Raw genomic sequence first — 57,671 nt, 5'->3', positions numbered from 1 at the left:
GGCTCTAGCCTGCTGGATCGCCTGTAGTGCCAGAACCAGCGCCTGGTTGCCTTCAAGGTCGGACCGCAACGGCGAGATCGTCCCGATCCATTCGACCGGTGCGTCCGAGTTAAGATTGGCCTTGGTTGGATACTTGGGGAAATCCGGCCGATTCAAGGCCGTCATTTCCGCGGCTCCTGATGCGATCCCGAAGCAACCGACCGCTGCCGCAAGGGCTAACGTTAGGACACGAACTCTGGTTGTTGAATTCATAAAACGTCCAAAGAGAAAACGGCTTGCCATGCGTCAACTAGAGAGCGAGCATACTTTCGTCCTGAAGGGCTAAAAGCGTTAGATTGCCAGTAGCATAAGCACCCGTATCGATGTTTATTCGGTTCGGTCGTATGTCTGGCTGCTGGACGGGGGTGTGGCCGTGAACAATGTATTTTCCGAAGTTCTGATTGCTTTCGAGAAATTCTTCACGGATCCAGAGCATGTCCTGCTCTTGTTGTCTTGCCAAGGCGACGCCAGGCTTGACGCCCGCATGCACGAAAAAGTAGTCGCCGCATACGAAGCGCGCGCGCAGGCTCCTCAAAAAGTACTGCTGACGGACCGGAATTGCCTGCGATAATTGCCGAATGAGTTGGTCTTGTTCAGCCGGATCGGGATTGAGAGAGGGGCTAAGTCCATATGACGCCAAGGTTTGGAGCCCGCCATATTGTTTCCAGTTCTGAAGCTGCGAGGGGGCGTTCAGTACGTCCAAAAGGAAGGTCTCATGATTGCCTTTCAAGAACACCGATTCATGCTTCATGCCACGTTCAATCAGCAGTTCGATGGTTCGATTCGAGTCAGGTCCCCGATCAATGTAGTCTCCGAGGAAAACGTGGATTGCGCGCCTCGAGCCTATCGTGGTGAGATCGCGGTCGATTACGGTGAACATTTGCTGGAGAAGATCGGCGCATCCATGAATGTCGCTTATCGCATAGATGCGAATGCCCTCCGGCAGAAACGGCTTTCGCGTCTTATTCCTCGATTTCGACAATCTCATCATCTGCCGAACTTGGCGGCCTTTTCGTCTTCCGGCGTCAATCGCTCGAATAACTGCGTTCAACGCACATAGTAAACGGAATCGCAAAAATCTGCTTGGCTTTTGAGTCCATTTAGCGGGCGAAATGCCGCGGAATTTCAAACTCTTGAGGTTAGCTTCCTAGCCAATAAGCATGCGGGGAGCAACCAATGCGTAAAATCACAACTTTGGCTCTGGGGGTTATGGCCGCCGGTCTCATTTGGTTCGAGCCGGTCCATGCGGGACTTCTGGGAATGCCGATGGGGCTTCAATCCGCAATCCAGCGCATTAAGCTCGAGACCCCAACCCTTCCGCCAATGGCATATACGCAATTCTGCCTGCGGTATCGGGACGAGTGCCGCACACAGCCGATGTTTCGGGGTGGGCCGGTTCGGCTCACCGAGGATCGATGGGGGGATCTGAAGGAGGTCAATCAGATGGTTAACCGGGAGATCGCCCCGGAGAGAAATGAGCTCGGCTTGGCCGGCGAGCAATGGGTGATCAATCCAGTGCGGGGCGATTGCAACGACTATGCGGTCAGCAAGCGGCATGAATTGCTGGCGCGTGGCTGGCCGGCCCGGGCCCTGCTGTTGAGTGAGGTTGTCGTCAATTCCGGCGAGCATCACCTCATTCTCGTTGTTCGTACCACGAGTGGAGATTTGGTGCTCGATAATATGACCTCGCAGATCAAGCCGTGGTCGCGCGTCCCCTATCGTTGGGTGCGCATGCAGATGCCCAACTCAAAGCTTTGGACGACGATCGTAAGCAGCAGGGTCTAGGTTGCCCTTAGATTGAGCTGGTTCGTCCCGTGCTTTGCGCAAGGCCTAGGCCAATCACCGCGGCGAGTATGATCTGGGCCGTCGGGTTTAACATGCTTACGTCGACAAAGCTGTCGCAAAGGGCGACAACCACGATGGCGGCCGTTGCGGACGCGAAGAACGAGTCTCGTCCGCGTCCGACGGCCCCACGCAAGGCGAATAAGAAAAGCTGAAGCGTAAACCCTGCAAGAATTAGCATGGCCGCGCGTCCCCATTCGATGGCAACCAAAACTGCCGTCGAAGGGGCAGTAAGCGTGCTACCAACACCATAATCTTGGTAAATCCGCGCGACCCGCGCGAACGTACCGACGCCACTTCCAGTCCAGGAGCTGTCGGACATGGCGCGCCGCGCCACGGCGAGAGATGCTTGATCGTCGGATCTAACAAAGCCCAGGAGATCAACGAAAGGGGTGGATCGTGCCAGCGATAGCGTTGTCACGGTTGCCATTGCGATCAGGACTGCTGCCAAGATTGCCGATGGCCAGGGCCGGAATCCAAGGCGGCGGACGGTTGCAACAAAAAGCATGATCGCAAACCCAAGTCCGGTCAGCTCAAGCAGCAGTCCCTGTCCGAGTGCAGCAAAGGAAGCAAGGGAAACAACGATTCCCGTGATGCCGAGGGCCATGCGCAACAGCAGCGGAGTGCTCAGAGGGAGGACGGCGCCGGCTCGGTTTGAATGTCGCTCTATTGCCATGGCAATCGTCGCACTGTTTCCGAGTGCAGCAATGACCGCTACGACAGCAAAGGAATGGCCATTTGACCTGCCGATGTCCGGCACGGCTGTCGCGAGTAACTCGATTTGACCGGCCAAGCTCTCAAGCGCAATGAATGTCGCCGCGCCCGTCAGCGCAAGCAGAAGGATCTCTGCCCGTTTTCGATCTCTGGCGATCAGGATCGTCGAGATGGTCAGTGATAACAGGGCCAAATACCACGTCAGGCTGCGCAAGGTACTTCCCGGATCGATGCTGATTCGGCTGGCCAAAGAGGGGTCATTTAGTGCGACCGCTGCGGTGGGCCAGATTGGACTCGTAAGCGATGCAATTGGAAGCGGAACAATCTGAAGCAGCATCCAGAGGATGGGGAAGAGCGCTGCCCAAGCAAATCTGCGGAGCGCCGCAGCGGCAGTGATATCCGCCGGGCTCGCCGCAATGGCGACCGACGCCAGCATGATCGCGGCGAGCAAATAGAGGGTGTGCTGGATGAAGATGTAGCTAATGAATAGGGCGGCTGGAGTTGCGACTAACAGCGCGATCAGAAGGGGAAAGGCGATCGACAATTGAAGACTTTAAAATGATGAGGGGAGGAGGACGAGCCGGCGACGATCCGCAGATTGATTTACTATCGCATGCGTCGTCAGCGCCGCCAAACGCCTTTTTGCTGGCTCGGTTGCGTCTGCGGACGCAAAACCTGCAGGCCATTTACCGTCCGGAGTGATCGGCTGACGTTCGTCTGTAGAGCGCGGCTACGGATGCCTTGCGAGAAAATGTTTGCTTCCGCGAATAACGGGCCAGCAACGTGATTTGTGCCAACAGGCCGAAGGCATAGCCGGTTTGCGGGGCAAATCCCATCAGCAACCCATATCCACACGCGACAGCTAGTCCTGCACCGAGCGATAGCTGGGTCAGGAACGTGACAATGATCGCGATCAGGCTGAAAGGCACCAAAATCCACACGCGAAAACGCCAAGCCAGAACTGCGCCGGCGAGAAATAGAAAGATGGCAACCGGGGTCATTGTGTGTCTCCGGCGCCACCATTCCACCTACTTTCCTAAGGAACCATCAACTGGTTCCCGAACAACTCGACTCCTCATCGCGCAGGACAGCTCTCGGTTAGCAATCGGTAAGCGACAGCAAGTCCGCCGATCGGGATCGTCCCGCGGATCGAAGTGGACTTTCCCTCAATTTCGACAGAGAGCTCGTTAGCCTGCTGCCAATCACGGGTTGCGAACTCCGCAGCGTTGCGAGGCAACAACAGAGCTTGGCCTGCCTGCACGACGGATGCATCAAACACGGCAATTCGGCCGTTTCCTGACGTCAGGGTGACCTTCGGCTCGCCGCGCGACATCCGCTCTAGGATGATTAGAAGGATTTCGATGCCTTGCCGGCCACATTGGAGGCTGAGGCCCGCGAGCCCAATGTCGGACCTCTTCGCATCAGCAACGTGCATAACAGAGACCGCATCCGGTCCGCCTGACGGGTTCTTGGTTTTGACCAGCTGCCATCCCCCATCGAGTAGGATAATGTTGCTGCCGCTGCCCACCTGTTTAGAGACTTCGCTGTCGCATTCTTGCTGCCGAGCAACTCCAACCCCGGTGATGCACCCCCGCGTTCCGGAGTTGGTCTGCTCTGACTGCGCGCTGGAAATTGAAACCAGCGCAATGATGGCGAGGACGCAATGGTGGCTCTTCATCGAAACTCGGAGTGGTGTTGCAAACGTTGACTTGACTCCCTGCTCACCTTTTTGGCACTAGCAGGCTCCATTCTTCAAATTTGAATTAATGCATCGCATTATTTTATTGCAATGCAATATTACCAATGATCTGCTGGTGGACGCCAGGTTCAATTAAGCGTTGGCATTGTCAAGGAGGCGAATTTGTTCCCTCAGAGCTCAATCTCGACCGACTCGACGGACGGTCACACGGCGCCCGACAAGCCGGCGTTATTGGAGGGTCCAATCGACAACGCTCGATTGGTCGAAGATCTGCAGGACCGCCGAGTTGGCATTAAAATCCCTTACTCCGCTCTTGCGCATCTGGTTGCGTCGTTTGACGCCGCCGTGATCCTGTTTGCGAGCGTGGTTGGGACGGGACTCTACCAAATCCTTGCCAATAGCGGGCTTGATCACCTTGAGCCAGTGCTCGGAGTTGGCCCCGTTGCAGCATTGCTCTACGTGCTGATTGGCTACTCGACCGGGTTGTATGATCTCCGTGCCGCGCTTGCGAAGAAGCGAAGGGATGCGGGCCGAATCTTCGCGCAATGGACCCTGGTTATCCTTTTGTTTACATCGTTGGCCTTCCTGATGAAGAGCGGTGCCGTCTACTCTCGCGGCTCTGTTATCTGCTTCAGTCTGCTTGCGCCTTTTCTTCTGGTGGGTTGGCGGCGGTTTGCCAAACGCATCGTGGCCGGGGTGGTGGCTGACGGGCAGGTAAAGGGCCAGCGTGCCGTTTTACTGGGCACCGGCGAGGAGCTGGCCGCGCTTGGTCTCGAAGAGTTGCTCGGAAAATATGGCTTTACGGAAGTCGAACGGGTGGCGTTCCCGGCCGGACGAGGAGGCGGGTTTGCGATGAGTGCGGGCGAGGCTGCCACGCTGGAGCACGCGATCGCGGTCGCACGCACTCGAGGAGCCGAAGCAATCGTCTTGGCATTTCCTTGGAGCGATACCCGCAAAGTCGAACTCGTCCGCGATGGGCTCAGGATCTCGCCGCTGCCGGTTCGATTGCTGCCGGACCGGCGAATCCGTTCGCTGGCGGGAAATCCCTCGTTCAGATTGCAGAATTCACTTTCGGTGGAAATTCAGCGGGGACCGCTGTCGCGGGCGGAGCAGGCATCCAAGCGCCTGCTCGATATCGTCGGAGCCTTGGTTGGGCTGGTCGTATTCGCTCCCTTGATGATTTTGAGCGCGATCGTCGTCAAGTTGGACTCACCTGGACCGGTGTTCTTTCGGCAGAAGCGCAACGGCTTCAACGCCAAGGAGTTTTCCATCTTCAAGTTCAGGACGATGACCGTCATGGAGGATGGTGCCACGGTCGTCCAGGCCAAGCGGTTTGATCCGCGGGTCACCAGGTTTGGACGGCTCCTCCGTCGAAGCAGCATCGACGAGGTTCCCCAACTCATTAACGTTCTGATGGGGGACATGTCGCTGGTGGGGCCTCGGCCGCATGCGCTGGCGCATGATAGCCACTATGGCAGATTGCTGTCGGATTATGCGTTCCGGCACCATGTCAAACCGGGCATTACCGGCTGGGCCCAAGTCAAGGGCTATCGGGGCGAGACCGCCCTCGTGGAGCAAATGAAGGGACGGATCGATTGCGACCTCTGGTACATTAATAACTGGAGCCTCGCGCTTGACCTTAAGGTCCTCCTCCTCACCTGTCTGGAACTTACAAACCGCCGGAATGCGTATTGAGCCTGTCTGTTGGGGCAGCTGTGCGCCCTGTAACCGCGATGCAACATCTTCAGGTTATCGTCGTCGCTACCGGGTATTCGGGTCCGCTGTTCGTTGACTCGCTTGGGGAATTCGCTGAGTTTGCGGACTGATAAATTGGGGACTTGGGTGGTGGTGAAACGGGGCTTCGTCCTGGCGAGTGTGCTTTCGGCTGTCCTGCTCAGCTCGGCGGGGTGTTCGATTATGCCCATGTCGGGTCCTGAGGACCACGTCATCAAGAGCGAGCAGACAGTCAACGGCCCGGAATACGGGCTGGTGAAGCTCACCCCCACGGTCGTCGATATCGTCAGGGAATACGGTCCTGGAGCTATTGCTGGATCCTTCCCGGACAATCGTCCGCCGCCGTCCATCAAATTCGGCATTGGCGACGTCGTAGCAGTATCGATCTTCGAGGCGGCCGCAGGCGGCTTGTTCATCCCAGCCGAGGCGGGCGTTCGCCCGGGTAACTTTGTTTCGCTGCCAAACCAAAATGTCGATTCGGCCGGTTTCATCACGGTGCCGTATGCGGGTGCGATCAAGGCGAATGGCCGTACGCCAAGTGAAATTCAACAGGACATCGTCAAGGCAATCGGGAATCGTGCCATCGAACCGCAGGTGGTGGTGTCGCTGATCACCCAAAATACGTCACTGATCAGCGTCCTCGGTGAGGTCAATACGCCGACGCGTCTTACCGCAAACGCGGCCGGCGAGCGCATCCTGGACGTCATCTCCCGGGCCGGAGGCCCGAAGGGGCAGGGCTGGGAAACCTGGGTGACGCTTGAGCGTCACGGAAAGCGCGCAACGGTTCCCTTTGGGGCCTTGGTTTACACCCCTATGAACAATATTTGGGTGCATCCCGGCGATACGATCTATGTCTATCGCGAGCCGCAGATCTTCCTGGCCTTCGGTGCGTCTGGCGCGCAGGGGCAGTTCCCGTTCGACATGTGGAAAATCAACATGGCGCAGGCCATGGCCAAGGCCGGAGGCCTGCTGGACGCCCAAGCCGAGCCCAGCGGTGTCTACGTCTACCGCCGGGAGCCCCGGGAGCTCGCGGAGCGGCTGGGTGTGGACTGTTCCAAGTTCGTCGGCCCCACGGTGCCGATCGTCTACAACGCGGATTTCAGGGATCCGGCTGCCTACTTCCTTGCGACCAAATTTGACATGCGGGACAAGGACGTGCTGTTCGCGGCCAATGCGGCGACGGTTGATACGGCCAAATTCCTGCAGTTCGTTCGTGTCGTGATCGCAACTGCCAACGATACGATTGTCACAGCGAACAACGCGCAGATCCTCAAGATCACATCGAGACAATAGTGTATTGAATCGTCCGTGAACAAAACTCAAAGCGATTGAGCGGGAGCCTATTCTTTGGGTTTGAGGCGGTTTGAGATTGCGGGGATTGGGAGGTTGAGGCCGTCCCTGCGATTTTGTTGGTAGATTCCCATTTGCTGCGGACCGTGATTCTGTGACGCATCGGAGGGGATGATGCGGCCGAAGAAGCACAAGACGCCGGGATGTGACGTTCCAAAAGTTATCCTACGATCTCATAGGTCCCAGCCTAACGTGCTTCGGGTGACGCCCGGACCGCGGTCTTGCTCAATGCTTGCTCGGTATCCCGGCCGCCGCCTCCAGCGGACGAATGTCTAAGCGCGTAATGATCACATGCGCATGCGAGCCTCCATCGAAGCTTGCGAAATAGAATCGCCCTTCAGGGTCCCATGCATCGTATCCCGTATGCGCGTTCAGGTTCCTAAGGGAGGGGTCCAGGTCGGCAAAATTACAGAGGGTTTTGGTGGTCGCTGTGCGCAGGTCAAACGCAAACAGAGCGCCTGCCTTGCCATCTGATTGAAAAACTCGTGCGGATGTAAGCCGTGTTTCCATTAGGCGTGACATTAAACAACCAAACATAGGTTGGTTGTTTAAGGTCGAGCTGCCCAAGATACGACCAGGACGGACCATCGTCGTAATTTGACATCAGCGGCACCAGTTGAAGAAGTGGCTGAGTTTTATTGGCGCCCCGAGACCGGCACAGATCAGGGTCGTTTCGAACGCCGCTAGTATCGCCAGGGCCTGAACTCGCGGGGCTCCACGCCAGGAATATCGGCGATCAGCCCTTCGCCCCTCAGTGCGCGGTCCAATTGAAGGCGAAAATCCAGTCTTACTGTTGCGAGGCCGGCCAAAAGCACATCGTGGTGTCTCCATCCGGCTCCTTTCAGCACCTTGACCGCGTCGCGGATCAAGCCCGTTCGGACCATGGCTACAAATTCCTTGCGTGCGCTCTCCTGCAGGTCAGCTGGAAGTGCGTCATAGATCGCCAGCACATATGGGCTCCGCAAAGCAATCCAGCCCTCATACGGTGCAAGGCGATACGACATCCGCAATTCGTCGAGGTGCTCGCTGACCTGGCCGCCCTGATTGATCGCGCTCCAATACTCGATGAACCATAAGAGCCCGTCGGTCGGGACGCAACTTAGGGCTTTTCTTACCGACGAACGAAGCGAGCTTAGGCGCTCATTCGCAAGGCGCGCATCAAGGGAGTTTACAGCCATCTCATAGAGACGCAGGCGGATGATCGCCGCCGCCCTGATTTCCCGAGGATTACAGGTTGTCCGATTTTCGGCTAAAGCCAGTGCAGTTTCGGCAATCGGATTACGCCCAAACACGGTCCCTGAGAGAACCGCGTTGGCAATGTTGTCCAGCTGCACGTCCCGAGTTGGACTAAAAAAAAACAGTACAGCCCAGCCTGCTGAAAACAGGCCGATCAGTACGAGGATCGATCTGCCAACGGCATTGGCCATTCGCTGCCGGTTAGTCCACGTACCCGTATCGTGAGTAATATCGGTTGCGGTAATAGCCACCGCTGTGCGTGTCGTAACGGCTCATGGCGGCGACGTTCACCTTGTTGAGAACCGCGCCCATGAGGCGCTCACGAACCATTGGCGTTTCTTGGATGACACGCTCGACGACGTCGAGCTTCGATTTCGCCCATTCAATAACCAAAATGTACGAGTCGGCCAACGTACCGGTCGCGCGCACGTCGATAATCGGCGCCAATGGGCTGAGATCAAGGATGATGCGGTCATATTGCTCGCGCAGATCCTGAAAGAACTTTTGCATTTGAGCGGAGGCCAGCAGGTCGCTCGAGTTCGAGAACCGTGAGGTTACCACGCAAGGCAGGAAGTGCAGATTGGTCTGCGGATCGACCCAGAGCGCGTCCTTTAAGTCTACCTTCCCGAACACGACGTCGATGAGGCCGACGTCTGCCGAACGACCAAGACGATGGGTTAGGCTTGGATTACGGATGTCGCCATCAATGAGAAGGGTGCGCAATCCGCTCTGCGCCGTGGTTTGAGCCAAAGCCTCGCTCACCGTCGATTTCCCTTCGTTAGGAAGAGCCGAAGTGATCGCGACGACTTTATGAGGCGAGCCAAAGTTGCTCAGGTCGGTCGCCAATTTGATCGAACGAAACGCTTCTGCGAACCGCGAAAATGGCGAATTGATCGCGAAGCGCGCAACGCTGTCGTCGATCGTAAGCTGCCGGCCGCCCGGGCGAGTTACATGATTCGGTCCCGCCTCCATGGCGCGGCTCGGCTGGCCGGTGGCAACGGTCGGACGAGAGCCCGGCCGCGAATTCGGCATCCAATCCCGCAGGAACGGCAACCATCCCTTGAGGCTGCTCAGTGTGCCCTTTGCGGCCTGGTCTGCTCCGAAACCAACGATCGGGACAGAGGCGAGACAATTGGTCTGGAGCAGCCTTTCGACCTGATGGACGGTCCGGAAGACGCGGTCGAGCATTTCAAGGAAGATCGCGACCAGACCCGCGAGAATGCCGCCACCGACGATACCCGCCAGGAGAACCAAGGCCGTCTTGGGGGAGGTCTTCGGTGTAGATAGGGCAGCGGCCTGAGTGATGACCCTTGCCTCCGTTATCGGGAAAGATTGCTGCTGCACCGAGACCATGTAGAGCTGCAGGAAATTATCCGACAAGGCGCGGGCGCTTTGCGCGTTGCTTTCCAAATCCCTCAACACGATCTGGGCCTGGCTCGTATCATTTGATACGGCGATCGTATCGTTGAGGCTCTTTTGGCTCGCTTCCTCGCGAGCGTTGGCGATCGCAAAATCGCTCTTGTAGGCCTCAGCCGTCCGGCGAAGCTCATCCAGGATGGAACGCCGGATCTCGCGCATCTGGTTGCGCAGGTTCACAACCGCCAAATGTGTTGGGCCATATCGATTGGACCAGTCTGATGCCTTAGCTGCGTAATCAAGATAAGTTCCGCGCAGCTTGGTAATGACCGGATTGGCCATTGAATCATTGACAGTCGCCAAATCATTCAAAATGACCTGAGGGTCGCTCTCGTCAGCATTGAGAATTGCAGTGATCCGTTGCAGCTTGGCCTCCGCCTCCGCCCGCTTTCCGCGGGCCTCGGTTAGACCACTGTTGATCTCGGCGAGTTGCTGCTCAGTCAGAAGGCGACCGCCGGCATCCACTATATTGTTCTTGGCCTTGTAATCGGCCACCGCGCGTTCGGCGGAGGAAGCCTGGGCACGAAGCTCCTTCAGGCGATCCTGGAGCCATACCGCGGCGCGGCGCGAGGCTTGGTATTTCGACTCAAGGGTGTCGGTAATGTAATTCTCTGCGACCGCGTTTGCGATCTGTGCCGCCAGATCCCGCGAGAGCGATTGGTATGATATTTCGATGACGTAGCTTTGGGCGACGCGCTTGATGGTCAGCCCATTCACAATGCGTCCGATGGCCGTTCGCATGAGCCCATCATCGGAGGGCTTCTCTTCCGGGAAGAAGCTTGCCAAGAGCTCGGTCACTTCGCTTAAGAAACCCGCGTCCTCGCGCATAAATACCGTAGAATCCAAGAGCCGCAAGTCCTTAATGACCGCCGAGGCAATGGTCTCGGATTTCAGGACTTCGACTTGACTATCGACCATGGCCGTGTCGATCGGACTGTCTCCTGCTGCTCCGACTTGCGTTTGCAGACCCTGCATCTTGCGGCTGTCCATCAGAAGGACGGCAGTGCCGGTGTAGCGCTTGGGTGCGGTCAATAAGTAAACGCCCGCCATGCCAAGGCAGAGCAGTACCGTGATGATCATCACCGGGTATTGCCGAGTGATCAGGCCAAGGGCTACAGAAAAGGCGTGTTCATACGACGCCGTGTCGTTGCCTTGGATTTGCGTCGAGGCATGAGAATTTGGAATTCGTGTTTGGAGCATCCGGCCCGTCTACCCTGACTGATATTCGTCGCGGCTACTCAAAATCAAAGCGACCGCATCCGAGCGCCGAAAAATTCGGATGGATCGTTGAAGGAAGGCCCAAAACTCAGCACGAACCTGATACGGTGCAGACGATCGTCGTGGTCGTTCCGCCCGCTGAGCCCGCACCGCTAACGCTTGAACTAAAATAATTTGTCGGATTGTTGGACACGCTGTTGGCGACAAAAGTTTGAAAGGACGAGCCGGTACCCGATGTTCCGCCCGTCGGTGACGTTTGGCCGCCGACGCCGCCCGAGGAGCCGGTTGTGGCGCCTGAGAGAGCCACGCTTCGGGTTGGATCGTTTCCGGTGAGGGCCGCGTATTGCGCGTTGGCATCAGCCGATCCCGTGGCACCAAGGTCGCCTTGGATCTCGAGGGAAAACGTCAGATCGGTCGTCTTGCAGACGTTGGCCGCCTTTCCAAGACCGGTCCCGATAGCCTTCTGAAGAGCGGAGGTCGAAGCCCCCTTGTTGGACAGATCCTTCAAAATGGCCAGCACCGCAGGAAGCGCCTGAGGATAGGACGCCACGAAGGTTTGTACGTCGGCGGCCACGTCATCCGGGCTGCGAGGTCCATTTGGCCCTTCGAGCAACGAGGACGGGTTCGTTGTAAAGCCAGCTGCCTTTTGTGCGGTATCAGGATCGTTCACGCAAGCGGCGAACGCGCCTTCGGGCAGGCACAACGCAAACGTACAAAACATGGCCGAGAGGATCAGCTTTGACGACAACCGGCGTCCAGAAATGCTCATAATTCCAGCCTCTTCCAAACCTGCTAATTCGGTGTTTTTAAAGAAAAATTAGGCAAATGTACAGCGGCTCACGACTTATTGGAAGGACAGGTTAACACCTTGGCTCTACTCGAAAATGATTGAGCCATGCCCATGCCCAAAATGGGGCAGATCGCCAGAGCAAAGCCCGGAACTTGCAGTGGAAAATCAACCTGCGAATGAAGGATCACCAATAGGCCAATCCAAAAGGCCGCGGTCGGGAGGATCGCGTCACGATTACGCCCCAACATTCCTCGGAACAGAACGACTAGTGAAGCGAGCCAACCGATCCCCAGCAACAAGGCGAAGGGAATGCCCATTTCGGCGGCCGCTTCGAGCGTCGAATTATGCGCCTGTTCCCAAACTCCATATGACGGAATATCGCCGCTTCGATATTCCGGAAAGACCCATCGATAGGTCCCCAGGCCGGACCCGAGCCAGGGAAAGTCTCTGATCATTCCGATCGTCGAAACGTAGGCCTGCCACCGCCCCGAATCGAAGAATCCTTGGACTCCGAATCTTTGGTTGACCAAGGGTGCAAGGATCGAAATGGCGCCGACAATCAAAAGCATGGCCGCGATCGGAAAAACCCACAGGAGCCTGCGCTTCTTTAGTCCTCGGCGAAAATAAGCTCCTACGGCTCCGGCCAAACAAAGCAGCGATAGGACGGATCCCGCGCGCGATCCGGTCAGCATCGTCGTGGAAAGCATTGCAAAGCACGCCAGCAGACAAAAGGTTCTTAGTGGCGAGAAGGTGTGGAGGCGAAACCTGATCACCTCGCGCCACGATAGCGGCGGTCCGGAGAAACGATCGCTACTCATGCTAGAGAAGACGAGAACCCACCCAATGGTTGCGGCCCCGAAATAGGAAGCAGCAACATTCGGATTGATGAAGGTTGCAGTGACCGAGGCCAAATAGTTGTACTTGCGGTGCCAAAGCAAATAGTCCGGCCAGAAGATGTGGGCAATCAGTCCATAGCTGGCGTAGGCCAAGGTCGATCCCAAAAATGACATTAGCAAAAGGCGGGCGGCGCGCCGGTCGCGGCCAACAAGATATCCGCACAGCATAGACAGGAGGCAGGCGATCTGTGATCCGGCCGAGAAGAAGGGCTGATTGAGGGCTACGGAAATCGAGCCGTTCAATTGCTCGCCCAGGACTGCGGAGGTCTGCTCCCAGATTGGGGCCATCAGTCGCTGCGACAGCGGTGACGTGTGATCCAATTGTTCGCTGACGACGAATGCCCAAGACAAAGAGATCGCCGCAAATCCGTACAGGAAAGCAAGGTCTCGCGAGCTAATCGCCTGCGGGACGGTCAGCAAAAGCACGGCAGAAAGCAACAATACCCAGACCGCAACAATCCGCATATCCATGGAGGCGAAAGGAAGCGGCGCCAGGGCAACCAGGATACAGAGCCCGGACGTCGCCAACATGGCAGTATAGCTGGGTTTCTTTTCTTTGCCGATTGTAGGAACATCAGCTCTGTTCTTGATCGAAGATCGTTGGTCGCGATCAAGAAGACCCATCAATCAAAATCCTTCAGAGCCGACCCGCGTTTCCATTCGATGAGCGAGCTTTCCAAATCGTAAGAAAACTTGAAGCCGCTTGTGACAAGTCGTTTAGGCAGAATGTTCGTCGAGAACCATAGCTTCCTTACGCGGTCCCGATTGATGCCCGTCTTGAGGCCAGCCGACTGCAAGGCTTCAAAGGGAAGTACGGCGAGATTCATGAACCAGATTGGAATGGTCAGCCGCGGCTTTTTGTAGCCAGCGACCCGGGAGAACGCAGCACAGATTTCGCTGATTGTGTACCTGTGCTCAAACGAGAAATTATAGATGCGGACGCCGTCATTCTGGCTCGACATGAAGATCATGGATGAGACAAGATCTTTCACGTAGCCACACGATTTGATGGTGTCTGTCCGCCCCGGATAGACGAAGGCATTCCGTTCCATCATCCGTGAGAGCCTGGTGAAATTTCCCCGCTCGTGAAGTCCGTAGATGACGGCAGGGCGAACAATCGTCAGCTTCCGATCCAAGGCTTCGGATTGCCAGAGCAGATGGATCTTCTCGGCCGCGAGCTTTGAGCGCCCGTAAGCGCTCACGGGCGCCGGCGTGGCCTCTTCATCGAGCGCTGCTTCGCTTGGTCCGTAGATCGAGATGGAGCTTGTGAAGACTACGTTGCTGCAGCCGATCGCGTTGGCGAATCTGCAGACGTTCACCGCCCCTAGGACGTTCGTATAATAGTAATCACCGTCCGGGTGCCCAGGCGTAACATGGATCGCAGCTAGGTTGAAAATGTCGGTGGGGCTCCCGTCCGAAATGCCGGAATCGATGGCCTCCCGCACATCGTGGTGCAGATATTCGACGCCGGCTACATTGGCTCTGGGCTGGCCGATGTCGACCGACACGACGCGCTTATACCTTTGCGATGCCACGAGGCATGTTGCCAGATGGGTTCCAATGAAGCCTGCGCCGCCAAAAATGATAGCTTGAGTAGCGTTAGACATCTGATCAGGGCTCATCGCGACTTAGATTATTCGCCTCGCTACGATAGGCCTCTTTCAGAACGTCGTAGTTGACGGCGCGGGTCAGATCGACCGGTTCTTGTAGGAGACGTCGCTGCAAAAGCTGTGCATGGAGCACGCGAATGCGCCTCTCGTCCAGCTCGCCAAACCTTGTCCCATAGGGGCGCAAGAAACCACGCTGCGCATCCATGAGTCGAGTGATCAGCAGCCGCGAAAGAGGCGTATCGATAGAGTTGGCGATGATGGGAATTGTTCGGTCGTAGTCAGCGTATGCAGCGCTCCAGCCCGCGGCGGTCGCGATGACGAACTTCTCGAGAGTGCGCCGCTTACCGAGGGTGCGCTCTTGAACAAAGTAGACTGGTCCTGCGGCGTGCACGCCGTAGGAGGCGGGACTTAGCGTCTTGTACTCTATGTTCCTCCGCGCAAACTCCTGACCTTCAATGTCGAGGCGACCAAGGAGCACATCTATCTTCCGGTCCAGCAGATCCTGCACGGGCTCCTCACTTTCGATCGGGAGGAGCTTGCTTTGCGCTAGGGAGTTCTTCGCAACAAACTCGTAGAGAACGACAGAAAGCTCGGGTCCCCTTTTGTACCCTATTCGCTTTCCCTCCAGATCCGATGGCCGCAACAGCGTGGTGTCGGGCAGGGTAAAAAACTCGATTGGACTCGTCGCATAGCATCCGGCGAAGGCGACAATTGCGAGCCCTTCCGATCGCGCTTTGAGGAACGCCGCGGCCGATGCGACCCCTATGGTATTTTCGTCGGCCGAAACAGCAGCTATTGCGTCACCATCCCCTGAGCCGGCTACCATGCGCACGTCAAGGCCTGCCCGCGCGAACAGAGCGTCGGATGCGGCCAGAATCGTTCCAGCCGACGCGGGCGATATGGCGCGATTGAGTTTGAGCTTGTATTGAGCCGCGGCCGGAAGCTCTGCCCCTTCGCTTGGGGAGGATGTCAGCCAAATGAAAACGAACGTGGCCAATACGCAGGCAAGACCAAACCCGGCAACGACGCGTGATGTGAAACGAGCCGTATGGGGTTTGGGTCGAACTCTCTTCATCAGTATGTCCGTGCTCGGAACCGAGCCAGTGGATATCTCAGGTGACGCCCTAAGCATGCAGGGGAGCCCGAACACAGCGGCCGCAGGAAATTCAGTATAACTCACGGTATTCATATCTAAAGGAAGCCGAGCCCGCCCCAACTCCCAACGCCCTCTGTATTCTCTGGTATCCTCCCAAAGGTACAACAATGCAATCGCTGCTCCCACCATAGCAGACTTGGACTTTGATCGACTGGCCGCAAATGTTGTTGATGATGACGATCTGATCAATGATTTTGGGATTGATAATCTGCGCTCGAGTCATGGGGTTCACTGCGATGCAGGCTCGGCCATCCGGTGTTTTGTGCGGGGCCGCGTACGTTCCAGTCATTCCCTGGAAGGCATTTTTTGGTTGTGCTGAGACTCCAGTACCACCAGAGATGGGCGCAGTCGTTCGCCCAAATTGAGCTCGAGTTGATCTGACGGGAAACGTCAGCGCGATGAGCAGCAACCCGAACCCAACTGCTTGCGCTGAAATTTTGCGAACGGTCTTGCTTGTCATCGACTGTCCATCTGCTGGCCGTTCACTGTTCGAGGCGCGAGCCAGTATGCAATATCTCGATGAGACCGAAACCCGAAATATGATGAAATGAAACGTCCTGGCCACCGAATAAAATGGCTGGCGTTGGGGGGCTAACCGTTAGAATTTCCATGCCGGCGGCCGAAAGGGCGGCAAGTGCCGCGTCAGCGTCGGAGCACGTATAGCATAAGTGGTAGATCATGGTGCCCGTCTTCTTGATTAGCATATCAATCGGGGACGGACCATCCCCGGGCCAAATCACCTCAATGTCAGGCATCGTCGGATGATGACGCATGGCAAGGTTGACTCGCTGTAGGGGATCAAACGCCGAATTTCCTGCCGTATAGCCAAGCGACGCCAGATAGCGAAATGCGTCATCCGGAGAGGCGACAGCCAGGCCGAAGTGATGAAAGGCAAGGTTAGTCAAGGCTGGAGCAATCTTGCGGGATTCCGACACTTCGAGCTCAGATCTTCTTCTGAATGAGCTCAACAAACTCGCCGACGTTCTTCAGTCCGCCGATCTCGGATGCGGAAAACTTGACGCCAAAAGACTTCGAGACCGCTAGAACGAGACGAATGTGAGACAGGCTATCCCAGCCGTCAACGTCATCGGCCATGGTCTCCGGTGTCAAGGCGAGGTTGTCCTCATCGAGCACGTCGCGGAAGACAGATGTGAGCTTCGCGTAGATTTGAGCTTGATCCATAGTGAATATCCTTGACGTCGACGTTCGCGCATCGACCGTTGGTGATTATTCAATGATCGGACGATGCTGCCGTAGCCTGTTCGGGAGCTCGCGATGAAACCTTCGGCTTGTTAGTCTTCTCCTGACAGGCAAAAGAACTCAAGACACTGGCCAATCTTTCCGACCAGACGTTGGCCAAGTGTCGCTTTGCATGCACCTCGTCAGAGTAATCCAAATCTCCGTCAAGATCGCTCATCGATATTGAGATGAAGTTTGACCGTTCCTTGAATTGCCCGGACAATTCCTGAAGCTTTTGTTCGTAGCCGGGCTGATACGGACTTGCGTCGCGGTGCCATGATGGGATCGGAAGATCGACGAGTACCACCCGCTCTCCCGAATCAAGCAATGACGCAACCGTGCTCCTAAGCAGGTTGAACTGCGTCTCGGAAATCGCGCCCTTGAACCCCATGCTCTCCTGCCAATACTCCAAAGCTTTTTTCTTGTCCTGTTCCGACATCACCGCAGCCTCACGTTCAACCTCGGTCCGTTGTGCGGACCGGCGTCCGGTCAGGAGCAGATTGATGCCCGTTCTGGCTTCGCGCGCAACCTTCTCGACAAGGAGAAGCGGGCGAATCGCCATGACGCCGGCATCGAGCCACTTTGAAGGTAGGACCGCCACGGGACCATTGGCGGTCCGGCGGTAGAAGCCATATCGGTACTTCTCAATATCGAGGTCGGATTCTCCGCGATTCCGATCGGGATCAGCAAATCTGATATCGGAATCCGCAAACATCCCGTACCAGACGCCAATGACGAACGTATTGGGCGCGGCACCCGGGCTGCTCTGCGTCTCGCGCACCAGATCGATGATCTGAGCCGCCTCCGATATGTTTGCGCCGCCCATCGCGAGATTGCTGACCTTGCCGCACGCCAGTTTCGATTGGATGAGCTTCTGGATGAAGCCGACGGCCGTGTTGGAGGCTCCTACGATAAGTACCTTGGGGTCCGGAGTGTCGAGCACGCTGCGCCCGAGGAGCACGTACTTCGGCACGGTCATGAACAGTGTGCGCTCTGCCACCTGGAAGTCGCGAAGCCCTCCGTGCGAAGGGTCTGGGAACACCAGGAAGGATAGGCCGCCAATCAGAACATAGAGAAACGCGAATGATGTAAAGGTCACCGCGATCTGGCGAAGGATATATCTCAACTTAGAACGCCTTGTAGACGAAGTCGGGAGACTTATGGAGCAACGCGGTGACCGCGACGATGACCATCATCTGGCTCGCCAGCGTCAAGTTTCGGCCGACAAGGCTGTCGCGCGCGTTTGCCAGAAACGCTGGGGCAGTCAGGTGGGGAGCGATCTGATCAGCCAGCCACCAGAACAGTCCAAACGCAAGCGCAATCCCGGCAAACGCAGCCGACATCCCGGCAGGGCCAAGCCGGCCAATCAAACGCGTGAAATCCGACAATTCTGGCGTCCACAGGCATGTCAAGGCCAACACGAAATAGCTGATGGTGACGCCGCGCGCAAAATAGACGTAGCCCAAGGTCTCGGTCATCGTCCTGTAGCGCTTCTTTCCGAGGCGGTCCGCGCAAGCGACCTGCCACAGCTTATTGATGCTGGCGCCAGCACCCATCAGCAATCCGTAGACGACGAACACGGCCGTGGTCCCGTGCCAAACGCCCATCACGAGAAATGTGATGAAAAATGCGAAAACGCCAAGATAGGCCGTGAGCGCGGGCGCAGGAAAACAAGACATCAGGAGCATGACGAGCGGATTAAATAGATAGAATTTGAACCACTGTGAAAGCGTCATGTGCCAACGCTGCCAAAACTCCAGGAAGCTGCGGGCGGAGAAGGGTTTGTCGAAGTTTTCCGGCAAGGCCTGACCGAGTAGAAACCCGCTGCCGAGAACTATGTCCATGTATCCGGAGAAATTATAGTACAGATACACGGTGTAGAGCGAAGCGGTGGCAGCATAGAGCATGCACAGCTTCGCGAACGACGGGTCGCCAGCCTGAAGTAGCTGCGGCTTCAGGAACGAGAACGCGTACTCTGCCACAGCGGCGATGATTACAAATTTCGCGTAGCCGGCAACCACTCTGGAAAAGGCCTGGAATACGGTCTCCGCGTCGAGCTTGACAACGGCGATCCCATCTGCGGCGCGAAAGTCCTGATAGCGCTGGATTGGACCGGACACAAAGCACAGAAAATTGCACGTGTAGCGGAAGAATGCGGTCGGCCCGATTCGCTCTTCGAGGTCCCCCGAATGGACATCGACCATTATGTGCAGGATTCGGAATAGGATATAGGACAGCCCGATCGTCAAATATGGAAAGGGAAGACGCCCGAGATCATCGAAGAAGGAAAACCGCTTCAGGAAGACATAGCAGGCCAGGACGCCAAGGACCGCGAGACCCAGCGCAAGTGAAGACTTCCAGACGGAAAGAATCGAAACGCACGCATAGCCCAAGAGCAGAAAAGCAAGCAGGGGCAGGATCTGGATGTAGTCGGTGAGGTAACTCGCGATGAAGATCGCATTGCCGAATCCCAGCACCAGCCTGCGATACCGAACTGACTCGCTGATGTGATAGGCGAGAATGACTCCGGCCAGGAAAGCGAAAAACAGAGGAGATGTGAGGCTCATCGACGTTCAGCTCGGGCGTAAAGGCTTGCGGGAAAAGATGGGCTTTAAGCAGGCTGCAGCTGCAGTTGTTCACGCTCCACAGTCATCGGCAGGTCGCCGAGTTCTGCATCGGTTTTCAGCTCCCATCGGCTGCTGCCGTCGGAAGCGGTTTCTATCCGCGTAAATCCAAGCTTTCCATAATGTTCGGCGACCATCTCGTTTCGCTCGGTTGGAAGGTAAAGGCCTTCCAGGGTCGAGATGCCCGCAGCGCGTGCACGGAACAAGATCTCAGCAAGCACCGCCCGTTCGACGCACCGTCCCAGCACCCGGCAGCTCATTAACCAGGTGTCGATGGTCCAGGCGCCCGGGCGGGACAGGCGGCATATGACGACACAAATGATCCCGTTGTCGCCGAACTTATCAAGCAACCGGACGTGCAGCGTCATCGCATCACCGTCGTGCTCGAGCTGTTCGATCTGGGGCTCGGTGTAACGGCGAGTGGTCAGATTGAACTGGTTGCTCTTGTTGATCAGCTGTGTAACGCGCGACCTCGTCGTGCGCTCGAAGGAGCCGAACACGATGCGCATCTCCAGCGACCGCAGATAGGACTGAAGGTCCGAAGTCTGTCCCTGCAAACTCAACCGACGGGCGTTTGCCTGGTACATGTCGGCTCGCGCGCGATCTTCATCGGAAAAAGCAATCGCCTCAAAATAGCCTGCTGCCGCCAAGGTGCGTGCGTAGCCGGCGGGATCGCTGTCTAGTTCGGGAACCGCCACTTCAGGGATTTCACGCCGGATCAGGCCGCGCTCGACCGGATTGTCGTCGAGGAAAACGAAGGAATCCAGACCAAGCGCCAATTCCTTTGCGATCGCACGTATGTTGGTTGCCTTGTCATCCCAGTTTGCCTGGAACACGGCGATGTGATCCTCCCTCAGCAGCATATCCGGATGCTCCTTGAAGGGACGCCGTGCGATCGCATCCGTATTTTTCGAACTTACGGCCAGAACGACGCCACGTGCGCGCAAGGCGAGGGCAAGCTGCTGGACCGACAAGAACGCTTCGCCTGTGGCGTCGCCTTGCGCGATCTGAATACCTTCAAGTCCATCGTCGCCGATGATGCCACCCCAAACCGTGTTGTCGAGGTCGAGCACGAGGCATCGGCGACTCTTGCCGCGCATCGCCCCAATAATCCGGCAGACGTGATCCGCGTAGAGCGGAACGTAATCGTCGGAAAATGGCAGTTTCGCCAAATTCCATTGCGCGGGGGAATGCCAGTCTGCAAGGCCAGCCGTTTCAGCAACGCCTGCGACGTCGAGGAGCAGATCGTTTGACTGGAGGACCGCCTCGCACACCTTTTGATTGAAGCGATCAACGAGGTTTCTGCTCGTTCCGCCCAGCGCGCGATCGAAGGATCCGAACAGTCCTTCCGGAGGAGCCGCAAGTGTTTGGACGATGCAGACAGCGCCGCTGTTGCGCGCAATCGCCGCACGAATGGTGTCGAGGAGGCCAATTGCGGCGTCGATGGTCTGAGCGGCGACCTGTTCGTTACCAGGGCTCGGTTGAAGCGCAAGGCCTCTGTGGTCGAGTGCAACCAGGACCGCATCTGGTCGGGATGTGTTGAGACGTGAGTCCGGCTGCAAGGCGTCCTGGAGGAATTGATCGTACGCGCCGGTGATGCATTCGAGGGCAAAGCCGTGGCGCGCGGCCGTGGCAATCAGGACGGGGACCATGAGATCCAGGGTGCCGTTTCCGATCAGGCCAAGCCGAAATGGAGCTAAAGGTTGCAGGGACCGTCCCTGCTCGCGGGCCGAGACAATCGCGCGTCCCAATCGCGAAAGCTGCCGCTCATCCAGCGCGTGGGTCGCAAGAAACCGGATTTGGCCTCCCAACTCGGCCCCGTTCATCAAAAGATCTTTGCAGCGAGCAGAGAAATCCTCGGGCGGTCTTGGAAGCCAAGACAGTTCCCGATACAGTTCAGCGGACATCGTCACTTCCAAGTCTACTTCGTAGATTTGTGGTTGTACTAGCAAATCGCGTACCATGCCAGTTAGGTCAGATCCGTGAACACAATTAGACAGTTTCGTGGCGCGGCTCTTCACCACACGCGACTCTCCTTCGCCTCGGTTGGGGTGTCCTTGAATGAAGGAAGCTGGCGTGAGAATGGACCAACCAGAATGTTCGTCAGTCAGGATCGAAATGCCCCGGGATCCGAGTGAATTGGCTCTTTCCGTCGTCATCCCGAACTACAACTATGCAAAGTTTGTAGGCGCGGCGATCAAGAGTGCGTTGGGAATTCGATGGCCTAAGGTGGAAGTGGTCGTTGTCGATGATGGATCGACAGACAATTCGCTTGAGGTGATTGGAAAGTTTGCGGACAGAATTACGCTTATTGAACAGGCAAATTCCGGCCAAATGCCCTCGTGCGTGAATGGATTCCACCATTCTTCAGGCGACGTCATTATCTTTCTGGATTCCGATGATGCGCTACATCCCGACGTAATGACCGAAATTGCGGCGGTTTGGTCTGAAAAAGCCAGCAAATTCCAGTTTCAAATGCGAACAATTGATGCAGATGGAAATGCAACGGGCAGTATTCAGCCACAGTATTTTGTAACCCCTACGCCTCAACAAATTCGGGAGTGGGCAATTACTGCGGGCGTCTACCCAACCCCGCCGGGGTCTGGCAATGCTTATCCGCGTGAGGTCGTTGATCAAATTTTCAGTTTCAAGACCGACTTCGTGGACAGGGCGCCCGACAGCTATTTGGTGACGGCGGCCCCCGCGCTTGGTGACGTTATCACAATTCCCAAACCGCTCGTAGATTACCGCGTCCACGGCGCAAATCACGGTGCATTTTTGGAATTGGAAGACAACCGCTTCGCCCGAGAAGTGGATGTCACCCGGCGACGGGTTGGGTATTTTCGCGAGTTCGCGGCCAGTGTTGGGTTGTCCGTCGCCCCTGAGGCGTTGAACAGAAACATGCTGTTTCTTTGCTTGCGCGCTGCGTCATACGCATTGCGGCCCGACCGTCATCCGATCGCGAAGGACAGCGCAGGACGCATTATCGCTGACTTTCTCCGAGCCCTGTCCTATCCGCAGGGTTTTTCATACACTCAGCGAATGTCATTGTTATTCTGGACTATAGCGGTGGTGGCTGGCCCCAAGCAGCTTTCCCGCTCCCTCGCAAGTTGGCGCTACGCACCAACAAGCCGCCCCAGATTGATGAGGGCCGCTCTCAATGTTTTTAGGGTGGTGAGGTAGTGCGTTCCACGGTGGGATATCGGCACAACGGGCGTCATGGCCTGGACAGCCGACGTGCGTTCGGCACGAGGGTCAGAAGCCAGATCAAGAGACAGTAATTTGGCTTGAGCAGAAACGAAAAGCCAATCCAGCTCACCAGTAAAAAGTGGCAGGCCTCGACCCTCAGGGAACTCGAATACAGTCGGATCGTGACCAGCGTCAGCAGCAGAACAAATCCAAGCAGGCCGTATTCGTAAGTTACCTTCGCCCAGGTCGGATCGGCCACTTCATAGGTTAATCGGGCCAGCGAGAGGTCCCGGAAGAAGCTGCCGGCGCCCTTGCCGAGCCACGTGTTTAACATCCCGCCGTCGAGGCTGTTTTGTACCATCTCCATTGGGGCCACAAATCGGGCATAAGCGCTCGTTCCGGACTTTCCAAACTCAGACAGGCGGTCAAACCACGGGGCGAGAAACGGGAGCTCCAGATTGGAGAGAATGACGAGGAATAGCACCGCGCCGACGGCAGAGGCGACGAAGGCAGGAATGCGATTTGCCGTTTTGGGTAGTAGCAAACCGGCGAACACTGCGATCAATCCTGAGCCGGAGAACGAGCAGAGCAAGCCTGCTGCAAGCAGTCCCAATACGATCAATCTCTTTCTGGTACGATATTCGATGAGGAGGGCGAGCCCCGTTACAAGGGACAGATCGGCCGCTTCACGAAGAAAGAATCCGTTGGCTTTTACGATGCCTCCTTCTTCACGGAAGAAAGTGTAGAAGCCGGCGCCGCGCAATGATGCGGGTAATATAAAGTAAATGTTCGCGAGTACCTTGAGGTGAAGGCCATTGACCAGCGCGATTTGCACTACGGCCGTTGCTGCGATCGCGGACGCCGCCACGACATAGGCGTTCAGCGTGTAATCCCGAACAGGTTCAAGTCCGGGACGCCATTTGAAACGGAAGCACAATGGTAGGTAGAGCACGGTCAGAAGCAGAAGCGAGCTCCAGGACGTGCCGGAAGTCGCGAAGGGAATACGAAACGCGGCGAGGGCGATTGCGCTTATGAACACAAACAGGGAAGGAACGATCGGCGCGGCGTATCCGGAGGCTAACAGGTAGGCTGTCGTCAGAGCGTAACAGACCAGATCACCCGCGAGCGGAAATTCTCCGATGTTGTAAGCAATTTGGCCAAGGAAGAGGACGGAGAAAATCGAGATCGAGATCAAGCGCTTTCCGGTCGAGTTCAGTTCGAATTCCGACTGAAGTCCCGAGATCGGGCCTGATGCCGAGTCCATGGTGCTGGCAGTGGTCGAACTCATCTAGCGTCCGTCAACAGTCTGCAGGCCTCGAAGCCGATCCATTTGGAGTCGCCCGGGCGACTTGCCGACCAAGATACAATGCCGTTCCCCTCACAGGAAGACCTTTGAAAGATAACGGGTTCCGGCTTCCAGGCCGAACCGGGCGGAAAGCAACTCGAACAGCGAATCCTGGTTTCGATTGAGCGTGGCAAGATCATCGATGTTGCGAATGATGGTCTCGGCGAGACTGTCCAAGCCGTCCGCAGGGAACATAGCCGATTGTTCCGTGACCGTGGTGCCGGCCAGCGCGTTGCGCAAACCGAATATCGGCAGCCGCTGGAATGCATAGTCCAGAACTTTGAGTTTGAATCCCCCGCCGAGCAAATCCGGCACCAGCCCCCCGCGGGAGGACGCGACAAATGGGGAAACATCGTCGACACGTCCATGGAACGTCAAATGCGGGCTGAAGCTCTTGAAACGATCGCGAAAGTGCGGCGGGACTGTGCCCACGACGTTGAGAGTGACTCCATTCTGCTGGAGAGCCGGCAGCAGACTTTCCACGATCAATTCAAGGTTTCTTTGCTTGGCGCCCCACTCAAATGAGCCCAGGAGCAGCAATGAGCGAGGGCAATCGGATTGGATCTGACGGGGAGGGCTGACAGAGCCAAGGTAGACCGGTGGAGCAATGTGGACGTGCTTTGAGAACCGCTCGAAGTAGGATGCATCCTCGGCGGAGATGCACGTGACAGTATCTGCATTTTGCAGAATTCTGCTCTCCAATCTGCGATATTTTTCGGCATCCAGACGCATGAGCGTCCGGCGCAGCGGGTTGTTGAAGCTGCTGGCGATCCGCGGCCGGATGGCGCCTTCGGCGTTATGCGAGATATAGCAGATCGAGGCGCGTTTGCGGTTTTGCAGAATTGCGGAGAGCGGCCCTGCGGAATAGGCGTGATCGATCACGATCCAATCCCAATTCTGCTGCAGCAGTTTTGCCAGAGACCGGCTTAGTTCGGGCGTACTCAGATTGAAAGCATCTCGCGGAAGCGGCGAAAGCAGACTTCGGACGCCTGATGAGCGGGTGGGAGGAACGTCGACACAAATGGTGTTTGGCAGGTTCAGGATATGGTCGCCTACCGGCTCGTCAGTCCTGCGAGTCCCGACCAGAGTGATTGCTGCCTGATTGGTCTGCGCCAGCGCTTTCAACAGGCCCGCAGAGTAGAGTGCGTCGCCGGTGAATAACGGCGTAGGCAATCGTCCGCAGATCCAAAGAATGTTCTTCATTGCTCAACCGTAAGAGATCCAATGTAGACTAGAGCATGATGATGTCAGCAGCATGATTGCGAGGTTTGGTGAACCCGCTCGATTTGGCAATTGGCTGCCTGACCTCCAACTAGCACTCGCTGCATGCTTGGTCTACAGTTCGCCCGTTGCACGATTAAGACCCATGCCTTTTCGGAACCATGATGGCAAACGAGACCGATATTCCGATCTTCATCATTAACCTGACGCGTGACAAGGAACGTTGGGAGAGCATCCGGACCTTTATGGTTCGGGCTGGGCTGCCCTATTGCCGATTTTCGGCAATCGACGGAAAACGCAAATTGTCCTTGATCCGCTCCGTGATCAGAAGGGATTTCATCAATACGAAGATCGGTCGTCCGCTTACTACTGGCGAGATCTGTTGCACGCTGTCCCATATGGGCATTTTGCGTCGAATGGTACGACAAAACATCGATCGGGCGGTCATCCTGGAAGATGATGCCGAGTTTTCGGACAGCTTTGTGGAATTTTATCGCACTGAGCTGCCGCATTATCTGGCGCGTTGCGACGTAGTTAAGCTGGAAGGCATCTTCTACGATCACACGTCCCGCACCGGCCCGGTGATATCCGCTGGGAAGTTTACAAAACTGATAGTGCCCCTGAATCCTACGCTGGGTTCGGCCGGATATGCGGTCAACCTGCGTGGTGCGAAAGCATTGTTAGACCGCCTTTCCGTGCTCGATTGGCCGACCGATCACCTTTTGGTTGGCTATGAAGGATACAGCGCTACGTTTGGCGAGATCCGGCCCTTGTTGATTCAGCAAGCGCCGGTCGTCAGCAATATCGAGATCGATCGGCGAAAAGAGTGGGATCAATCCAAGGCTGACACGTCGACGATCAATAAATTGCGTCGACGAGCAGGCTGGTTGGGCCGTGCGTTGCACAGGCCAATCGTCATGGCGCGCAATGTCCTGCATGCCAAATTTGGTCGGGGCGTTCGGCGTACGCCGGCACAAGCTCTGTGACCGTCAGGCGAGAGACTCTCGCCTCGGTGTGCGCAGCCGGCGCTTGATCAGGAATTTTGCGATGTAGGCAAACCGCAGCGCGGCACGGCTCGGTGCTCTGAGTTTATTCTGCAGTCGCCGAAGCCGCCGGGAAGCATCAACGTCGAGATCGAATACCTTGCGTTCGTGCTCGAGATTGCTGGTGTAGTCGGCTTGCCGCGCAAGAAAGGGCTCCGTCTCAGCGTAATCGACCCAATGCCGATCGTAGTAAGCGAGTTTATGGTCATAGGGACGATCGGGGATAGAGGCGGCCCTGAGCAAGGCGATGGCGCCGTTTCTCGTGACAGCATAGGCGGCGGCGCCAAGGGTTGGTTTCACGCGAATAACGAGCTCACTCGTAGCGCCTTGCGCAATCAGGAATCCGGATTTCGATGTGTGGGGGTAGTGAATGCCTTCGAATTTCACGATATCGCTTACCGCCAGGAATCCCGGCAGATCATTCTGGTAGAATTGTTGGAACTGATCGTCGAAAACGACATCATCCTCGAAGATCATCGCGGCGGGCAGATTCTGCCGCACAATGCGCTTCAACGCGGAGATGTGAGAGAGATAGCAACCGATCTCGGCATCGGTGAGATTACGATTTTCGGACGGATAGACGAACTCGCGATCAACGATGCGGCGAATGAGGTTGATCTTTTTGCGAGCGTCGACGGCGCGAACCTTCTGATAGGCAATGCCGAGCCCGCCGAGGGCGCCCGACAGGCTTCGCCATCGAACAATGTCGCGATCAAGATTGATAATGAGCGCGGGTGGGGCAAATCCGGCCGTCACGGGTTTCCTCGCCAATCTGCAGCAAGCTTAGCGGGTAGCCGATGGAACGAGCGAGAGCAACCGCGTTCTGCCTTTGCCGGCCACTTGACGACCGCAATCATGGAAGGACCCGCAAAATGTAGGATATTCGCCTCACTGACGTCGACATCCCGGGCAACCTGAACGCCCGCCCGGAAGCTGTCAATGCGGAGCATGATCTGGACATCGATGGCGCCCCGTCGGTAAATGACGCTGGATTTGAGAAAGGTATCTCAGGGATGATGACTCCCGGCATTCGTAAGTCAGCGCTGCTGGCGCTGCTGTTCGTTGGTGCAGTGTTGCCCACAAAGCCGGCATGGTCTGCCGGTTGGGAGCTCGTGTTTTCGGACGACTTCAACGGCGACAAGCTTGATCGGACGAAATGGGCCACCCGCTACATCTACAACAACGAAACGATGGACCATTTTAAGGACGAGAACCAGCGCTATCGCGACAATCATGTCGTCTCCGGCGGTGTGCTCAGCCTGGTGGCCAAAAAGACGGAGGGAACGAACCTCTTCGAGTCCGCGATGATCCGAAGCCATCGAACCTTCTATTATGGTTACTATGAAGCGCGGGTGTTTCTGCCGAACGCGAAGGGCGTGTTTCCGGCGTTCTGGCTCGAGGCCGACTACGACCTCGACGGCAAGACTTGGCATCCGCCCGAGGCGGACATTTTCGAATTTGTGATCAACGGGGTCGAGGATAAGGCAAACTCGCTGCATTCCAACGTAATCGGTCCGTTCAACGAAAAGCAGTACACTTACGTCGACAGGAATTTCCTGACCAAGTTTCAGAATATGTACGCGAGCGAGGATCTCAATCTTGGCTGGCACACTGCGGGCTATCTCTGGGCTCCCGACAAGGTCTCGTTGTTCTGGGACGGCAAGCTGATCTACACCCGCAACTATCAATGGCTGCGCAAAGATGGCCAGCTCGGGCCACCCGCGCACGTTGACCTCAATTTCGCCGTCGGTGGCAGCGAATGGGCGGGCCGGCACGGGATCGATGAGGCCGCATTTCCGCAGGCCTTCAAGATTGACTATGTCCGCGTCTGCCAGTTCACCGAGTCCGACAAAGGGGCGCGCCAGTGCGGGCCGAGCGAAGTCACGCCCGACCCCAAGCAATTCGGTTATTCGACGACGATCAACGACATGCCGAAGCCGACCTTCCTGAAGGTCGGCAACGTCGCCGGCAAGCCGGTCAGTGCCGGTGCCGCATCTCTGGGTGCGTCCCAGACGGTCACCGTGGAAATCCCGATCAGGCTGCCCGAGGGATATCCGTCGAACAGGACGCTTCAGGCCTCTCTTGTTGACCAGGCGAACGGGACGGCCGCGGCAACGGCGAATGCGAAACTGGACCCAGCATCTTTGAAGAAGCGATCCGACGGCGCCAATGTCGTGGAGCTCTCGCTGCCCGCCGTCGCACGTACCGGATCCTTCACTTTGACGGCGAAGCTGATATCAGAGGTGAGCGGCGACAAGGGCGCCAGGCAAATGCTGCCGAGCCCGGTGGCCTGCAGCACCGACATTGTGCAGCCCGAGAAGGCGCTGTCGTGCCGCCTGCTGTCGTTCCAGGTGCGCTGATCACGAGCGTGCCGAGCCCCGGGCTGTTCATTGAAGCGCGAGTGGTCGGCCGACACGGCGAAAGTCTGTGATCAGCCGGCGCGCCGCATCTTGCCGACATAGATGCCCGGCTGGTTCGGCACGTAGGGCTGTTTTGATAGAATGGCGGCGTGCAGATTGTGGTCCTCGGGCGTGCCGAACAATTCTTCGTGCACCGGCTCGAATTCGGGAGCAAATGCGCGGAGCTGATCGCGCGTAATGGTGATCGGCTCGGCCGGCGTTGGCGGATGATCGAGTTCGACGCTTTCCGCGGAATGTCGCTCGCGCCAGTACTTCAATTCGGCGGCGTCGTTTCAGCATCGAGGGGAAGATCGTGTGCAACGGCGGCGCGATCAGGCTTCTTGCGGTGCTGCGCATCGGCGTGATCTCCTCATGACAGACATTTCTAATCGGTAAGACCAAAGAATGTCGTTCAGCCGATCGTCTCGCACAATTCGATTGCCTCTCAAACGGCGATAGCGCTCGGCATGACCAGTCTAAGTCTCCTTAAGAGCTAATTGAAGCTCTCTTGCAAGGATTGCCTCTAGCCGAAGTGTAGAATCCACGGTCAAATGATTGGCATCCCGATAGATAACGGTTCCATCGCGAATTGCAGGGCATCTATCGCCAGTGCAAATCTCCGGTGTGAGATCTACGAACCTGATATTGGCGAACATCGATGCGACTCGTTGCTCGGAGTTGGTGACGGCATTGATCACGGCGATCTCTTTGTCTCTGCCGCATCCGTCCAAAGCGAGCCCTCGCCACTCGGCGCGAGCCAGGCAAATACCAACGGGATGATGCGGCGTAGGATTATCTCGGAGCAGTAGCATAGCCGAATGTGCCGCCTGGAGACTGAGGAGCGTCTGATGAAGACCGGCCTCCCAGGCTTCCAGTTCGACAGCATTGGGCCCAAGATTGGTGAGATCGCCCTTGATATAACCGCTTGAGAACTGCGAAACAATGATCAGGTCCGCTCGGTCAGCAACGATTTTCTCGATTGACTTTCGGCGCCACATCTCACACTCCGGCGAAAAACGCCTCAATCGCATGTTATAGACGGCAACATCAGACGCTGAGCAGGAAGACTTAAGGTACGTGATCAGCCTCCACTGCTTTCGTTCGGCTATCCTGGCCAAGGCGGTGGTCCATTGGTCGGCGTGCGAGTCGCCAAACAGAACGATGGTGCGCTTGTAGTTGGAAGGACCAAACACGCACCGTAACGGGTCGGCGACGGTGAAAGCCGCAAGGCAGCCGTTTTCGGTAGAGAGGGAATATTTAGATGTGCTCGCCTGTATCGCCATTTGCTCCGGACGATTGACCAACTTGGCTTGTAAGAAAAGTCCCACTCCTGCAACCAGTCCAACTATCGTTAGCGCAAACCCGGCGGCGACCGATCTGATTGAACTTTGTACAAGCCAGGAATTCGACCTTACCGGATGTTCAAGCCAGACGAAGCTCCCTGCTGAGAACGTCACCGTCAGGATGAAATAGGCGAGAGTTGTTGCCGCCGTTGTGTCGAACATCGCTGAGCCAAGCACTAGAATGGGCCAGTGCCAGAGATACATTGCGTAGGATCGGGTGCCGGCGAACTGAAACACCCGCTGTTTCAGCAATAGATACGGACCGGCGCCGTTCTTGCCGTGCCGCAGTCGCGGCTACCGGAGCTGCGGCACAATACCCAGGAAAAGCGGAAAACTCGTCAAGCAAAAAGCAGGAAAAGATCAGCCCAACCAATGCAATCCAACCGCTTACAGCGGCAGATCTGGTGTATGTCGCCCATTTGGGGAACGGAAAAAGTGAGGCAAGTGCACCCAGACCGAATTCCCAAGCTCGAGCTGGTGACAAATAGAAGGCCCAGGCCTGCTTCGTGTACGTCAGATAAATGCATAGGACGAAAGACAGTAATGTTATGAACACAAGTCCGAACTGCAGGATGCGCCCCTTCGTCCGCCACAACACCAATAGAAGCGCCGGCCACAGAAAATAGAATTGTTCTTCCACCGATAGCGACCATGTGTGGAGAAACGGATTTAACGAACTCTCCGGGCCGAAGTAGTTTAGTGCTTGCGAGAGCAAGGACATATTGGTCGCGAACACGGATGAAGCCGCAGCCGATTTGGCTATTTCCTTCTGCTCCAGGGGCGACAGAACAAAATAGCTAACAATCAAGGTCGCCACGGTCACGAGCAGCGCGGCGGGCAACAGGCGTCTTGCTCTTCGTCCGTAGAACGCGACAAAGTCGATTGTTCCGGTTCCGTTGAGTTCTCGCAGTAGCAGCTGCGAAATCAGGTAGCCGGAGATCACGAAGAAGATGTCGACCCCAACAAACCCGCCTGTCAGCCATGGCACACCGTAGTGGAAGCCAATGACAGACAACACGGCGATGGCTCGGAGGCCCTCAATGTCTGGCCGAAAATCAGCGGCCTTGTTCTGTTTCGAGGCCGTCTCCGATGAGGAATTGAGCATGTCTGGCAAGGCCCGTCTTATTGGGGGAACGATCCAGCGGCCGCACATCCGGCCAGCTTGAGCCGAATTCTAGACTGCTTCATGATCAAGAGAACTGCCGGGAATGCCACCCCGTTCTTTGCTTTTTTCGGCATATCGAACCAACCGTGGTCGAAGGTTTTTTCAGGACCAGAGCATTCTTTTCGATAAAGTTGCCCAACCGCGTGGCCAAAATCCCAAGGCCGCAAAGCGAACGAAGTCCTTCGGCGTAGGTCTGATCCCATAGAATGAGGAAAATACCTGCAACATCAGCTGCTGCCGCGCCTTGGCGTTATCATGGAAGTGAAGTTTTGACACCAGGTCATATGCCGCTCTCACCTTGTCTTGCTTCGTTGAGATGCGGTTGCGGCTGGGCGTCACGTCAAAGCGATAGAGGGCCATGTCCAATAGGCGAGCGGGTCCAAATTGTTTGACGATCCTGAGGAAGAACTCGAAGTCCTGCCAGGCCGGCAGCTTCTCGTTGAAGAGTCCAGCCTCCCGGAAAACGGCGGTCGGGGCAAACACCTGGTTTCCGATATGGTTTGCCTCGACGAGGTCGGCGACCTCCACGGTTCCTTTCTTTTTCGTGACGAACAGCTCTTTGCCGCCGCTCAGAATGATATCCTGCGCATAGAGGCAGGAAACGGGCAGTTTGTGCCGCGCGTACGAGCTCCAGCAATCGTGCAGCGCGCCTAGTCTTTGCGGTTCGAAAGCGTCGTCATCGTCAAGGCCCGTGATGAACTCCCCCGTCGCTTCCAGGATGGCGCGGTTTCTCGCTCCCGGCGCACCGCGAGGGCTGTCGTTGCGCAAGCTGCGGACCCTCTTGTCGTCGCGCGTGATCGACTCCAGGAACGAGGCCGTGCCATCCGTCGAAGCATCGTCGACGACGATCAGTTCGAGATCGGTAAATTGCTGCCCAAGCACCGATTTGACCGCTGACGCCAGCAGGTCAACGCGATTGTGGGTCGGAATGTAGACGGAAATGGTCACGCTTCTTTACTCCGGAATCCGGCTCAGGTCCATTTGTCGAGTTTCGACTAGGCGAAACGGGTCGAAACGAAGCGGCTCAGCCGGACAAACGTCGTGTCTTTAGTCAGCGTACAAAGGCCAAGATAGGTTGCAATGCCAATGGCTGCTCCGCACGTAATTCTCGTCGTATTTGAGAGGCCCTCCAGTAGACCGCGGTCAAGCGCAAAAACGATCGCACCCATCACCGCGGACATCAACAATATCTTTGCAACCGCTTTGAGCACCTCCACTGTGGGCAAGTTAATGAAGCTGCCAGCGAGGCGCAGGTTGAGCCAGGAGGAGAGAAGAGTCCACATCGCATACGCATACGCCACTCCCTTGATACCGAAGATGACACCAACGCCGACGGCTGCCACAAATACGAATGCAAGGATTATGCTGAGGTGAAACTGCTCCTTGGTCTTTCCGAGTGCTGTAAACACCCAGCCAACTGGAAAGATGATCGATTGCACAAGACCGACGAGACTCAATATTTGCAGTATTGGCGTAACTTCCTTCCATTGCGGTCCAAGTAGGAAGATCACAAGCGGTTCGCAGAGTGCGCTGACGCCGATCATCAAAGGAAACATGACCAGCGCTATGGCTTGAAGTGCGGAGAGATACGACCTCTTGAATCGAGGAAGATCATTTTGCAACTGTGACAGTGCCGGAAACATGACCTGCCCTAGCACTGCACCAATGTTGTTCAAAGGTAGCAACATCAACGTGTAGGCGCGAGTATAAATGCCGAGGTCGTATGCACCTACCAGTTTGCCAATCAGAAGCTTATCGCCGTTACGAAGCCAGTAGTTGATTGAGGTGTGACCTAGAAGGTACAATCCATATCGTCCAAGGTCCACAGCTGCTCGAGAATCGAACACGAAACGAGGCCTCCACTTGGATTGCAGCCAGAGCAGGGCAGTCGTGATTGCCGGCGCCAAAAGTCCTTGCCACGCGAGAGCCCAGACGCCGTAGCCGCGCCACGCAAGGGCAGTAGCTACGGCTCCAGACGCAATCGTTGAAATGATGTTCACGATCGCGAGCTGTCTGAAGCGAAGCTGCTTCGAGAGCATCGCCGAATGCGTTTGGCCTAGGGCCTGAATCACAAACGTGAAGGCAATGAAGCGCGATAACGGCTCAAGGACAGGTATCTCAAAAAATGAGCCAATGAGAGAGGCAGTGAAGAAGAACGCTGCCGTAAGAGTTGCCCCGGCAGCGAGCTGTAGCCAAAATACCGTTGAGAAGTGCGCGTCGGAAGCCGCCTGATCGTAGATCAGCGCCGAGCCCAAACCGGCATCACTGAACGCAAGGGCAAAACCGGTAATTACAAATAGCATCCCGATCGCGCCAAAGTCGCTCGGCGTCAATAAGCGGGCCAACGCTAGACCAAACGCAAATTGGAAGCCCTGCGTGAATATTCTCGCCGCCAGCGTCCAGGATAGCCCGTGCGCGATGCGTTCGGATAGATTCATTTACCCGGCTCGTTGGCTGTAGCTGAGACTGTTGGTTCGATCGTAAGCGTTTCGGCCATGTAATCGATCTCCAGTCGCTTCCCGCTGTGTAATAGAACGATATCTGTTCCTCGAGAATCGGCGTGTTTCTGATTCGAAAACTGCACGACCACTGGATCATAACCAAGTAGCGCCGGTGTGGGAGGCAAGAGACGTCTGATCTGACAGTAAGCCTTGATCCAGTGATCAGGGGGCGGAAGATCGCCGAGCGAGTCGAGCCTAGCGATGATGGTCTCGCACAGAAGGATTGGGCGAGTATTTTCGGCTGCAGCAGCGATCAAATAATTCCAATACTGTCCACGAATGGCGTAGTCGAGCCCGCGGTCGATCAGGGTTTCACATAGTCTAATAAGTTCCGGATCATGCATCTGGACGTGTCGCTTCAATTCGACAGTGAGCCGGCTGAGATCATACAGATTAACCAAGTGATATTCGAATGCCGTGCCAAGAAGCGAGATGTCACGTTCAGTGTATCCGTCCGGAAAGGCGAAGGCGGGTAGCCGTGACCGCAAACGGTGTCGCAGAGGAAAATACAATCGCAAGATCAACTTTTTTATCAAGCGATTGAAAGATGAGTCGGATTTATAGGTTCGAAAGAGGGCGGTCCTCACAGTGGAGTCGAACGACGAAAAAATACGCCAGCTAATGCCAGTTCGCGTCTGGAGCACTAACTTCAGCGCAGCCAGGCCGGATGTAAGCATCGGCATGAGCGAAAGCCGGGCTTGTTCTCCAACATCCTTTGCACGGGTGAGCACATACAAAATGGTCAGCAGCGTATCCGCATGAGTATTGAGTACAAGGCAATTGAGTGGTGATGAGCCAAAAGCGCGGTTTGATGAGACAGTATAAGGATGAGCGACCTGCGTTTCCGAAACTTCCAAGGAGTCGTGCAGGAACCAAGTTCCTTCCGTGAGCTTCTCGGAGTAACCCAAATGCCGTTTGAGCCCGTCGAGAATCAGCTGCGCTGGAACACCGAGGTCATCAGCCTGCGCTTCCGTCAGCAGTCTGATCGCGGCTGCGGTAAAGCGCATATGCACCTCACGCGGCGAGCCAGTCCATGCGCCGTGACTCCAGAAGCCGTCGCAATCCAACATGCGTTGCATGACAGCCCGTGCAAGAAGCGTTCGCTCTTTTCGAAAGGACACTCCATGAAGTTGCTCAAGCGCCTTGAGAGCAAGATAGAGGCTGTATGCGTCCATCTCCATGGGAGTATGATTTCGTGGGTCGACGCAAACGCCGTCCCGGACAAACGAGCCGATGTCGAGAGGTAAGGTGGCTCCAACAAATGAGCCTACGACGGAGACGCGCGTTCCAGTTGCGCGCAGCGCATCCGCTGGCTGCATCAGATCGTCGCTGATCGCATTGGCGTCCAAGCCACTTCCCCGCTTCAAAGTTGGTCCTAAGACTTCTGGAAAAAGTAAAAGTCCGCCCACGAAGTTTCGTTAGGATTTGCTGGATCTTCGGGAAAGGGATTGTCGACTTTGGAGATTAACTTCCAAGTTGGTGCTTTTTGCGCAATCCAGTCGGTAAAGACTCTATGTCGGACATGTTTGTCCGACGATTGTCTGGCGGTATTGCTGCTATAGATGCAGAGGTACTTTTCAGCCGCCGAAACAAGGCGCGTCATGTAATGATCAAATACGGAATCCTCTACAAGGTGATATATGACATCAAGCGACATGGCTAGCTCGGCGCGAATTGCATCAGCCTCGGGACTTGATGCCATGATAAATTGCTTGGATGGATCGACTCTGAATCGATCCTGGCAGAGCTGGACAGCTCGCTCGGAAACGTCGACCCCCGTATAAGAGGGATAGCGGGCGCGTTCGAGCTGTGCGCCATCTCCTGAGCCGAACTCGATGACGGTTTTGATGTCGTTATCTGCAACAAACTTATTGATGACCGTGGCTTTGAATTCTGCAAGTCGGCCGTATGAACCGGCGCCAGAGTTGCCGCCAAGCTTGTATCGATCTTCCCAATATTGGCTGGAAGATGAAAATTGCGGGCTCGCTGCACGAGGGGTCAGGGCTCGATAGAGGGATTTGGCAATCGGACCTATGACCGGAAGTTGGGCGACTACGCCTCGGATGTTCTGGAAGTTGGTTGTCACGATCTATCCTCTGGATCAATGCTGCCGAGCAGCGTGGGCATCGTATAGTTCTTCGAGAAGTCTCGCGCGATAGGAGAGATTGAATTCCTCAGCAACGAACTTGGGGCCGCGTTCAGCCATTCGCTCCAAGATATTGTCGTCGTTCAAGAGAGTGATTATCCGTGCACCGAGTTCTCCGACATTGCGTTCCGGAAACGCGTACCCAGTTACGCCGTCGCGGATTCCCTCAACAGCACCGCCGCGTGCAGAAGTTACGACAGGAACGCCCGATGCCTGAGCCTCCAATAGCACGAGACCGAAACCCTCAGCATCCCCGTTTTCGGCCGTAACGCTTGGAAGGCTTAATAGGCGAGCTCCGTGAAGTTCGCGCTTAACATAATCGGCGGCCTGTGCTCCACGGAACTCGACGCGCGTGCCTAACGTCTGGGCGAGCCGCTCGAGATGAGGGCGAAGTGGCCCGTCACCGATCACGATCAATCGAGCGGCCGGTATTGCCATCTGTACGGAGGCCATCGCCTCGACCAGGTATTGGCAGCCCTTTTTTTCGACAAGTCTGCCAACAAAGACGACGTTCGGCGGTCGTTGGGTGATAGGGGTCCGCCCCGGTGCGTATGCATTGACGTCGACACCGATGTAGTGAACCACAACCTTTTCTGCGGGGATGCCATATTCGATGGCTCGCCGACGTATGGCCTCCGAAACGGCAATGAACCCCACGCGGGGCTGCGCAGATAGTTCCAGCAGCCGCCTAGGGTAGGATAACATTTTCGGTCCGCCTCTACCGGTTTCCCACCACTCTCTATACGTATTTATATCGTAGCCATGTAACGTCACGAGCATGGGTATGTTTAACGTCCTGGCAATCGGCCACGCATCCAATGCATCAGGTCCGAAATGAGCATGGATCAACGAGGGTTGCTCCATCTTTAGAGCCCGCTTGACGAAACGTGGCACAGTGCCGAAGAACCTATCAATTTTCCACGCAAGTCTGCTCTTCCAGTTTCGCGGATTGAGAATCCGAACGTCTAGATCCTCCAACGCCAGTTGCGTCAACTTTCGTTGTCCAATCAGCACAGCTCGCCACTTAGTCAGAGCGAGAATCTGCTCCTTGATGAAGGTTTCGGAAATGGGCAAAAGCTCATTTCGGTAGATGAGAATCGTCTTCCTTGCCGGCATGCGTGGTCAACGACACGACGAGAGAGATGCCACTGGCGCCGCACCTGGGATTGCGCAGGAAAATTCAGTGATCGGCCCGAAGTGGCGCCAATTGGATTTGTGGTTCACCAGGTCGATTTTACCCATATTGAATAACCTTCACGCTTGCGATGGACATTCGTGCCGGAAAGGCGCTGGCGTCTGATGGTTCGCCAACTATGCCTCCGACTGCCACATCAACCAACATATACCACGAGCCGGGACCCAATAGATTTGGCATGGCGCAGAAAGGCTTATCATTGAAGTAGTAGACGATCTGCTTTTCGCCAATAAAGCAGCCAAACCGATTGAACCTGGAGAAGATGTCCGCGCCTGGCTCAACATGAGTGAGGGGTACAGATGCACCAAACGTCCGGTGCCCATTTTCGCCAAGCCAATGGATGCTGGAAGTCACTGCGTCCGCTGGATAGGAATCGGATTTGATGAAGGCTTCAAGAATATCGATCTCAAGCGGCGGTTGGTTGTTGTCGCGCTTGAGCCACAGTGCCGGCCAGCTTCCCGCGACCTTCGAAAATCTTACGTCGAATTCGACATAGCTTCCGCTCGTGATGCGGTTGAACAATGTTCGGGAGTTGATCATCGCGGCCGTGTATTTGAACGGGACAGTTGGCTGCCATCCGGGTGACAACTTGTCACCCTTTCCGTCGGACAGTCCGTTCTCCACGTACTCTGCCTGGATGAAGCGCTGTCCGGTCGAGGGATCGATTCCCCACACCTTGGCTTCAGGGTTCAGGGTCGGATCAGCGTAGTAGCCCAGTTCGCGATTGCCATCCTGTCGCCGACCATGTGACGGCCGGCTTTGCCAGCATGGCCTCCCGTCCGAACGGAATCCGCTATCGCTTGCGAATTCAGGGTCGCGAAGGTCGTCCGAGAACACAACAGTGCCTCGGGCCGGCAACGGCGGGAGCTCAAATAGATCGTTACGGGGTGTCGGGTACGAGGGCGTGCCATCGCCGGCCGTTATCCGGCCGATCCGGCTTGTGTATACGTGTTGAGGGTAGATGAAATAATCCGAGAGCTCGACCTCGAGCGATCGTCCGGCCTGAAGCGGGCGCGGGAGCGGAACCACGATGGTCTTTTGCTGTTCGCCAGGCTGAAAAATCAGATATCCGCGGGCTATCGCTTGCGAAGTGCTTGCATGAGCTTCGCTACGGTCGCCTCGAGCATTCTCTCTGTCGCGTGCAATATACTCGAGGGCAATCGTGCGGTTGGTGGGCATGCTCAATGCCACCGGGATCCTGGCGACGCTGTCTTCGCTTCCGACCGTTGCGTCATGGATCGCGACTGCGATTTCGGACTCGGACGCCTGCACCACGTTGGCTGGCGTGTCGGCCCATGCGCTCGTGGCACGCAGATCGCCGGAAAGGCACACGACACTGGCCACACCCGTTAGCAGCTGCCGTCTCGTCGCTCGCATCGGAAACTATCCGGCGGCGTCGAACAGCGGCTGACGCTGCCATCCGCGGGCGGCGCGCACCTCGTATCGGCGGTCAAGCATCGTCACCTATTCCCTCCCTGCGAGGTGTGCCATTTGTTGGTCGAGCGCAGGGGCAACGGAGGCGGCTTGCGGTTGAACCTCGGCTTTGTCAAACAGAAACAGCGCTTTCCAGTCTCGCCTATGCCCAAACTCGATATAGCGGTAGCTCAACGCGCTTAACGCAAGCATCAGCACGGTAAACGGCGCCAGCATCCGCATTGTATCCGCCAGCATCGAAGCATCGGGCGGAATCATGTCGTTCATCACGATCCCGTGCCAAGCGTAGATGCTGTAGCACATGCAGCCAAGCAGTTGCAGCGGCCAGGTTTCCAGAAACGAGCGGAGCAAGCTGCCGGCGAACAGGCTGCCGAACAGAACAAGAGAAAAGGCGATCGAAAACATCATGCTGCCCAGGACTCGCACCGCGAGCCAAGGCGCGTGGTGAGTGATATAGAGGCCGAGACTGCCCAGCACGAGGCCTGCGAGCAGCGAGGCCAGACTCGCGGCAGGCCGTTTTGGATTTTCCAGCTGTCGCACGTAGAGATCACAAACCAACATGCCCAAGACGAACTGATAGCAGCTTCCGAAGATGCCATTGGTGAACGGGCGGAAGGAGCCGATGTTTGCGACCGGAATAGAGCCACCGATGAAGTTGAATATTGAACTTGCCGCCAGGATCGCGACGACGACGGCGGCAATGCCCCATCGGCGGATAGCGATGATCAAAACGGGAAACAGCACGCTGAACCAGATCTCGACGCTGACCGACCAGAGCACCATGTTGGACGGTGGCATGAAACCGTGAGGCGAAAACACGAACAGCGTTGAAAGAAGCCCGCCAGCCTCGAGATACCAGCGGAGGGAACCGACGCCGGTCTGCGCGTGCAGCGTCAGCGATACGAGGACAACGATAAAGTAGAGGGGCAAGAGCCGTTGGGCGCGATGCAGGTAGAACGACCGGATATCGGCGAGAGTCTCCACCTTGCGACGACCAAGGCGGTAGGGGAGATAAAGCACGAAGCCGGAAAGGACAAAGAACAGGGGGACACCGAGCCAGGCATTTGCAATGAAGGCCGCGAAAATGCCATCCGGGTCGAGCTGCCCGGCGTGTAGTGGGTCCTTTGCCGCATAGGGGATAAAGAGATGGTGGAGAACCACCATGAGAATGGCGATGCCGCGGAAGCCATTTACGACCCCGATCTTCGCGTCTGCGCCGGTCCGGTGCTGCATCAAGAGATCCCTCGTGCCCACAGAACCACAAGTCTGGGCGAATGTTCGCATGGTCGCAGGCATCCTCTGCCAGGAGTTCACCAGCCCCATTGCATCGACGACAATTCGCGTCGACAATGAAGCGCCGCCAGCAGGCTGGCTGCGCTTCATCCCCCCGTTCAAATGCTCAGATCCGGAGGCGTCCTAGGCCGCCTTTGCCCGCTCCTGGTTCCCGCGTACCTGCCGCTCGATCCATTCATACGTCTTCTCAAGGCCCGAGCGCAGCGTAGCGGACGGCTTCCAGCCGAGTTTTTGCCCGATCAGGCGGTTGTCCGAATTGCGGCCACGCACACCGAGCGGACCCGGGATGTGCTTTTTGTGGAGCTTCTTGCCGGCAATGTCAGCCACGATGTCGACGAGCTGATTGATCGTGACCATCTCTTCCGAGCCAACGTTGACGGGGCCTTCGAAGTCGGACCGGGTCAGCCGGATCGTGCCTTCCAGGCATTCTTCGATGAAGAGGAAGGAGCGCGTCTGGGTGCCGTCGCCCCAGATCTCGACCTCGCCACCGTTGGTAGCCTGGGCAACCTTGCGGCACACCGCGGCTGGTGCCTTCTCCTTGCCGCCGTCCCAGGTGCCTTCCGGCCCGAAGATGTTGTGATAGCGCGCGACGCGATTGCGCATGCCATGGTTGCGATTATAGGCAAGGTAGAGACGCTCCGAGAACAGCTTCTCCCAGCCATATTCGCTGTCGGGGTTCGCCGGATAGGCGGAATCCTCGGCACAGTTCGGATTATTCGGATCCATCTGGTTGTGCTCGGGATACATGCAGGCCGAAGAGGAATAGAACATCCCGCGCACGTTCCGCTTCTGGCACACATCAAGCATGTTGAGGTTGATGGTCGCCGAATTATGCATCACGTCGGCGTCATGCTCGCCGGTGAAGATATAACCAGCACCGCCCATATCAGCGGCGAGCTGGTACACCTCATCGAACCGCCGATCTACAATCTGGCGACAGAAATATTGATCGCGGAGATCGCCAACGGCGAAATCATCGGCTTCGGTTTCGGCAAATGGGGGAAATTTCAGGTCGACGCCGCGGACCCAAAAACCTTCCCGCTTCAGGCGTTTCACAAGGTGCCCGCCGATAAACCCACCGGCACCGCACACCAGGGCAGTCTTAGTCATGAAGTTTCCTTTCTCGCATCTCTCGCATCGATAGCATATCGAAAAACTGTCTCAAAACGATCGGTCACCCGTTTGATGTCGTAATTGTTCAAAGCAAATTTCCTACCACTTTCCGCCGCTCCGATGCGAAAGGCATCATCCTTCATCAATTGGATTGCGGAACGCAAAAAACCTCCCTTGTCTGTCGGATCGACGACGAGGCCCGCTCCATTCTTGCGGACCACTTGGGAAGCAAGATTTTCGGCTGGCGCCGCCAGCAATACCGGCCGTTGGGCGCAGAAATATGACTGCACCTTGGAGGGAACAGAAAACATGCCGGCATCCGGCTCGATTGTCGCAACTGTCACGTCCGATGTTGCAAGAACTTTGGGCAGATCAGCGAACGGTTGCAGCGGCAACAGGATCAAATTGTCGATCGATTGCTCGTTCTTTGCCCGCTCGAGGTCGGAGACGCCGACGCCCTGGCTGACGACAACAACATTTGCCTGTCCCTTGACCTTCCTTGCAAGTTCGACGAGCAACTGAGGATTATGCTTCAGCGCGAGTGTGCCCGAATAAAGGAAGTTGAAGGTGCCAGCGAGGCCGTGGCGGAGTGCCCAGTCATTGTCCTTTGGCAGCGGGGAAATCTCGTTCAGTGCCCCCCAGTTCTCGATGGTGAAGACTTTGTCCTTGGCGCTGACCCACTTTTTTGCGACCTCGGCAAAGGAATCCGTGATCACCACGATCGCGTCAGAACGGGCAAACTGCCCGCGTTCGAGATATGAATAGTAAGCGCCGATCCCCGCGCCGACAGCGCCCATCTTTTTTCGCAACAGCTTTGAAGCGGCGATGCTGTAGAAATCCTGAACCCAGAACACGAAGGATGAACCGCTTTTGCGGGATGCCTTCACGATTGCCGATTGGGCTTCGGTCGGCGTATTTCCCGAGATAACGAGGTCGGGCTTGAGCGACAGAACCAGTTGTGCGACGGCCTTGCCATAAGCGACGTCGTCAAACCGGCGTTTTACAAACGAGGTTTTGTCGTACGGACGCGGCAGATTTACGCCTTTGAAGGACAGGCCGACCGGGTCAGAGGAGGTGCGGTGAAGGCGCCCCTTCGGGCCATGATCGCCATGGAAATAGGCGTGAGTAACCTGGTGTCCTCGCGAGGCAAGCTCGCGGCTCAGATCAACCTGGAAGGGGTGGCCGGCATAGTCATGAACCAGAATCTTCAATGGACACCTGCCGGATGCGCGAATTCGTTGTTTGCCAATTGGGGGTACATGACCCATCACCCTTTGATTGTCTTTGAGAGACTCGCTTAACCGTTAATAGCGGCAGAAATTTTGCATGCCCACGGCACCGGGGCTTTATTGCTCCGGTCCCATGAGCGGAGTGCTGATCCCAGCGCTGTCAAGACGCTTTCGTGACTTCTTTCAATGCAATTGATGCTTGATCTGTTATCTTACTTGCGACTACGTCTCTTGATTGCGACTAACGCCGCCCAATTTCTGGCTGAAACGGGATATTGGCTAGCATCTCTCCCCGATAGTTTCGGCTGGGTCTTTTCTGCATATGCTCCAGCTATTGAACAACTAGAGGCCATCATGCTTTTCAGGGTCTTGCTTTGTACATTCGCAGCATGGATCTCCGCCTTCGGTGCAGCTTCGGCCGAACCAATGACCATTGATTTTTCCTGGCAGAGCACGGGAGGCTGTATCACGCTTTTTCCGAATCCCGAGATCCGCTTCAAGAACGTGCCTCCTGATGCCAAACTGCTTCTGCTCACGCTATCGCAAGGGGCCAGGGAAATGGGCGGTCAGGAAATCGCCATGCCGGCAAACGGCGTTCTGCCGTCTGGCAGCATCCGAACATTCGGTCCTTGCAGGCCAGACGTGTATCAATGGACTGCGGTGGTAAAATCCTCGAAGGGGGAAGTCTTGGCCGAAGCTCGCCGAGCTCGTGTCTATCCGACTGATGAGCTCGCGTCCGAAAAAATCATACGAAGTGATATCAGAAGTGATAGCAGATGATTGTGAGGCAGTCGGCATTGGTCTACTCGAACGTGCAATATGCCCTCTAGTTGCTCGATCGGCTGCACCGTGTTTGGTCGTTCCTATGCGGAGATACCGGCAGGAATTTGCTAGACGGAGTTCGAGCACCCGTCTCAACCCACCTTAGCACACGTCGAGTTAGGCCGGCCAATAGCCAGATCAGGGACGCGATGCCCGTCTGAAGGCTGCTGCGCGATAGCTTAGTGATTAGCTCCAGTGCATCACGAAATTGCCCTTGTTCGATTGCTCGCAGGGCTAGCGAGCAGGCGAGTATTGCCTCGCCGCGCGCAAACTGGCCGGCAAGCTCCGGATGCGTTTGGTTGAACTCAATTTCTACCATCCGACGCGATCTCATCATCTGCCGAAAATCATCTGACATTGAGCCAGGAGATATGCGGTAACCTATCAAATATTCCGGCACCACAGCTATCTCGTGTCGCTCCGCAATCTGGAGATACAGCTTCCAATCTTCGCACCCCTGGCCTCCGCGGGAGCGCAGTGACTCATCGAAGCCACCTGCGCCGACCAATGCCTCTCGCCTTATCAGGGCATTGCTGCCGCTGATGACGACGTTGCCCAGACACATTTGCGCAAGGATACTGCCTTCCTGCCGGATCGGCGGAGCAGAACCGGTAACGTTGCCGGCATCATCGATCCAGCAGCACCACGCGTACACGAGCGCGGTTTCCGGGCTGCTTGCCTCAAACCGCTCGAGCTGTCGTTCAAGCTTTGTCGGGTACCAGAGATCATCGGCATCAAGCGTGGCGATAAAGTCTCCCTGCGCATCTGCAATTCCCCGATTGCGCGCAGACGCCACGCCGCCGTTCTGCTTGTAGATATACCGGACTCTCGAATCACAGCGCATCAGAGCGGCCGCAACGGACCTCGTCCAATCCGAGGAGCCATCATCGACTATGATAATTTCTATATTCTGGTAAGTTTGATTTAGCGCGCTGACGACGGTCTCGTGGATCGTGTCCGCAGCATTGAAGGCTGGCACGACGATCGAGACAAGTTTGTTGGTCAGCACACCTTGAGAACGCGCCATACTGTTTTAATGCTTAATCGCAATTGAACTGTACTCTTGAAAGCAATCCAATAAGACTTTATCGGGACGCCGATTAAATAGCGATGATTGTACGATTATAGAGTAAATAACGAATGGTTACAAAGGGTTGTTCCGTGCCGCGTCAAACGAAACGGATATTGGTTACCGGTGGTGCGGGGTTCCTGGGTTCGCACCTGTGCGAGAAACTAGTTAGCGCCAAACACGAAGTTCTTTGTGTCGACAACTTCTACACCGGCTCTAAAGAGAACGTGAGCGGCCTACTGAAGTGTCCTCGCTTTGAGCTCATGAGACACGACATCACGTTTCCCTTATATGTCGAGGTCGACGAGATCTACAACTTGGCATGTCCGGCCAGTCCTATTCACTATCAATACGATCCCGTACAGACGACGAAGACCAGCGTGCATGGGTCAATCAACATGCTGGGTTTGGCGAAGCGAGTTAAGGCGAAAATCCTGCAGGCCTCAACCTCGGAAGTCTACGGTGATCCCGAGGTGCACCCGCAGAACGAGACCTATTGGGGTCGGGTAAATCCCATCGGTCCGCGCTCCTGCTATGACGAAGGCAAGCGTTGCGCCGAGACGCTGTTTTTCGATTATAGGCGGCAGCACAATCTCTCGATCAAGGTCGCGCGCATCTTCAACACTTATGGTCCGCGGATGCAGCTCAACGACGGGCGGGTCGTGTCAAACTTCATCGTGCAGGCTCTCACCGGCCGGCCGATTACGATCTACGGCGACGGCAAACAGACCCGTTCCTTCTGTTACGTCGACGATCTGATCGATGGTCTCATGCGGCTAATGGGCACTGGCGATGAGATAACCGGACCGATCAATCTGGGGAATCCGGTCGAGTTTACGATGATGGGACTGGCCGAGACTGTCATCGAACTGACCGCGTCGAAGTCTTCGATCGATTTCAAGCCACTTCCGATCGACGATCCAAGGCAGCGGCAGCCCGATATCAGTCAGGCACGCGATGCGCTTGGCTGGGCTCCGTCCGTGCCGTTGCGCGAAGGCCTCAAAGAGACCATAGCCTATTTTGACAATTTGCTGCGCGCAGAAGGAACTGGTGCGGCATGACAAGAACCGTTCTTATAACGGGAGGCGCAGGCTATGTGGGCTCGCATTGTTGCAAAGCGTTCGCCAATGCCGGTTGGAATGTCGTAACTCTCGACAATCTTTCACGAGGATGGCGAGAGGCCGTGCGGTGGGGGCCCTTGATCGAATGCGATATCCGAAATGAGGAGCGGGTGCGCAGCACGTTGAATATATATAAGCCGGATTTGGTCGCGCATTTTGCCGCTCTCGCCTATGTGGGTGAATCGGTAGCTGACCCGGCACGCTACTACGTCAACAATACTGCGGGTACGCTCGCCCTGCTAGAAGCAATGCGCGCAACGGGATGCCGCCACCTTCTGTTCTCCAGCACTTGCGCAAGCTACGGTATTCCGCGCACCCTGCCGATTGACGAGACGCATCCGCAATCGCCGATCAATCCGTATGGTTGGTCGAAAATGATCATAGAGCGCATGCTGGAGGATTACGGCAGAGCCTACGGCATTGCATCAGTCTCGTTGCGGTATTTCAATGCAGCCGGATGCGATCCTGACGGCGAGATCGGGGAACACCACGAGCCCGAGACGCATGCCGTTCCGCTGGCTATCGAAGCCGCGCGGAACCCGGGTCGGCCCTTTACCGTGTTCGGGACGGATTTTCCGACGCCTGATGGGAGTGCGATCAGGGACTACGTTCATGTTAGCGACCTCGCTCGAGCGCATTTGCTTGCAGGCGAGATGCTGCTTGATCGCGCGGGCGCGCACGTCATCAACCTTGGTACCGGAGTTGGAACAAGCGTATTGGAACTGATCGAGGCGGTAAAGCGTGCTGCGGGCAATGAGCCAGTCATCCGGCGCGGTCCGCGACGCGCGGGAGATCCGCCTGTTCTCGTTGCGTCCTATGCCAAGGCCCAGCGGGAACTTGGCTGGACACCGCAGCACTCGCAGATCGATTTCATCATCGAGACGGCCCTGAATTGGCGGGACCGCCGACCTCAGATCTGACGAGCGGGAGATGGAGTACGCGGACAATATCGATGGCTTACCTCTTGGATCGGGTGTCAAACACGTCGTTGTCAGATCTGCAGCCGATATCGTGGAGACCGAACTAGAAGAGGGGATGACCGTCTTCTGGTATGTCGACCGAGCGATTGGGCACATCATGATGCACAATGGCAAGAAGACTAATACGAAGATCGATCACATAAATTCGGATTTCCTTTCGGCCATCAAGGCTGAAGCCGAAATGAGACGATTGGCTGCTCTTTCGGCGTCCGTCGTGATCTGCACAAGGGACCGTCCCGAGGAGCTTCGGACGTGTCTGTCGTCTCTGCCAAAGCAGAGCTGCACTCCTCGTGAGATTATTGTAGTAGACAATGCGTCCAAGGACGTCCGAACGCGGGACGTCGCTTTGGCGGCAGGGGTCCACTATGTTCGGGAGGACCGACCCGGACTTGATATCGCAAGAAACACCGGTGCTAAGCGAGCCACGAGCGAAATCGTCGTGTACACCGATGATGATGTAATCCAACATCCACGCTGGCTCGAACAACTCGTTGCGGCGTTCGACGCCCCGGAGATTGCTGCTGTCACCGGTTTGGTGCTGCCAGCAGAACTAGCCACCGAAGCCCAGCGTCATTTTGAAACGTACTGGAGCTTTATCAAAGGGTATACAAGGAAAGATTTTGATCCTCAGCTCTTTCAGTCCCACCATACTCGGGTCTTTCCTTCCTGGGACATCGGAGCGGGGGCCAGCATGGCATTTCGTAGGGATGTCTTTCATAAAGTAGGTTTCTTCGACGAAAGACTGGATGTAGGTCAGGCAGGCTGCTCGGGAGATTCAGAGTACTGGTATCGATTATTGGCAAATGGCTACATTTGTCGCTACGCCCCAGAATCTATTGCGTTTCACTTTCATCGAAAAACAATCGAAGGCCTGTCGAGCCAAATATTTCATTACATGCGTGGCCATTCCGCCGCTCTCATGGTGCAGTACGAATACACCAGAAATATAACGAACCGCCTTCAGGCCTATTACTATACACCAAGGTGGTATGGGGCACGCTTGTTTAGCAAGCTTCTTCGGCCACATAATCCGGGAAACCGTTTTCTTCGGGAGGAACTCCTCGGATATGTGTCGGGCCTCCGTTTCTATCATCAGCGACGGCGCCCGAAATGAATTCCGACCCACTCGTATCGATAGTCATTCCTGCGCACAACGCAGAATCGACCTTGAGTAGAGCACTTGAGAGTCTGATTGATCAGACTGATGGGCGTTGGGAAGCGATATTGATTGATGATTGTTCTATCGATGCTACGCCCGACATTATTGAGAGCTACTCTGCGAGGGATGCTCGCTTTGTTGCTGTGGAGGCAAACGTCAAGAGTGCTTCGGCGTCCCGAAATGCGGGTATAGAAAAATGCAGGGGCGACAGGCTCCTGTTTCTGGACAGTGATGATTGGATTGATCAAAGATTTCTTTCCCTGATGAATGCTGCCCTCGATTCAAGTCCGGAAGCGGTAGCTGCCTATTGCAACTACTGTCGGGTGTTTCCAGACGGAAGCGAGTCTCCAGTCCGAGGTGACACCAGAATACAAGACGATCCGATTGCCGAGTTCAATCGAACCTGTGCCACCACGATCCATAGCGTCTTGGTGAAGAAAGCTGCCGTTCTGAATGTTGGAGGTTTCGACACGGCACTGCGAACCTGTGAGGATTGGGACCTTTGGCAAAAGCTTGCTCATGCCGGCGGAAGCTGGATTCATGTCGACCAAAAGCTGAGCTACTACTGGGCAAGCGACGGTTCGCTGACACGAGACGTTAATCGAATGCTGATAGACGCGCGCCGCGTCATTGAGCACGGATGCTCTCGCTCGACGAGGACCCGGGATACTGAGGTACTGCGTTCGGTCACGAGCGATCGCATTTCGAGGTTTGATCCTGTCACAGCGTATGCGTATTTTGCATTATGGTGTGCCGGATTTGATTGCGGCCGCAACGGCAGTAGCGCTGCGGTGGAGGAGATGCTCGCCGCATGGCCAGGATCGGCCACTTCGGATGATGCGATAATCGAGATCCTGCTGGACTCGATCATGGTCGGGACGCGGCTTGTGCCGGCCAAGCTGGCCGGTCGCTGGAATCAATATGGAGCGCAGCTAACAGACCTGATCAAGGAGATTGGGCTAGCCTGTCGCACTCCTGCATGGGCGCGCAAAATCCAGTATGGTTTCGAACGCAAGATCTTGGATTATGACGATCTCGCCTCGCCGCGTGAGCTGTCGCTGACCCTTGGGATCAGAGTCGACCTTCGTTGGCTGCCGCGTGTCCATCCAACGGGCTCCATCGATCGTCTGTACGTGTATGTTTGCGATGGCCCACATATCCTGCGCCTACTCGATATTGGCGTGTTAGGAACTGTGGGGGTGAAATACTGGACGAGGCTGATTTCTGATCATCTACGCTTCCACCAAATCCAGAAAGGTGCCAGCAAGACGGTCCAACTGAAGCTTGCAATGTACGAGCAGGTGTTTCGTCGATGGCTATTGGAAGAAGACGCCGGGAGTCACGTTCGGCAGCGCACAGAACTGTTTCGAAAAATCGCCAGCGAGATTTCGGTCGCATCGAAAGTAGCTGTCCCCTTGACCACTCCTCGTCCGAAGCGAGGTTGCGAGTTGGGGCGGAATGTTCCACGCGAGCGCTTTTGGGAAGAATTGTTCGACGAAGAGGACCCCTGGAACTACCACTCGGATTATGAGCAGGAGAAATATCGAAAGCAGCTAGAGCTACTCCCGGACCAAATCCCGGCAAACGCGCTTGAGCTCGCGTGCGCGGAGGGACATTTCACCGATCTGCTTGCACCAAAAGTCGAGCATCTGATTGCATCAGACATTTCCAGCAAGGCTCTCGCAAGAGCGCTTAGCCGGTGCTCCCGTCACTTGAACATTGACTTCACGTGGATTGATTTATTGAGCGATGAACTACCGCCGAACATGGATCTGATTGTCTGTTCGGAGGTGCTATACTATCTTGCTGACGAGGACGAACTAAAGGCCGTACTTGAAAAGCTCGCAAAGAGCCTTCGACCTGGCGGCAGCCTCATACTGACTCACGCATTCGTGCTCAAAGACAATCTGACACGGACGGGATTCGACTGGGAAAATCCGTTCGGCGCCGAGAAGATCTCGATCGTTGCGGGAAGAGTCGGCGACATGGCGCTGGACATGTCAATTCAAACCGAACTCTACCGAGTGGACAGGTACAAGCGCCTCTGTGCCACGGAGTCTCCGCCTGTTCCCCATATAATCAAAGCGGAGGTGACGGCTGCCATAGAGCCGGAGGTCGCAAGATTGATAGTGCCGGGGGGCGCGGTGGCGCGCAGAACGCACGTTCTGCAAAGAGAGACACGGCAGCACGTTCCAGTGCTGATGTATCATCGGATTGCTGCCGACGGCCCTGCAGGACTTGCACGCTTCCGGGTTCGCCCAGAGCTCTTTCGCGAGCAGATGCTGTGGCTTCGGAGGAATGGGTATCATGCGATAACTTCCGAGCAGCTGGCTTGGTTCGTCGCCAATCAGCATCCTTTTGTAGGGCGTCCCGTCCTTATCACTTTCGATGACGGTTATCGCGACTTCGCGGAGTATGCTTGGCCGGTGCTGCAAAAGAACGATTTTACAGCTGAAGTATTCCTTGTTGCCGACATGGTTGGAAAAACCGCTGATTGGGATCACGACTTCGGACCCGGCGCGCCATTGCTCAACCATGCCGAGATCGTCGAGCTCGCCGCGCAAGGGGTCCATTTCGGCAGTCATCTGGCCACGCATCCTAGAAACGACGAGCTCTCGACTTCCGAACTCGCCGATGAGCTGATTCGCTCGCGTCTAGGGTTGGAATCGTGGCTCTCACGGCCGGTGACTTCTCTTGCAGCTCCGTTTGGCTTGATCGATGAGCGGTTAAGAATTCTAGCCGTCGAATGCGGCTACAAGACAATCTTCAACACTTCGAACAAGGTCGCGAGCTTGTCCAACGACCTGCTCGATCTGCCACGGCTAGAGATAAGAGGTGATCTCGCGACAGAGGAGTTTGCCTATTGGATGCAATCCTTCCAATGACAGCCGCCGAATACCTCGTGAGCGTCGTCGTGCCGGCACATAATGCTGAAGCGACAATGGATGAGACACTGTGCAGCATCAGGTCTCAATCGCACTCCAACCTGGAGATCATCATCGTGGACGACGGATCGGTGGACGGGACCCTTGCTGTGGCCGAGAAGCATGCAACGCAGGATCCTCGGGTAAGGATTGTCAGGCAGGAGAACCAAGGGGTAGCAGCGGCTCGAAATCGAGGATGGTCCGAGGCATGCTCAGACTTTATCGCATTCGTGGACGCTGATGATCTTTGGGCGCCAAGAAAGATCGAACGACAGCTCGATGCATTGATTTCCAGCGGAGAACAGGTTGGCCTCGTATATAGCTGGTATGTTCTGATCGATCACAAGAGCGCGGTCATCATGAATGGACCCCCTGCTCGTTGTACAGGCGATGTACTGTCGGACATCTTTGTCGGAAATTTTATCGGGAACGGAAGCGCAGTCTTGGTTCGCCGGGCTGCGCTGCTCGCAGCGAATGGCTTCGAAAGCGGCTTGCGTGCGGCCGGCGCTCAGGGATGCGAGGATCTTCTGTTTTACTGCAGGGTGGCGGAGAGGTATCACTTCGCGGTGGTTCCGGAATATCTCATCGGATACCGCTATCTGCCCGACAACATGTCGAGCAATTTGCCTCGGATGCTACGCTCTTGGGGTCTTGTCGTTGATGAAATGCTTACAAGGCACCCCAGTCGCGCCAAGCTGTTGAGCCGAGGACTGCGCAATTACGCGAGTTGGGTGCTGTTTCGGGCGCTGTCGTGTGGAAATCTTGCTTACGCCTACGAAACGCTGGCATTGCTCGCCCGGAAAGACGGAATGCTCGCCCTCAGCGTTGTGTGCGACTTGCCGCGCGAAGCTTGGGCCCTGGCTGCGCGAAAAGTCCGAGAGCTCACCGGGCGTAAAACCCGAGACTTGAACTTGCCGTTCATGATCGGTAGTCCACACCAATGACAGAACGAGAAGACGTGAGCGGGAAAAGAATATCGCTTGCGCGGGGAGCTGCGGTAACCGTGCTGCTTCTGTTGCTGCAGCTGGCGCGGCTTCCGCGATGGGTAACGCCGTTGCTTGTGACGCTGGGGCTAGTGTCCTCGCTGGCAGAGACAGTTGGCATCACGCTTGTGCTTCTTTTTTTCTATTTGGCGATGGGGCAAATAGAACTCGCGATGTCGACCAGTGGTCTGTTTGGGCATGCACTAGAATATGCAGCCAGCTGGTTCGCTAGTCCCACGGCCACCGCTGCTGTCATTTTTCTGCTCATCGTTATTCGGGCCTTCCTTGCATTTCTGCACACCCTGATCAGTGCTCGGGTCGGAGAAGAAATAAATGAGTTTGCCCGCAACGCCGTTCACGGGCGATATCTATCGGCATCATACCGTTTTTTTCAGCAGCACGACGAAGCTCAGCTGATGGAGGTGCTCGGGACAGAGACTTGGTTGATATCCGGCGCTTACGCCAGCTTCACAAAGATCGTGGTCAGCATTTGTTCGATCGTCCTGTTCGCGTCATTTCTGCTCGGGCTTTCCGTAACGATTGCTGTAACGGCTGCGTTGGCGTCGCTTGGAGTTTCGTTTGGAATACGTCGTTTGGCGAGGCCGGTGCAGGTGCTCGGCCGAGATGTGAAGCAAATCCACCAGCGCCTCGGCGAACATATGCTCATGACGCTACAAGCGATGCGCACGATACGAGCCTTCGGCCAGGAACGCGCTCACCAGCAAAGGTTTGAGTGTGCTTCTGCAAAGGTGCACCGAGCCAGCCTTAGCCTTGCGAAAATAGCCGCGCTGGTCCCGCCGCTTACCGAAACGGGATACCTTTTGGTGCTTTGTTTGATCGTCGCGCTTGCCCATTTTTTGGGTATTGGGTTCGCGACGACACTCACTGCTGTCGCGCTGCTCTATAGGCTTCAACCGCATATACGGGAGCTGGAAGGGAATTTATTGTATTTGGCACAGATCGAACCTCAATTGAAGTCGATCTACCTGATGTTGTCCTCTAAAGATACTGATCCGCCAGCGTTAGGCCATCTCAGAATCGGATCCTTAGTGTACGGAATATCATTTGAGGAGGTTAGCTTTCGTTACCGCGCGGATGCTGCCGCGGCCCTCGATCGCGTGAGTTTTCGGATTCCCGCTGGCAAGACCACCGCACTGATTGGCGCCAGCGGTTCGGGGAAAACAACGATCGTCAACCTGCTTCTTCGTCTTTATTCAGTGGACGAGGGTACCATTCTCGTCGACGGCTCTCCTTTGGACGACGTACGACGAACGAACTGGCTGGACCTCTTGTCGGTCGCGGGGCAAGACATCGATTTGATTGAAGGCACGGTTTTCGATAACGTACGTATGGCGAATGAGCGTGCGTCGCAAGCGCAGATCATCGAGGCGCTGACCTTGGCAGGAATCTCGGAGTTCATTGAGAGTTTGCCGGAGAAGTACGATACTTGGGTCGGGCAGCAAGGCCAGAGATTTTCCGGCGGACAGCGTCAACGAATTGGGCTTGCGCGAGCAGTGCTGCGGAATCCTCAATTCCTGATCCTTGATGAAGCGCTGAGCGCGCTGGATCGAGATCTGGAGGAAAGCGTGAGGCGAGCTATTGAAGTCAAATTTTCGGACCGGACCATACTCCGGATCACTCACCGGCTTGAAACTGTCGTCGACGCGCATCACGTGATCTGCATCGAAGCTGGAAGAGTGAGTGCGGAAGGATCTCCGTCCGATCTTCTCAGAAATCCCGAAAGTCCGCTTTGCAAGGCGCTTATGGATCGGCATTCGATAGTCGAGCCTGTCGCTGGGCGAATGCTGCGATAAGAGAAAACAGCACCTGAATTCCTGCCTTCCGGCTGCCCGGACAGGTGGCTAGATATTTGATTCCAGGGCTTGATCGTGCATCACTAGTTTTTCGAGGAGGAAACGATGCACTATGGGGCAGGTTCTTCACGGTTGCGCCAGCGCAATAGTCGGCGTTCGTAGGACGGCGAGTCGTGCGGGAGATCCGGTCGTGGTCGTGGCGGATCCGACGCTGGCACTGCGCGAGGGTTGCGACCGAAGTACGCTGGCCTTGGGGCGATCATCGGCAGCAGGCTCGAGTGGGAGCAGGTGCGATCGTATTGAGTGAGCTTGGCTTGTCTATTGCAGTCGTAGAAGGCGATAGCTTCATCCCGCTTCGAGTGCCTCCTGTTTACTAACCAAGTGCTTCGGTGAGACGTGACGCGCACTCCAGAGCGCATTAGGTTCCCCCGATCGAATAGGTGCTCCCGTAGAATCACGGGCCGCGCGCGAAGGTAAAGGGTTCGCGAATGGCCAGTGTTAGGCCATCGTTAAGGGACGCACTGGCGTCCTTGTCCATAGATCAATTTGTTCGCAACTCTGTAAGTCGCCGTTGAGGCGCTCCTTTGATGGTCATCGTGCAAGGAGAGCACGCAACCATCATGGCCTACACCCTACTGATCAACGGAACCGCGGGCTCCGACACGCTGTTCGGCGGTACCGGAGACGACCTCTTGACCGGCGGCGCCGGCAGTGACCTCTTCGTTGTTTCGAAAGGTTACGGCTCCGACACCATCAGCGACTTTCAGTCGGGCACGGGCGGCGACTTTTTGCGCGTGCAGAACTACGGCTTCGCAACGTTCGCAAGTTTCCTGTCCGTCGCGAAGCAGACGGGAACCGACGTAGTTGTCACGTTATCGTCGAGCGAAAGCCTTACCTTGCAAAACGTTGCGCTGTCGTCGCTTACTTCAGCCAACGTTATTCTCGACAATCCGCTCCCAGTAAGTGCAGCGCCGAACACGGCGTGGACCACGGTTGGAGCCGGGGGAACGCTCACCGGCGGCGCTACCAACGACTCGCTGCAGGCGATGGGCGACGGCGTTACGCTGATCGGCGGCGGGGGCGACGACTCGTACTTCATGTACAATCACGAAACGAAGGTGGTCGAGCTCGCCGGTCAGGGGATCGACACGATCTACGATGGGATGATCGACGGCTATAGCCTCGTCAATGCACCGAATGTCGAGAACCTGACACTGGGCGGAAGCTACAACTCTCCCGCGACCGGTAACGATCTAGACAATATCATCGTCGGCAATGCCGGCAACAACATCATCGATGGCGGCAAGGGCAATGATGTCCTCACCGGCGGAGCCGGCAGCGACACATTTGTCATCCGGACCGGAAATGGCAGTGACGTTGTTACCGATTTTCAAACCGGCGCAGGCGGGGACATTCTCCAGATCAATGGCGCGAATTTTAAGACGCTCGCCGACGTCACGGCGGCGATGCAGCAGGTTGGCACGGATGTCGTTCTGTCGCTCGGCAACGGCGAGAGGATAACGCTCGAGAATACGCAGGTTCAGAACTTCACGACTGCCAACATCAATATCGTCACAGCGCCAACGGGGCTGATTCAGACCTTTGGCGATGATTTCAACTCGCTCTCGGCCGGCCAGGATCCGCATCTGACCTGGAAAACGAGTTACGCCTGGAGCGGGGTGGCAAGCTACACACTCTCCGGTGAGCAGGAGGTGTATGTCGACCCGAGCTTCACTGGTCTGCCCGGGACCCAGGCGTCGAGCCCGTTAGACCTTAATCCGTTCTCGATACAGAACGGCCATCTTGTCATCACGGCAGCGCCGATCCCGTCCAGCGATGCGGCCTATGTCGGCAACCATCAATTCTCGTCGGGTGTGATCACCACCGAGAATAGCTTCGTCCAGACCTATGGCTACTTCGAGATGAAAGCCTCGCTCCCCGGCACCGCGGGCGCATGGCCTGCTTTCTGGATGTTGCCGATCAACACGCACGGCCTCAACACGGAACTCGATGCGCTTGAAGCGCTGGGCAAAGATCCTGACCAAGCCCACTGGGGCTTCCTGTCGTCGACCACGTCGACTCAGGGCTATTGGGCAAATACGACCAACCTGACGGCCGGTGACCATACTTTCGGTGTGGAGTGGACGCCCTATACGCTGACGTATTTTGTCGACGGCATCGAGGTCGGTCAGGTCGCCACTCCCTCCGACATGAACACCGCGATGTACATGATCGCCAATCTGGCGATGGGCGGAAGCTGGGCCGGAAACGCGGATCCAAACGCGACCGCGCAGATGAGCATTGACTATATCAAAGCGTACCAGCTGCCGGAGTATACACTCGCCAACTACGCGCTTCTGGCCAGCGGGGCTCCGACGACCACCATCGCAGGAACGGCAAGTGCCGATACATTAACTGGAACTTCCGGCAATGATCTTCTCGGCGGTGCAGGAGGTGCTGATACGATGACCGGCGGGCTTGGTGACGATACCTACATCGTCACCGATCCCAACGCCAAGGTGGTCGAAAGCTACGGCGGCGGGGTGGATACCGTCATTTCGACCGTCACGTACAAGCTGACTGACTACGTTGAGAACCTGACGCTGACAGGTTCGGCAGCGATCAACGGCACCGGCAATTCCGAAGCCAACATCATTATCGGCAACGATGCGGCCAATATCATCACCGGCGGGATCGGCAATGATATCCTGACAGGCGGTGGTGGTGCCGACACCTTCGTCATTAACTCGGGCGACGGCTCGGACATCATTACCGACTTTACAGCGGGATCGGCCGCCGGGCATGATGTCGTTCAGCTGAACGGCTTTGCGTTCACGTCGTTCAACGACATCAAGGCGGCGATGACACAGGTCGGCAACGACGTGTATCTCGCGCTGACAAGCCAGGATACGCTAGTTTTTCGCAACGCCACGATTTCAGCGTTCACCAGTGATGACTTCCAGCTGCCGGGAAGCTTGCCGGTCGGAGGCACCATCACATCCTGGATCAACGGATCAACCAGCAGCCATATTGTTTACGGTACCGCTGCGAACGACAAGATTACGGCGCTAAACTACGACGATACGCTGGTTGGGTGGACTGGCGATGACACATACGTCGTAAACAACGTGAATCAGAAGATCGCTGAGAATCCGGGTGGTGGCATCGACAGCGTCGAAGCGTGGACATCTTATACGCTGTCCGCAAATGTCGAAAATCTGACCCTTATGATGGGAGGCCTTACGGGCACTGGAAACGAACTGGCCAACCGGATGGTTGGCTCCAGCGGAAATGATGTCTTGAATGGTGCCGGTGGCGATGATTGGCTCTTCGGGGGTGCGGGTAATGACACGTTCATCTATGGCATCGGCAGTGGCCACGACACGATAGCCGACTTTCACGTCCTGACCAGCACGACGGCGGAGCACGACAAGCTGATCCTGAAGGGCTACGATGCTAGCGCTTACTTGACGAATGTGGGGGAAGAGTGGACCGTTCATTATGCAGGGGGGACTGACAGTTTCCGAATTGGCGGCGTGACGCAATTGTCATCGTCCGACTACGCATTCGTCTCCGCTACCGGCGTATCCATGACCATGGCCGGACTGACGGCGCCGACGATCTCGCTCGCGTCTGCAAGCACGCTGGGCACAGGCGGGCTCACCAACGCAGCGCATTTGACCCTGACCGGATATGCACAGGCAGGCGTTACGATCAAGGTGTTTGACCAGACAGTCCAGATTGGTATGGCGACCGCTGACAGTAACGGTAGTTGGAGCTTCACCACGGGCACGTTGACAGACGGAAGCCACTCATTTTCGGTGGTGGCCGCTGACGGAGCGGGTGATCTCAGCGCTGTGTCGACCAGCATAGGTGTGGTCGTTGATGCGACTGCGCCAGGCGCACCGAGCATTGCGACGTTCTCGCCTGACAGTAGCGTTGCGGGCGATGGCATTACCAGCGCCAATCAGCTGACGCTGAGTGGGACCGCGGAGGCTGGCAGCAAGGTCCGGGTGTTCGATGGAGCGACCCAGGTCGGCACCGCCACCGTCGATGCCAACGGCAACTGGTCGTTTGCGACCGGCACGCTGGTCAATGGCACCCATGCCTTTACCGGCCAGGCGGTGGACGCGGCCGGCAATGTCAGCGTGACGTCTGGCGCCTTGAACGTCACGGTTGATACGGTCGCGCCCAACGCGCCGGTTCTGGTCTCGGATACGCTCGCCGCGTCCAACAAGGTGGTGGTTTCGGGAACGGCGGAGGCCGGCAGCACGATCAAGCTGTACGAGGGGACGACGCTGCTTGGCAGCTCGGTGACGGCCGCGAACGGCACGTGGAGCGTCACGACCGGATCTCTTGCGGCGGGGACGCATGCGTTCACGGCGACTGCAACAGATGCGGCGGGCAATTCCAGCGGTTTATCAGCCGTGTTTGACCCGGTCGTAGGGACATTGATCGAGGCCGCCGGTGCGACCAGCCTGGTGCAGGTCGGCAGCAACTATCTCCTCGATTCGACAAGCGGTGGAAGCGGGCCTGTGCTGAAGTTCAATGGTGCGGCCTACGTGGCAGGCCAGTTCAGCAATTGGACGCCGATCGCGGCGGAGGCGACCTCCAGCGGCT

General features: G+C 56.4%; 47 protein-coding genes (1 of these 47 running past the window's edge). 14 read left to right on the top strand and 33 right to left on the bottom strand.

Going from position 1 to position 57,671, the window contains the following annotated elements:
* Positions 1-165 carry the 5' end (the start) of a hypothetical protein gene (locus FXB38_RS05225; protein WP_148749706.1) on the bottom strand. 411 nt of this gene lie to the left of the window's left edge, so only the first 165 of its 576 coding nucleotides appear in the window; it begins with the start codon at positions 163-165; its stop codon lies off the left edge, out of view.
* A gap of 124 nt (positions 166-289) precedes the next feature.
* Positions 290-1,027 (bottom strand): metallophosphoesterase family protein, encoded by a 738-nt coding sequence (locus FXB38_RS05220; RefSeq protein ID WP_148749715.1) that lies wholly within the window; start codon positions 1,025-1,027, stop codon positions 290-292.
* 188 nt (positions 1,028-1,215) lie between these two features.
* Between FXB38_RS05220 and FXB38_RS05215 the strand changes: the two genes are divergently transcribed.
* Entirely contained in the window at positions 1,216-1,824 is a 609-nt protein-coding gene (locus tag FXB38_RS05215; RefSeq protein WP_148749705.1) for a transglutaminase-like cysteine peptidase, read from the top strand.
* A gap of 7 nt (positions 1,825-1,831) precedes the next feature.
* Here FXB38_RS05215 and FXB38_RS05210 read toward each other — a convergent pair whose 3' ends face one another.
* From FXB38_RS05210 to FXB38_RS05200, 3 genes are all read right to left on the bottom strand, one after another.
* On the bottom strand, positions 1,832-3,139 hold the full coding sequence (locus FXB38_RS05210; protein WP_148749704.1) for a hypothetical protein: 1,308 nt from the start codon (positions 3,137-3,139) through the stop codon (positions 1,832-1,834).
* Positions 3,140-3,281: 142 nt separating this feature from the next.
* On the bottom strand, positions 3,282-3,596 hold the full coding sequence (locus FXB38_RS05205; protein WP_148749703.1) for a hypothetical protein: 315 nt from the start codon (positions 3,594-3,596) through the stop codon (positions 3,282-3,284).
* Between the two features lie 74 nt (positions 3,597-3,670).
* A complete protein-coding gene (locus tag FXB38_RS05200; RefSeq protein WP_148749702.1) occupies positions 3,671-4,273 on the bottom strand; it encodes a hypothetical protein in 603 nt (200 codons plus the stop codon).
* Positions 4,274-4,456: 183 nt separating this feature from the next.
* Here FXB38_RS05200 and FXB38_RS05195 point away from each other — a divergent pair, with 183 nt between their 5' ends.
* Positions 4,457-5,989: an undecaprenyl-phosphate glucose phosphotransferase gene (locus FXB38_RS05195; RefSeq protein WP_187434675.1), complete on the top strand. Its 1,533-nt coding sequence runs from the start codon at positions 4,457-4,459 to the stop codon at positions 5,987-5,989.
* Positions 5,990-6,217: 228 nt separating this feature from the next.
* Positions 6,218-7,321 carry a polysaccharide biosynthesis/export family protein gene (locus FXB38_RS05190; protein WP_187434674.1) on the top strand — a complete coding sequence of 368 codons (1,104 nt, stop codon included), beginning with the start codon at positions 6,218-6,220 and terminating at the stop codon, positions 7,319-7,321.
* 740 nt (positions 7,322-8,061) lie between these two features.
* Here the strand turns inward: FXB38_RS05190 and FXB38_RS05185 are convergent.
* The 12 genes from FXB38_RS05185 to FXB38_RS05135 all read right to left on the bottom strand — a co-directional run bounded on the left by FXB38_RS05185 (position 8,062) and on the right by FXB38_RS05135 (position 21,470).
* Positions 8,062-8,805, bottom strand: coding sequence for a hypothetical protein (locus tag FXB38_RS05185; RefSeq protein WP_148749700.1), 744 nt, complete (start codon positions 8,803-8,805; stop codon positions 8,062-8,064).
* Between the two features lie 10 nt (positions 8,806-8,815).
* Positions 8,816-11,230 carry a polysaccharide biosynthesis tyrosine autokinase gene (locus tag FXB38_RS05180; protein WP_148749699.1) on the bottom strand — a complete coding sequence of 805 codons (2,415 nt, stop codon included), beginning with the start codon at positions 11,228-11,230 and terminating at the stop codon, positions 8,816-8,818.
* Between the two features lie 106 nt (positions 11,231-11,336).
* Positions 11,337-12,017, bottom strand: coding sequence for a hypothetical protein (locus FXB38_RS05175; protein WP_148749698.1), 681 nt, complete (start codon positions 12,015-12,017; stop codon positions 11,337-11,339).
* Positions 12,018-12,085: 68 nt separating this feature from the next.
* Positions 12,086-13,558 (bottom strand): O-antigen ligase family protein, encoded by a 1,473-nt coding sequence (locus tag FXB38_RS05170; protein ID WP_148749697.1) that lies wholly within the window; start codon positions 13,556-13,558, stop codon positions 12,086-12,088.
* Positions 13,558-14,541, bottom strand: coding sequence for an NAD-dependent epimerase/dehydratase family protein (locus FXB38_RS05165; protein ID WP_148749696.1), 984 nt, complete (start codon positions 14,539-14,541; stop codon positions 13,558-13,560). The genes FXB38_RS05170 and FXB38_RS05165 overlap by 1 nt, the downstream gene beginning before the upstream one ends.
* 4 nt (positions 14,542-14,545) lie before the next feature.
* A complete protein-coding gene (locus tag FXB38_RS05160) occupies positions 14,546-15,619 on the bottom strand; it encodes an ABC transporter substrate-binding protein (RefSeq protein ID WP_187434673.1) in 1,074 nt (357 codons plus the stop codon).
* A gap of 91 nt (positions 15,620-15,710) precedes the next feature.
* Positions 15,711-16,160, bottom strand: coding sequence for a hypothetical protein (locus tag FXB38_RS42575; RefSeq protein ID WP_187434672.1), 450 nt, complete (start codon positions 16,158-16,160; stop codon positions 15,711-15,713).
* Positions 16,161-16,182: 22 nt separating this feature from the next.
* Positions 16,183-16,668: a VOC family protein gene (locus tag FXB38_RS05155; protein WP_187434671.1), complete on the bottom strand. Its 486-nt coding sequence runs from the start codon at positions 16,666-16,668 to the stop codon at positions 16,183-16,185.
* A complete protein-coding gene (locus FXB38_RS05150; RefSeq protein WP_148749693.1) occupies positions 16,643-16,882 on the bottom strand; it encodes an acyl carrier protein in 240 nt (79 codons plus the stop codon). Before FXB38_RS05150 ends, FXB38_RS05155 begins: the two co-directional genes overlap by 26 nt.
* A 49-nt stretch (positions 16,883-16,931) precedes the next feature.
* Positions 16,932-18,065 carry a hypothetical protein gene (locus tag FXB38_RS05145; protein ID WP_148749692.1) on the bottom strand — a complete coding sequence of 378 codons (1,134 nt, stop codon included), beginning with the start codon at positions 18,063-18,065 and terminating at the stop codon, positions 16,932-16,934.
* A 1-nt stretch (position 18,066) separates the two neighbouring features.
* On the bottom strand, positions 18,067-19,506 hold the full coding sequence (locus tag FXB38_RS05140) for an MBOAT family O-acyltransferase (RefSeq protein ID WP_148749691.1): 1,440 nt from the start codon (positions 19,504-19,506) through the stop codon (positions 18,067-18,069).
* A 44-nt stretch (positions 19,507-19,550) separates the two neighbouring features.
* Positions 19,551-21,470 carry an HAD-IIIC family phosphatase gene (locus tag FXB38_RS05135; protein ID WP_148749690.1) on the bottom strand — a complete coding sequence of 640 codons (1,920 nt, stop codon included), beginning with the start codon at positions 21,468-21,470 and terminating at the stop codon, positions 19,551-19,553.
* 154 nt (positions 21,471-21,624) lie between these two features.
* Here FXB38_RS05135 and FXB38_RS05130 point away from each other — a divergent pair, with 154 nt between their 5' ends.
* Positions 21,625-22,746: a glycosyltransferase family 2 protein gene (locus FXB38_RS05130; RefSeq protein WP_148749689.1), complete on the top strand. Its 1,122-nt coding sequence runs from the start codon at positions 21,625-21,627 to the stop codon at positions 22,744-22,746.
* Between the two features lie 34 nt (positions 22,747-22,780).
* Here the strand turns inward: FXB38_RS05130 and FXB38_RS05125 are convergent, their stop codons facing one another.
* On the bottom strand, positions 22,781-24,040 hold the full coding sequence (locus FXB38_RS05125) for a hypothetical protein (protein WP_148749688.1): 1,260 nt from the start codon (positions 24,038-24,040) through the stop codon (positions 22,781-22,783).
* 90 nt (positions 24,041-24,130) lie between these two features.
* Positions 24,131-25,300: a glycosyltransferase gene (locus FXB38_RS05120; protein ID WP_148749687.1), complete on the bottom strand. Its 1,170-nt coding sequence runs from the start codon at positions 25,298-25,300 to the stop codon at positions 24,131-24,133.
* Positions 25,301-25,479: 179 nt separating this feature from the next.
* On the opposite strand from FXB38_RS05120, the gene FXB38_RS05115 reads away from it, so the two are divergent.
* The gene (locus FXB38_RS05115) at positions 25,480-26,304 is read left to right on the top strand and encodes a glycosyltransferase family 25 protein (protein WP_148749686.1); all 825 of its coding nucleotides are present in this window, start codon (positions 25,480-25,482) and stop codon (positions 26,302-26,304) included.
* A gap of 3 nt (positions 26,305-26,307) precedes the next feature.
* On the opposite strand, the gene FXB38_RS05110 is transcribed toward FXB38_RS05115, so the two are convergent.
* Positions 26,308-27,117: a glycosyltransferase family 25 protein gene (locus tag FXB38_RS05110; protein WP_187434670.1), complete on the bottom strand. Its 810-nt coding sequence runs from the start codon at positions 27,115-27,117 to the stop codon at positions 26,308-26,310.
* 257 nt (positions 27,118-27,374) lie between these two features.
* On the opposite strand from FXB38_RS05110, the gene FXB38_RS05105 reads away from it, so the two are divergent.
* On the top strand, positions 27,375-28,721 hold the full coding sequence (locus FXB38_RS05105) for a glycoside hydrolase family 16 protein (RefSeq protein WP_148749684.1): 1,347 nt from the start codon (positions 27,375-27,377) through the stop codon (positions 28,719-28,721).
* A 71-nt stretch (positions 28,722-28,792) separates the two neighbouring features.
* Here the strand turns inward: FXB38_RS05105 and FXB38_RS05100 are convergent, their stop codons facing one another.
* The 12 genes from FXB38_RS05100 to FXB38_RS05045 form a co-directional block, all read right to left on the bottom strand.
* Positions 28,793-29,038, bottom strand: coding sequence for a hypothetical protein (locus tag FXB38_RS05100; protein ID WP_148749683.1), 246 nt, complete (start codon positions 29,036-29,038; stop codon positions 28,793-28,795).
* A gap of 198 nt (positions 29,039-29,236) precedes the next feature.
* Positions 29,237-30,265 carry an SGNH hydrolase domain-containing protein gene (locus FXB38_RS05095; protein WP_148749682.1) on the bottom strand — a complete coding sequence of 343 codons (1,029 nt, stop codon included), beginning with the start codon at positions 30,263-30,265 and terminating at the stop codon, positions 29,237-29,239.
* Positions 30,183-31,208: an acyltransferase family protein gene (locus tag FXB38_RS05090; protein ID WP_246229674.1), complete on the bottom strand. Its 1,026-nt coding sequence runs from the start codon at positions 31,206-31,208 to the stop codon at positions 30,183-30,185. The genes FXB38_RS05095 and FXB38_RS05090 overlap by 83 nt, the downstream gene beginning before the upstream one ends.
* A 162-nt stretch (positions 31,209-31,370) precedes the next feature.
* Positions 31,371-32,216 carry a glycosyltransferase gene (locus FXB38_RS05085; RefSeq protein ID WP_148749680.1) on the bottom strand — a complete coding sequence of 282 codons (846 nt, stop codon included), beginning with the start codon at positions 32,214-32,216 and terminating at the stop codon, positions 31,371-31,373.
* Positions 32,217-32,263: 47 nt separating this feature from the next.
* The gene (locus FXB38_RS05080) at positions 32,264-33,706 is read right to left on the bottom strand and encodes an MOP flippase family protein (protein ID WP_148749679.1); all 1,443 of its coding nucleotides are present in this window, start codon (positions 33,704-33,706) and stop codon (positions 32,264-32,266) included.
* Positions 33,703-35,118, bottom strand: coding sequence for a hypothetical protein (locus FXB38_RS05075; RefSeq protein ID WP_148749678.1), 1,416 nt, complete (start codon positions 35,116-35,118; stop codon positions 33,703-33,705). Before FXB38_RS05075 ends, FXB38_RS05080 begins: the two co-directional genes overlap by 4 nt.
* Positions 35,119-35,144: 26 nt before the next feature.
* On the bottom strand, positions 35,145-35,855 hold the full coding sequence (locus FXB38_RS05070; protein WP_148749677.1) for a class I SAM-dependent methyltransferase: 711 nt from the start codon (positions 35,853-35,855) through the stop codon (positions 35,145-35,147).
* Between the two features lie 15 nt (positions 35,856-35,870).
* On the bottom strand, positions 35,871-37,031 hold the full coding sequence (locus FXB38_RS05065; RefSeq protein ID WP_148749676.1) for a glycosyltransferase: 1,161 nt from the start codon (positions 37,029-37,031) through the stop codon (positions 35,871-35,873).
* Between the two features lie 118 nt (positions 37,032-37,149).
* Positions 37,150-38,487: a glycoside hydrolase family 16 protein gene (locus FXB38_RS05060; RefSeq protein WP_148749675.1), complete on the bottom strand. Its 1,338-nt coding sequence runs from the start codon at positions 38,485-38,487 to the stop codon at positions 37,150-37,152.
* A gap of 87 nt (positions 38,488-38,574) precedes the next feature.
* Positions 38,575-39,927: an acyltransferase family protein gene (locus FXB38_RS05055; RefSeq protein WP_148749674.1), complete on the bottom strand. Its 1,353-nt coding sequence runs from the start codon at positions 39,925-39,927 to the stop codon at positions 38,575-38,577.
* Positions 39,928-39,960: 33 nt separating this feature from the next.
* A complete protein-coding gene (locus FXB38_RS05050; RefSeq protein WP_148749673.1) occupies positions 39,961-40,947 on the bottom strand; it encodes an NAD-dependent epimerase/dehydratase family protein in 987 nt (328 codons plus the stop codon).
* Positions 40,944-42,161 (bottom strand): glycosyltransferase family 4 protein, encoded by a 1,218-nt coding sequence (locus tag FXB38_RS05045; protein ID WP_148749672.1) that lies wholly within the window; start codon positions 42,159-42,161, stop codon positions 40,944-40,946. Before FXB38_RS05045 ends, FXB38_RS05050 begins: the two co-directional genes overlap by 4 nt.
* Positions 42,162-42,365: 204 nt before the next feature.
* Here FXB38_RS05045 and FXB38_RS05040 point away from each other — a divergent pair, with 204 nt between their 5' ends.
* On the top strand, positions 42,366-42,959 hold the full coding sequence (locus FXB38_RS05040; RefSeq protein WP_148749671.1) for a hypothetical protein: 594 nt from the start codon (positions 42,366-42,368) through the stop codon (positions 42,957-42,959).
* 46 nt (positions 42,960-43,005) lie between these two features.
* Here the strand turns inward: FXB38_RS05040 and FXB38_RS05035 are convergent, their stop codons facing one another.
* Positions 43,006-44,028 (bottom strand): glycosyltransferase family 2 protein, encoded by a 1,023-nt coding sequence (locus tag FXB38_RS05035; RefSeq protein ID WP_148749670.1) that lies wholly within the window; start codon positions 44,026-44,028, stop codon positions 43,006-43,008.
* Between the two features lie 113 nt (positions 44,029-44,141).
* Between FXB38_RS05035 and FXB38_RS05030 the strand changes: the two genes are divergently transcribed.
* The 7 genes from FXB38_RS05030 to FXB38_RS05000 form a co-directional block, all read left to right on the top strand.
* Positions 44,142-45,131 carry a UDP-glucuronic acid decarboxylase family protein gene (locus tag FXB38_RS05030; RefSeq protein ID WP_148749669.1) on the top strand — a complete coding sequence of 330 codons (990 nt, stop codon included), beginning with the start codon at positions 44,142-44,144 and terminating at the stop codon, positions 45,129-45,131.
* A complete protein-coding gene (galE, locus tag FXB38_RS05025) occupies positions 45,128-46,111 on the top strand; it encodes a UDP-glucose 4-epimerase GalE (protein ID WP_148749668.1) in 984 nt (327 codons plus the stop codon). Before FXB38_RS05030 ends, galE begins: the two co-directional genes overlap by 4 nt.
* Positions 46,112-46,121: 10 nt before the next feature.
* A complete protein-coding gene (locus tag FXB38_RS05020; protein WP_210250866.1) occupies positions 46,122-47,285 on the top strand; it encodes a glycosyltransferase family 2 protein in 1,164 nt (387 codons plus the stop codon).
* Positions 47,282-50,215 carry a trifunctional glycosyltransferase/class I SAM-dependent methyltransferase/polysaccharide deacetylase gene (locus FXB38_RS05015; protein WP_148749667.1) on the top strand — a complete coding sequence of 978 codons (2,934 nt, stop codon included), beginning with the start codon at positions 47,282-47,284 and terminating at the stop codon, positions 50,213-50,215. Before FXB38_RS05020 ends, FXB38_RS05015 begins: the two co-directional genes overlap by 4 nt.
* Complete coding sequence (locus tag FXB38_RS05010; RefSeq protein ID WP_148749666.1) at positions 50,212-51,198, top strand: glycosyltransferase family 2 protein; 987 nt, start codon at positions 50,212-50,214, stop codon at positions 51,196-51,198. Before FXB38_RS05015 ends, FXB38_RS05010 begins: the two co-directional genes overlap by 4 nt.
* Positions 51,199-51,212: 14 nt before the next feature.
* A complete protein-coding gene (locus FXB38_RS05005) occupies positions 51,213-53,051 on the top strand; it encodes an ABC transporter ATP-binding protein (RefSeq protein ID WP_246229672.1) in 1,839 nt (612 codons plus the stop codon).
* Positions 53,052-53,638: 587 nt separating this feature from the next.
* The coding region (locus FXB38_RS05000; RefSeq protein ID WP_148749664.1) for an Ig-like domain-containing protein at positions 53,639-57,671 on the top strand (4,033 nt) is incomplete at its 3' end.

The sequence above is a fragment of the Bradyrhizobium cytisi genome (genome assembly GCF_008123515.1).
Classification (GTDB): domain Bacteria; phylum Pseudomonadota; class Alphaproteobacteria; order Rhizobiales; family Xanthobacteraceae; genus Bradyrhizobium; species Bradyrhizobium cytisi.
The sequence above is the reverse complement of the archived record's forward strand: the minus strand, read 5'-3'. Positions and strand labels throughout refer to the sequence as shown.

Excerpts from the sequence above, each read along its gene's own strand:
- FXB38_RS05220 (WP_148749715.1), bottom strand. The coding sequence starts at position 1,027 with ATGAGATTGTCGAAATCGAGGAATAAGACGCGAAAGCCGTTTCTGCCG.
- FXB38_RS05215 (WP_148749705.1), top strand. The coding sequence starts at position 1,216 with ATGCGTAAAATCACAACTTTGGCTCTGGGGGTTATGGCCGCCGGTCTC.
- FXB38_RS05205 (WP_148749703.1), bottom strand. The coding sequence starts at position 3,596 with ATGACCCCGGTTGCCATCTTTCTATTTCTCGCCGGCGCAGTTCTGGCT.
- FXB38_RS05200 (WP_148749702.1), bottom strand. The coding sequence starts at position 4,273 with ATGAAGAGCCACCATTGCGTCCTCGCCATCATTGCGCTGGTTTCAATT.
- FXB38_RS05190 (WP_187434674.1), top strand. The coding sequence starts at position 6,218 with ATGTCGGGTCCTGAGGACCACGTCATCAAGAGCGAGCAGACAGTCAAC.
- FXB38_RS05185 (WP_148749700.1), bottom strand. The coding sequence starts at position 8,805 with ATGGCCAATGCCGTTGGCAGATCGATCCTCGTACTGATCGGCCTGTTT.
- FXB38_RS05180 (WP_148749699.1), bottom strand. The coding sequence starts at position 11,230 with ATGCTCCAAACACGAATTCCAAATTCTCATGCCTCGACGCAAATCCAA.
- FXB38_RS05175 (WP_148749698.1), bottom strand. The coding sequence starts at position 12,017 with ATGAGCATTTCTGGACGCCGGTTGTCGTCAAAGCTGATCCTCTCGGCC.
- FXB38_RS05170 (WP_148749697.1), bottom strand. The coding sequence starts at position 13,558 with ATGGGTCTTCTTGATCGCGACCAACGATCTTCGATCAAGAACAGAGCT.
- FXB38_RS05165 (WP_148749696.1), bottom strand. The coding sequence starts at position 14,541 with ATGTCTAACGCTACTCAAGCTATCATTTTTGGCGGCGCAGGCTTCATT.
- FXB38_RS05160 (WP_187434673.1), bottom strand. The coding sequence starts at position 15,619 with ATGAAGAGAGTTCGACCCAAACCCCATACGGCTCGTTTCACATCACGC.
- FXB38_RS42575 (WP_187434672.1), bottom strand. The coding sequence starts at position 16,160 with ATGACAAGCAAGACCGTTCGCAAAATTTCAGCGCAAGCAGTTGGGTTC.
- FXB38_RS05150 (WP_148749693.1), bottom strand. The coding sequence starts at position 16,882 with ATGGATCAAGCTCAAATCTACGCGAAGCTCACATCTGTCTTCCGCGAC.
- FXB38_RS05140 (WP_148749691.1), bottom strand. The coding sequence starts at position 19,506 with ATGAGCCTCACATCTCCTCTGTTTTTCGCTTTCCTGGCCGGAGTCATT.
- FXB38_RS05135 (WP_148749690.1), bottom strand. The coding sequence starts at position 21,470 with ATGTCCGCTGAACTGTATCGGGAACTGTCTTGGCTTCCAAGACCGCCC.
- FXB38_RS05130 (WP_148749689.1), top strand. The coding sequence starts at position 21,625 with ATGAAGGAAGCTGGCGTGAGAATGGACCAACCAGAATGTTCGTCAGTC.
- FXB38_RS05125 (WP_148749688.1), bottom strand. The coding sequence starts at position 24,040 with ATGAGTTCGACCACTGCCAGCACCATGGACTCGGCATCAGGCCCGATC.
- FXB38_RS05120 (WP_148749687.1), bottom strand. The coding sequence starts at position 25,300 with ATGAAGAACATTCTTTGGATCTGCGGACGATTGCCTACGCCGTTATTC.
- FXB38_RS05115 (WP_148749686.1), top strand. The coding sequence starts at position 25,480 with ATGATGGCAAACGAGACCGATATTCCGATCTTCATCATTAACCTGACG.
- FXB38_RS05105 (WP_148749684.1), top strand. The coding sequence starts at position 27,375 with ATGATGACTCCCGGCATTCGTAAGTCAGCGCTGCTGGCGCTGCTGTTC.
- FXB38_RS05095 (WP_148749682.1), bottom strand. The coding sequence starts at position 30,265 with ATGTTCGACACAACGGCGGCAACAACTCTCGCCTATTTCATCCTGACG.
- FXB38_RS05090 (WP_246229674.1), bottom strand. The coding sequence starts at position 31,208 with ATGCTCAATTCCTCATCGGAGACGGCCTCGAAACAGAACAAGGCCGCT.
- FXB38_RS05080 (WP_148749679.1), bottom strand. The coding sequence starts at position 33,706 with ATGAATCTATCCGAACGCATCGCGCACGGGCTATCCTGGACGCTGGCG.
- FXB38_RS05065 (WP_148749676.1), bottom strand. The coding sequence starts at position 37,031 with ATGCCGGCAAGGAAGACGATTCTCATCTACCGAAATGAGCTTTTGCCC.
- FXB38_RS05060 (WP_148749675.1), bottom strand. The coding sequence starts at position 38,487 with ATGCGAGCGACGAGACGGCAGCTGCTAACGGGTGTGGCCAGTGTCGTG.
- FXB38_RS05055 (WP_148749674.1), bottom strand. The coding sequence starts at position 39,927 with ATGAAGCGCAGCCAGCCTGCTGGCGGCGCTTCATTGTCGACGCGAATT.
- FXB38_RS05050 (WP_148749673.1), bottom strand. The coding sequence starts at position 40,947 with ATGACTAAGACTGCCCTGGTGTGCGGTGCCGGTGGGTTTATCGGCGGG.
- FXB38_RS05040 (WP_148749671.1), top strand. The coding sequence starts at position 42,366 with ATGCAATTGATGCTTGATCTGTTATCTTACTTGCGACTACGTCTCTTG.
- FXB38_RS05035 (WP_148749670.1), bottom strand. The coding sequence starts at position 44,028 with ATGGCGCGTTCTCAAGGTGTGCTGACCAACAAACTTGTCTCGATCGTC.
- FXB38_RS05030 (WP_148749669.1), top strand. The coding sequence starts at position 44,142 with ATGGTTACAAAGGGTTGTTCCGTGCCGCGTCAAACGAAACGGATATTG.
- galE (WP_148749668.1), top strand. The coding sequence starts at position 45,128 with ATGACAAGAACCGTTCTTATAACGGGAGGCGCAGGCTATGTGGGCTCG.
- FXB38_RS05020 (WP_210250866.1), top strand. The coding sequence starts at position 46,122 with ATGGAGTACGCGGACAATATCGATGGCTTACCTCTTGGATCGGGTGTC.
- FXB38_RS05015 (WP_148749667.1), top strand. The coding sequence starts at position 47,282 with ATGAATTCCGACCCACTCGTATCGATAGTCATTCCTGCGCACAACGCA.
- FXB38_RS05010 (WP_148749666.1), top strand. The coding sequence starts at position 50,212 with ATGACAGCCGCCGAATACCTCGTGAGCGTCGTCGTGCCGGCACATAAT.